Source organism: Palleronia rufa, assembly GCF_000743715.1.
GTDB lineage: Bacteria > Pseudomonadota > Alphaproteobacteria > Rhodobacterales > Rhodobacteraceae > Palleronia > Palleronia rufa.
On record NZ_JQEY01000008.1, the window covers coordinates 82,501 to 137,375 of the forward strand.

The 54,875-nt window shown below is 66.9% G+C and carries 57 protein-coding genes, 3 tRNA genes and 6 pseudogenes (1 of these 66 running past the window's edge); 29 read left to right on the forward strand and 37 right to left on the reverse strand.

All coding sequences use genetic code 11. The features are described from left to right. The 3 genes from KW83_RS11840 to msrP all read right to left on the reverse strand — a co-directional run. Window positions 1-788, reverse strand: the 5' portion of a protein-coding gene (locus KW83_RS11840; RefSeq protein WP_235191418.1) for a SixA phosphatase family protein. 31 nt of this gene lie to the left of the window's left edge; 788 of the gene's 819 nt are visible here — the first part of the coding sequence; it begins with the start codon at window positions 786-788; its stop codon lies off the left edge, out of view. 74 nt (window positions 789-862) lie between these two features. After that, complete coding sequence (gene msrQ, locus KW83_RS11845; protein ID WP_036178849.1) at window positions 863-1,471, reverse strand: protein-methionine-sulfoxide reductase heme-binding subunit MsrQ; 609 nt, start codon at window positions 1,469-1,471, stop codon at window positions 863-865. Continuing rightward, window positions 1,471-2,376: a protein-methionine-sulfoxide reductase catalytic subunit MsrP gene (gene msrP, locus KW83_RS11850; RefSeq protein WP_036178852.1), complete on the reverse strand. Its 906-nt coding sequence runs from the start codon at window positions 2,374-2,376 to the stop codon at window positions 1,471-1,473. Before msrP ends, msrQ begins: the two co-directional genes overlap by 1 nt. A 104-nt stretch (window positions 2,377-2,480) precedes the next feature. Here msrP and plsY point away from each other — a divergent pair, with 104 nt between their 5' ends. Then, window positions 2,481-3,080 carry a glycerol-3-phosphate 1-O-acyltransferase PlsY gene (gene plsY, locus KW83_RS11855; protein ID WP_036178855.1) on the forward strand — a complete coding sequence of 200 codons (600 nt, stop codon included), beginning with the start codon at window positions 2,481-2,483 and terminating at the stop codon, window positions 3,078-3,080. A gap of 57 nt (window positions 3,081-3,137) precedes the next feature. On the opposite strand, the gene KW83_RS11860 is transcribed toward plsY, so the two are convergent. The 4 genes from KW83_RS11860 to KW83_RS11875 all read right to left on the reverse strand — a co-directional run bounded on the left by KW83_RS11860 (window position 3,138) and on the right by KW83_RS11875 (window position 6,303). Next, window positions 3,138-3,395: a glycine zipper 2TM domain-containing protein gene (locus tag KW83_RS11860; protein WP_036178858.1), complete on the reverse strand. Its 258-nt coding sequence runs from the start codon at window positions 3,393-3,395 to the stop codon at window positions 3,138-3,140. 117 nt (window positions 3,396-3,512) lie between these two features. Next, on the reverse strand, window positions 3,513-4,883 hold the full coding sequence (locus KW83_RS11865; RefSeq protein ID WP_036179038.1) for a glutamate--cysteine ligase: 1,371 nt from the start codon (window positions 4,881-4,883) through the stop codon (window positions 3,513-3,515). A gap of 57 nt (window positions 4,884-4,940) precedes the next feature. Continuing rightward, window positions 4,941-5,447, reverse strand: coding sequence for a hypothetical protein (locus KW83_RS21715; RefSeq protein WP_036179041.1), 507 nt, complete (start codon window positions 5,445-5,447; stop codon window positions 4,941-4,943). Window positions 5,448-5,580: 133 nt separating this feature from the next. Further along, a complete protein-coding gene (locus tag KW83_RS11875) occupies window positions 5,581-6,303 on the reverse strand; it encodes a 16S rRNA (uracil(1498)-N(3))-methyltransferase (RefSeq protein WP_036178861.1) in 723 nt (240 codons plus the stop codon). Between the two features lie 17 nt (window positions 6,304-6,320). Here KW83_RS11875 and ubiA point away from each other — a divergent pair, with 17 nt between their 5' ends. From ubiA to KW83_RS11890, 3 genes are read left to right on the forward strand one after another with little or no spacing between them, the layout of a single operon-like run. Beyond that, complete coding sequence (gene ubiA, locus KW83_RS11880) at window positions 6,321-7,277, forward strand: 4-hydroxybenzoate octaprenyltransferase (RefSeq protein ID WP_036178863.1); 957 nt, start codon at window positions 6,321-6,323, stop codon at window positions 7,275-7,277. Between the two features lie 58 nt (window positions 7,278-7,335). Next, complete coding sequence (locus tag KW83_RS11885) at window positions 7,336-9,285, forward strand: OmpA family protein (RefSeq protein ID WP_036178866.1); 1,950 nt, start codon at window positions 7,336-7,338, stop codon at window positions 9,283-9,285. After that, complete coding sequence (locus KW83_RS11890) at window positions 9,282-9,611, forward strand: prefoldin domain-containing protein (protein ID WP_036178870.1); 330 nt, start codon at window positions 9,282-9,284, stop codon at window positions 9,609-9,611. Before KW83_RS11885 ends, KW83_RS11890 begins: the two co-directional genes overlap by 4 nt. A 21-nt stretch (window positions 9,612-9,632) precedes the next feature. Here the strand turns inward: KW83_RS11890 and KW83_RS11895 are convergent, their stop codons facing one another. The 10 genes from KW83_RS11895 to KW83_RS11940 form a co-directional block, all read right to left on the reverse strand. Next, window positions 9,633-10,076 (reverse strand): molybdenum cofactor biosynthesis protein MoaE, encoded by a 444-nt coding sequence (locus tag KW83_RS11895; protein WP_036178872.1) that lies wholly within the window; start codon window positions 10,074-10,076, stop codon window positions 9,633-9,635. Beyond that, a complete protein-coding gene (gene moaD / locus KW83_RS11900; RefSeq protein WP_036178876.1) occupies window positions 10,076-10,327 on the reverse strand; it encodes a molybdopterin converting factor subunit 1 in 252 nt (83 codons plus the stop codon). Before moaD ends, KW83_RS11895 begins: the two co-directional genes overlap by 1 nt. Beyond that, the gene (pgsA, locus tag KW83_RS11905; RefSeq protein ID WP_036178879.1) at window positions 10,324-10,989 is read right to left on the reverse strand and encodes a CDP-diacylglycerol--glycerol-3-phosphate 3-phosphatidyltransferase; all 666 of its coding nucleotides are present in this window, start codon (window positions 10,987-10,989) and stop codon (window positions 10,324-10,326) included. The genes moaD and pgsA overlap by 4 nt, the downstream gene beginning before the upstream one ends. Window positions 10,990-11,667: 678 nt before the next feature. Beyond that, on the reverse strand, window positions 11,668-13,536 hold the full coding sequence (gene uvrC, locus KW83_RS11910; RefSeq protein ID WP_036178882.1) for an excinuclease ABC subunit UvrC: 1,869 nt from the start codon (window positions 13,534-13,536) through the stop codon (window positions 11,668-11,670). 287 nt (window positions 13,537-13,823) lie between these two features. After that, entirely contained in the window at window positions 13,824-14,600 is a 777-nt protein-coding gene (locus KW83_RS11915; protein WP_036178887.1) for an SDR family oxidoreductase, read from the reverse strand. Beyond that, window positions 14,597-15,526, reverse strand: a complete 930-nt coding sequence (locus tag KW83_RS11920) for a calcium/sodium antiporter (protein ID WP_036178890.1) — start codon at window positions 15,524-15,526, stop codon at window positions 14,597-14,599. The genes KW83_RS11915 and KW83_RS11920 overlap by 4 nt, the downstream gene beginning before the upstream one ends. A gap of 1 nt (window position 15,527) precedes the next feature. Next, window positions 15,528-15,686, reverse strand: a complete 159-nt coding sequence (locus KW83_RS21170; RefSeq protein WP_200879680.1) for a hypothetical protein — start codon at window positions 15,684-15,686, stop codon at window positions 15,528-15,530. Window position 15,687: 1 nt separating this feature from the next. After that, window positions 15,688-16,485, reverse strand: a complete 798-nt coding sequence (locus tag KW83_RS11930; protein ID WP_036178895.1) for a S49 family peptidase — start codon at window positions 16,483-16,485, stop codon at window positions 15,688-15,690. A gap of 37 nt (window positions 16,486-16,522) precedes the next feature. Next, window positions 16,523-17,284, reverse strand: coding sequence for an ABC transporter permease (locus KW83_RS11935; protein ID WP_036178898.1), 762 nt, complete (start codon window positions 17,282-17,284; stop codon window positions 16,523-16,525). Further along, on the reverse strand, window positions 17,281-18,213 hold the full coding sequence (locus KW83_RS11940; protein ID WP_036178900.1) for an ABC transporter ATP-binding protein: 933 nt from the start codon (window positions 18,211-18,213) through the stop codon (window positions 17,281-17,283). The genes KW83_RS11935 and KW83_RS11940 overlap by 4 nt, the downstream gene beginning before the upstream one ends. Window positions 18,214-18,308: 95 nt before the next feature. Here KW83_RS11940 and KW83_RS11945 point away from each other — a divergent pair, with 95 nt between their 5' ends. After that, window positions 18,309-19,529 (forward strand): TIGR03862 family flavoprotein, encoded by a 1,221-nt coding sequence (locus KW83_RS11945; protein ID WP_081904589.1) that lies wholly within the window; start codon window positions 18,309-18,311, stop codon window positions 19,527-19,529. A gap of 16 nt (window positions 19,530-19,545) precedes the next feature. Here KW83_RS11945 and KW83_RS11950 read toward each other — a convergent pair whose 3' ends face one another. The 3 genes from KW83_RS11950 to KW83_RS11960 form a co-directional block, all read right to left on the reverse strand. After that, window positions 19,546-20,787: an MFS transporter gene (locus KW83_RS11950; RefSeq protein WP_036178901.1), complete on the reverse strand. Its 1,242-nt coding sequence runs from the start codon at window positions 20,785-20,787 to the stop codon at window positions 19,546-19,548. Window positions 20,788-20,861: 74 nt separating this feature from the next. Beyond that, window positions 20,862-22,187: a mechanosensitive ion channel family protein gene (locus KW83_RS11955; protein WP_036178903.1), complete on the reverse strand. Its 1,326-nt coding sequence runs from the start codon at window positions 22,185-22,187 to the stop codon at window positions 20,862-20,864. A 42-nt stretch (window positions 22,188-22,229) separates the two neighbouring features. Next, window positions 22,230-23,204 carry a sulfotransferase gene (locus KW83_RS11960; RefSeq protein WP_036178906.1) on the reverse strand — a complete coding sequence of 325 codons (975 nt, stop codon included), beginning with the start codon at window positions 23,202-23,204 and terminating at the stop codon, window positions 22,230-22,232. A 313-nt stretch (window positions 23,205-23,517) separates the two neighbouring features. Here KW83_RS11960 and leuC point away from each other — a divergent pair, with 313 nt between their 5' ends. The 4 genes from leuC (at window position 23,518) to leuB (ending at window position 27,991) form a co-directional block, all read left to right on the forward strand. Continuing rightward, window positions 23,518-24,936 (forward strand): 3-isopropylmalate dehydratase large subunit, encoded by a 1,419-nt coding sequence (leuC, locus tag KW83_RS11965; protein ID WP_036178909.1) that lies wholly within the window; start codon window positions 23,518-23,520, stop codon window positions 24,934-24,936. 122 nt (window positions 24,937-25,058) lie between these two features. After that, entirely contained in the window at window positions 25,059-25,664 is a 606-nt protein-coding gene (gene leuD / locus KW83_RS11970) for a 3-isopropylmalate dehydratase small subunit (protein WP_036178911.1), read from the forward strand. An 89-nt stretch (window positions 25,665-25,753) separates the two neighbouring features. Then, the gene (locus KW83_RS11975) at window positions 25,754-26,830 is read left to right on the forward strand and encodes an endonuclease/exonuclease/phosphatase family protein (RefSeq protein WP_036178913.1); all 1,077 of its coding nucleotides are present in this window, start codon (window positions 25,754-25,756) and stop codon (window positions 26,828-26,830) included. 54 nt (window positions 26,831-26,884) lie between these two features. Next, window positions 26,885-27,991 carry a 3-isopropylmalate dehydrogenase gene (gene leuB / locus KW83_RS11980; protein WP_036178915.1) on the forward strand — a complete coding sequence of 369 codons (1,107 nt, stop codon included), beginning with the start codon at window positions 26,885-26,887 and terminating at the stop codon, window positions 27,989-27,991. Between the two features lie 7 nt (window positions 27,992-27,998). On the opposite strand, the gene KW83_RS11985 is transcribed toward leuB, so the two are convergent. Then, window positions 27,999-28,490 (reverse strand): DUF421 domain-containing protein, encoded by a 492-nt coding sequence (locus KW83_RS11985; RefSeq protein ID WP_036178917.1) that lies wholly within the window; start codon window positions 28,488-28,490, stop codon window positions 27,999-28,001. Between the two features lie 87 nt (window positions 28,491-28,577). Here KW83_RS11985 and KW83_RS11990 point away from each other — a divergent pair, with 87 nt between their 5' ends. The 6 genes from KW83_RS11990 (at window position 28,578) to KW83_RS12010 (ending at window position 33,906) form a co-directional block, all read left to right on the forward strand. Then, entirely contained in the window at window positions 28,578-29,570 is a 993-nt protein-coding gene (locus KW83_RS11990; RefSeq protein ID WP_036178918.1) for a DMT family transporter, read from the forward strand. 15 nt (window positions 29,571-29,585) lie between these two features. Beyond that, a tRNA-Pro gene (locus KW83_RS11995) sits at window positions 29,586-29,662 on the forward strand. A gap of 500 nt (window positions 29,663-30,162) precedes the next feature. After that, window positions 30,163-31,095: an IS5 family transposase gene (locus tag KW83_RS12000; protein ID WP_036178920.1), complete on the forward strand. Its 933-nt coding sequence runs from the start codon at window positions 30,163-30,165 to the stop codon at window positions 31,093-31,095. 413 nt (window positions 31,096-31,508) lie between these two features. After that, window positions 31,509-31,868, forward strand: coding sequence for a recombinase family protein (locus KW83_RS19940; RefSeq protein ID WP_081904523.1), 360 nt, complete (start codon window positions 31,509-31,511; stop codon window positions 31,866-31,868). A gap of 352 nt (window positions 31,869-32,220) precedes the next feature. Further along, window positions 32,221-33,153, forward strand: a complete 933-nt coding sequence (locus KW83_RS12005) for an IS5 family transposase (RefSeq protein WP_036173704.1) — start codon at window positions 32,221-32,223, stop codon at window positions 33,151-33,153. Between the two features lie 60 nt (window positions 33,154-33,213). Further along, window positions 33,214-33,906: a LysR substrate-binding domain-containing protein gene (locus KW83_RS12010; RefSeq protein WP_235191416.1), complete on the forward strand. Its 693-nt coding sequence runs from the start codon at window positions 33,214-33,216 to the stop codon at window positions 33,904-33,906. On the opposite strand, the gene KW83_RS12015 is transcribed toward KW83_RS12010, so the two are convergent. The 12 genes and pseudogenes from KW83_RS12015 to KW83_RS21935 all read right to left on the reverse strand — a co-directional run. Continuing rightward, window positions 33,887-34,819, reverse strand: coding sequence for an IS5 family transposase (locus KW83_RS12015; protein WP_036178921.1), 933 nt, complete (start codon window positions 34,817-34,819; stop codon window positions 33,887-33,889). The genes KW83_RS12010 and KW83_RS12015 overlap by 20 nt on opposite strands. A 448-nt stretch (window positions 34,820-35,267) precedes the next feature. After that, window positions 35,268-35,342: transfer RNA gene (locus tag KW83_RS12020), tRNA-Phe, on the reverse strand. 80 nt (window positions 35,343-35,422) lie between these two features. Continuing rightward, window positions 35,423-35,593, reverse strand: coding sequence for a DNA gyrase inhibitor YacG (locus KW83_RS12025; protein ID WP_036178923.1), 171 nt, complete (start codon window positions 35,591-35,593; stop codon window positions 35,423-35,425). Window position 35,594: 1 nt separating this feature from the next. Then, window positions 35,595-36,632: a ribonuclease E/G gene (locus tag KW83_RS12030; RefSeq protein WP_036178925.1), complete on the reverse strand. Its 1,038-nt coding sequence runs from the start codon at window positions 36,630-36,632 to the stop codon at window positions 35,595-35,597. Beyond that, on the reverse strand, window positions 36,629-37,204 hold the full coding sequence (locus KW83_RS12035; RefSeq protein ID WP_036178927.1) for a Maf family protein: 576 nt from the start codon (window positions 37,202-37,204) through the stop codon (window positions 36,629-36,631). The genes KW83_RS12030 and KW83_RS12035 overlap by 4 nt, the downstream gene beginning before the upstream one ends. A gap of 4 nt (window positions 37,205-37,208) precedes the next feature. Then, window positions 37,209-37,427 carry a translation initiation factor IF-1 gene (gene infA / locus KW83_RS12040; protein WP_021097168.1) on the reverse strand — a complete coding sequence of 73 codons (219 nt, stop codon included), beginning with the start codon at window positions 37,425-37,427 and terminating at the stop codon, window positions 37,209-37,211. A gap of 77 nt (window positions 37,428-37,504) precedes the next feature. Continuing rightward, complete coding sequence (locus tag KW83_RS12045) at window positions 37,505-37,966, reverse strand: UPF0262 family protein (protein ID WP_036178930.1); 462 nt, start codon at window positions 37,964-37,966, stop codon at window positions 37,505-37,507. Between the two features lie 121 nt (window positions 37,967-38,087). After that, on the reverse strand, window positions 38,088-39,389 hold the full coding sequence (gene hisD / locus KW83_RS12050; protein ID WP_036178932.1) for a histidinol dehydrogenase: 1,302 nt from the start codon (window positions 39,387-39,389) through the stop codon (window positions 38,088-38,090). 26 nt (window positions 39,390-39,415) lie between these two features. Then, a complete protein-coding gene (locus KW83_RS12055; protein ID WP_036178933.1) occupies window positions 39,416-39,886 on the reverse strand; it encodes a DUF2948 family protein in 471 nt (156 codons plus the stop codon). Next, complete coding sequence (murA, locus tag KW83_RS12060; RefSeq protein ID WP_036178935.1) at window positions 39,883-41,151, reverse strand: UDP-N-acetylglucosamine 1-carboxyvinyltransferase; 1,269 nt, start codon at window positions 41,149-41,151, stop codon at window positions 39,883-39,885. Before murA ends, KW83_RS12055 begins: the two co-directional genes overlap by 4 nt. 8 nt (window positions 41,152-41,159) lie before the next feature. Beyond that, window positions 41,160-41,357 carry a hypothetical protein gene (locus tag KW83_RS21175; RefSeq protein WP_036178955.1) on the reverse strand — a complete coding sequence of 66 codons (198 nt, stop codon included), beginning with the start codon at window positions 41,355-41,357 and terminating at the stop codon, window positions 41,160-41,162. 504 nt (window positions 41,358-41,861) lie between these two features. Continuing rightward, a pseudogene (locus KW83_RS21935) lies at window positions 41,862-42,972 on the reverse strand (IS3 family transposase); the annotation flags it as partial. 337 nt (window positions 42,973-43,309) lie between these two features. On the opposite strand from KW83_RS21935, the gene KW83_RS12075 reads away from it, so the two are divergent. Together KW83_RS12075 and KW83_RS19950 are read left to right on the forward strand one after the other, a co-directional pair. Further along, window positions 43,310-43,384 (forward strand) — tRNA-Thr (locus tag KW83_RS12075). A gap of 401 nt (window positions 43,385-43,785) precedes the next feature. After that, window positions 43,786-44,714, forward strand: a pseudogene (locus tag KW83_RS19950) (IS630 family transposase); the annotation flags it as partial. A 24-nt stretch (window positions 44,715-44,738) separates the two neighbouring features. Here the strand turns inward: KW83_RS19950 and KW83_RS12085 are convergent. Beyond that, window positions 44,739-45,710: an IS481 family transposase gene (locus tag KW83_RS12085; protein ID WP_036178961.1), complete on the reverse strand. Its 972-nt coding sequence runs from the start codon at window positions 45,708-45,710 to the stop codon at window positions 44,739-44,741. A 319-nt stretch (window positions 45,711-46,029) separates the two neighbouring features. Continuing rightward, window positions 46,030-46,569 carry an SMI1/KNR4 family protein gene (locus KW83_RS21940; protein ID WP_407667860.1) on the reverse strand — a complete coding sequence of 180 codons (540 nt, stop codon included), beginning with the start codon at window positions 46,567-46,569 and terminating at the stop codon, window positions 46,030-46,032. Here KW83_RS21940 and KW83_RS12090 point away from each other — a divergent pair. Continuing rightward, window positions 46,554-46,973: pseudogene (locus tag KW83_RS12090) on the forward strand (IS5 family transposase); the annotation flags it as partial. The gene KW83_RS21940 and the pseudogene KW83_RS12090 sit on opposite strands and share 16 nt — an antisense overlap. Before the next feature lie 54 nt (window positions 46,974-47,027). On the opposite strand, the gene KW83_RS12095 reads toward KW83_RS12090, so the two are convergent. Beyond that, window positions 47,028-47,960, reverse strand: a complete 933-nt coding sequence (locus KW83_RS12095) for an IS5 family transposase (RefSeq protein WP_036178963.1) — start codon at window positions 47,958-47,960, stop codon at window positions 47,028-47,030. A gap of 85 nt (window positions 47,961-48,045) precedes the next feature. Then, a complete protein-coding gene (locus KW83_RS12100; RefSeq protein WP_036178967.1) occupies window positions 48,046-48,243 on the reverse strand; it encodes a hypothetical protein in 198 nt (65 codons plus the stop codon). 9 nt (window positions 48,244-48,252) lie between these two features. On the opposite strand from KW83_RS12100, the gene KW83_RS12105 reads away from it, so the two are divergent. The 11 genes and pseudogenes from KW83_RS12105 to KW83_RS21965 all read left to right on the forward strand — a co-directional run. After that, complete coding sequence (locus KW83_RS12105; protein WP_036178970.1) at window positions 48,253-49,917, forward strand: transposase domain-containing protein; 1,665 nt, start codon at window positions 48,253-48,255, stop codon at window positions 49,915-49,917. 77 nt (window positions 49,918-49,994) lie between these two features. Then, entirely contained in the window at window positions 49,995-50,753 is a 759-nt protein-coding gene (locus KW83_RS12110) for an ATP-binding protein (RefSeq protein ID WP_036178972.1), read from the forward strand. Between the two features lie 91 nt (window positions 50,754-50,844). Then, entirely contained in the window at window positions 50,845-51,012 is a 168-nt protein-coding gene (locus KW83_RS20965) for a hypothetical protein (protein WP_161785491.1), read from the forward strand. Continuing rightward, the gene (locus KW83_RS12115) at window positions 51,009-51,236 is read left to right on the forward strand and encodes a hypothetical protein (protein ID WP_036178975.1); all 228 of its coding nucleotides are present in this window, start codon (window positions 51,009-51,011) and stop codon (window positions 51,234-51,236) included. Before KW83_RS20965 ends, KW83_RS12115 begins: the two co-directional genes overlap by 4 nt. 141 nt (window positions 51,237-51,377) lie before the next feature. Beyond that, complete coding sequence (locus tag KW83_RS21505) at window positions 51,378-51,641, forward strand: phage protein GemA/Gp16 family protein (protein WP_235191417.1); 264 nt, start codon at window positions 51,378-51,380, stop codon at window positions 51,639-51,641. A 568-nt stretch (window positions 51,642-52,209) separates the two neighbouring features. Next, window positions 52,210-52,515, forward strand: a pseudogene (locus KW83_RS21945) (helix-turn-helix domain-containing protein); the annotation flags it as partial. Window positions 52,516-52,559: 44 nt separating this feature from the next. Next, window positions 52,560-52,676, forward strand: a pseudogene (locus KW83_RS21950) (Mu-like prophage major head subunit gpT family protein); the annotation flags it as partial. A gap of 16 nt (window positions 52,677-52,692) precedes the next feature. Then, window positions 52,693-53,169, forward strand: coding sequence for a Mu-like prophage major head subunit gpT family protein (locus KW83_RS12125; RefSeq protein ID WP_036178978.1), 477 nt, complete (start codon window positions 52,693-52,695; stop codon window positions 53,167-53,169). A gap of 36 nt (window positions 53,170-53,205) precedes the next feature. After that, on the forward strand, window positions 53,206-53,724 hold the full coding sequence (locus tag KW83_RS21955; protein ID WP_407667861.1) for a Mu-like prophage major head subunit gpT family protein: 519 nt from the start codon (window positions 53,206-53,208) through the stop codon (window positions 53,722-53,724). A 102-nt stretch (window positions 53,725-53,826) separates the two neighbouring features. Further along, a pseudogene (locus KW83_RS21960) lies at window positions 53,827-54,156 on the forward strand (phage protease); the annotation flags it as partial. 216 nt (window positions 54,157-54,372) lie between these two features. Beyond that, a partial coding sequence (locus KW83_RS21965) for a phage protease (RefSeq protein ID WP_407667862.1) occupies window positions 54,373-54,875 on the forward strand: 503 nt, incomplete at its 3' end.

Here is a 54,875-nt window from a genome sequence, read left to right on the forward strand (position 1 = left end):
CCCGCCGCAGCGGCGGCCGCCGGATCGACCGAACCGTCCGCTTCGTAGATCGCATCCCGGGTGGCGACGTTGAAGTGGCCGATGTCCGGCTGGGCGGTCCGCAACCTAACATATCCCAGCACGCGGTTCTCCCGCTTGGGGTCCAGGACCAGCATCTCACCCTCGTACACAGCGAACTCGGTCAGCTCCTGAATGTTGGTGAAATGACTGATGATAAGCAGCGGGCCCGTCTGGTCGCCGCCGTCCCAGCCGGACACCAAGGCCCGCAACTTTGTTACGTTCGGCGCCCCCTGAAGCGAAAGCAACAGGTTGAGATCCGCGCTCGCCTCGACCGGCGTCGCCTCCCAGGCTCCCGGTTCGACAGAGTCGTAGCCGCGCTCCAGCGCGTCGTAGGTCTGCTGATTCCGGCACCATTCGCTGACGACGATTCGGCCGAACCGGATATCGTTGAACGCCAGCAGCGCACCCAAATCCTCTGTATCCTTGCGGCCTTGGTCGGACAGGACACGCTGATTCGCGCAGTCGGTCGGAGCCACATCCTTGCGGTCCAGTTTGGACCAGTCGGTCGGACCGTGCCGCATCAGGAACACAACGTCGTCGCGGAGGAACATCTCGTCAAAGCTCTGCAGGGGCTCGAAGCGCAGGGAATTGTCGATCTGGCTACGATCGATCCCGCCACCGGGCATCGGCACCGCCATCTCTCCCACGAAGGTGGTGACCGGTGAGACCGACTTGGGATCGGGGTCGGCCGCCGCGCCGCTCGCGCTCAGAATTGCGCCCCCCGCCACCAACAACGCGATCCCCGCCGTTGCGGACAGAGTCCGGCCTGCTTTGGATATCCGACCCATGGATGTGCTTCCTTTCAGCTTGCGAATTCGCGTCTCAGCGCAGGCAAGCGTGTCGCAACCAGCCCGAGAATGACGGCAAGATAGATAAGTGGTTCCGCCTCCCACGTCTTCTGGACCATGATGTAGTGAGCCGCGCCCAACACGCCAATGGCGTAGGTGAGCATATGAACTCTGCGCCAGCGCACCGGTCCCAGCTTTCGAATGGACAGGTTGTTCGATGTCGCGGCGACAGGCAGCAGCAACACGAATGCGATCATTCCAATGGAAATGTACGGCCTCTTTACGATGTCGGCCCAGACCCGGCCGAAGTCCTGAACGTCGAGCAATGCCCAGACGAGCAAATGACATACCACATAGAAGAACGCGAGCAGCCCGAGAGCGCGCCTGTGCATCACCAGGCTGATTCCGGTCCATCTGCGGACCGGAGTCACCGCAAGGACGACGACCAGCGCCTTGATGGCCAGGTCTCCCAGTGCGCGTTCCAGCGCGTTGACGGGTTCTACCCCCAGACCGCCGGTCAGCCCAAGATAGAGATAATAGACCGGGATCAGCGCCCCCAGGCCATAGACCGCCCAGGACGGCACCTGGCGGAGCGCCGCATTGACCCTCTGGGTTCGGGTCATCAGTAGTTTTCGGCCAGGTCCATCCCCCGGTAAAGCGACGCGACCTCGTCCTCGTAGCCGTTGAACATCATCGTATCGATGCGCCTGGAAAACAGCCCGCCGCCGACGCGGCGCTCTGTTGCCTGGCTCCAGCGCGGATGGTCCACGTTCGGATTCACATTAGCGTAAAACCCGTACTCGTCCGGACCGGCCAGGTTCCAGGTCGTCTCCGGTTGCCGGTCGGTCAGGGTGATCCGCACGATCGACTTGATCGACTTGAACCCATATTTCCACGGAACGACCAGCCGCAGCGGCGCCCCATTCTGGTTCGGAAGCGGCTTGCCGTAGAGTCCCGTCGCCATGATGGTCAGCGGGTGCATCGCCTCATCCAGCCGCAACCCTTCGATATAGGGCCAATCAAGGATCGGACGCTTCTGGCCGGGCATCTCTTCCGGGCGCAACAGGGTTTGGAAGGCCACGAACTGCGCGCCGTCCTGCACGCCGGCCATCTCCAGCAGGTCCGCCAATTCGAACCCCTGCCACGGGATCACCATGGACCATGCCTCGACGCAGCGCAGACGGTAGATCCGCTCCTCGATCTCCATGCGTGACAGAATATCGTCCATGGACACCGGTCCGGGCCGATCCACAAGCCCGTCGATCTCCACGGTCCAGGGGCTGGTCGTCAGCTGCCCGGCATACTCTGCGGGATCCGACTTGCCCGTACCGAACTCGTAGAAATTGTTGTAGCTGGTGATGTCCTCGAACGTGTTCGGTTCCAGATCGGCGCCCTGCGCCGCCGCAGGACTGACCGACAGTCCCAGTCCCGCCGCGGTCAGTGACGTCAGCATCTGCCGTCGGTTCAGATAGATCCCCCGCGGCGTCACGTCATCCAACGTCAGATCGTTCTTCCATCGGCCGGCCATGGTGCTCTCCCGTTGCCTTCCTGCTCGAAACTAGCCTTTCGGGACGTATCCTCAAATGAAACAAGCGTGACACACCCGTGACGCAAGGCCACTGTTGACGCGGGATGCCCCTGGGGACGCCGACCATGCCGATTGCCACCGCACTCCTTGCCTACCTGCTCGGATCCATCCCGTTTGGCCTGCTGGTCACCCGGCTCTTCGGGCTGGGGGACCTGCGCGGCATCGGTTCGGGGAATATCGGCGCGACCAACGTGTTGAGGACCGGGAACAGGCTGGCAGCCCTGCTGACCCTCGTCGGAGACGTGGGCAAGGGCGCCGTCGCGGTTATCGTCGCGCGCCTTCTGATGGGGGAATTCGCGGGCCTTCTTGCCGGTGCCGCCGCGTTCGTCGGGCACTGCTTCCCGATCTATCTGCGATTCCGCGGCGGCAAGGGCGTGGCGACATTTCTGGGGACGGTCCTAGCGCTGGCCTGGCCGCTGGGTTTGGCGGCCTGCGCCACCTGGCTCGCGACGGCCATGCTGTCGCGGATCTCATCGCTGGCGGCACTGGTGGCCGCGGCGCTGGCGCCGTTCTACGCCCTCGTGGTCGGTGCCGATGCGCTGGCGGTCGTCCTCGCGCTCATGGGGGCTTTGATTTTCGTCAGGCACCGCGCGAATATCGGGCGCCTGATCGCGGGGACAGAGCCACGAATCGGCAAAAAGTGACCCGCGCCCTGTAAGGGCCGGTCGGCGCGGTCGCCCGCGCCGACCCGTGGTGATCGGTTACGGGCAGGCGGCCGTATAGCGCTCGCCGTACCGGTTTTCATAGACGCACTGACCCTGATTGTTGCGGGCGATGTAGTTGCCGGCGGCGGCGCCGACGGCACCCCCGATCAGCGCGCCGGCGGCACGGTCGTCGCTCCCGGACACGGCGGCGCCGGTCGCGGCGCCAAGGGCGGCACCCGTCAGGGCGCCCTGGTTGTTGGTCTGGCAGCCCGCAATGAGAACCACCACGGGCAGCGCGATCATAAATCTCTTCATCGTTCGATTACCTCCAAGACGTTTGAGCACACACTACCCTACACTGCGGGAAGGTCCAGACGGGCATGATTAAATTGGCTGGAGTCTGCCGGCCCCGCCCACCTCATTCGCGTTATTTCAGTAGGAAAACTCACCGAAAACGGGGGTCACGTTTTCGTTCCAGGGGCCTTCGAACCGCGCGATCAGCTCGTCGGCCAGGACGTGGCCGCTCTCGATACTCTCTTTCAGGGCGTTCAGGAAATGCGCCTCGTCCGGAATCATGCCGCCCGCGCCGGGCCGCGCCCGTGCCTTCAGGCCCTGCTCGGCGATTTCCACGCAGAGCCGCGCAACCGACAGCATGTCCACATCCCCGACTCTGGCCTGCAACCCGTCGACCGAGGCCGCGATGCGCAGCCCCTCGCGCGTCTCCGCGTCCCAGCCCCTGGCCACGTCCCATGCCGCATCCAGCGCGGTCTGGTCGTACATCAACCCGACCCAGAAGGCCGGCAGGGCGCACAGCCGGCGCCAGGGTCCGCCATCCGCGCCGCGCATCTCGATGAATTTCTTGATCCGGGCCTCGGGGAACACCGTCGTCAGGTGGTCCGCCCAGTCAGACATCGTGGCGATCTCGCCGGGCAGCGCCGGAAGCTCACCCTTCAGGAAGTCGCGGAACGACTGGCCCAGGGCGTCGATATAGGTACCGTCGCGATAGACGAAGTACATCGGCACATCCAGCACGTACTCGACCCATCGCTCGAACCCCATCCCGTCCTCGAAGACGAACGGAAGCATCCCGGTGCGCGCCGCGTCGAGATCGCGCCAGATCCGGCTGCGCCAGGACTTGTGCCCGTTGAGCCGGCCTTCCAGGAACGGCGAGCTGGCGAACAGCGCCGTCGCCACGGGTTGCAGCGCCAGCGCCACGCGCAGCTTCTGCACCATGTCCGCCTCAGACGAGAAGTCCAGGTTCACCTGAACCGTGCAGGTCCGCCGCATCATCTGCGTGCCGAGCGAACCGACCTTCTTCATGTAGCCGTCCATGAGCTTGTAGCGGCCCTTGGGCATCAGCGGCATCTCGTCATGGGTCCAGTGCGGCGCCGCCCCCAGCCCGATGAAGCCGACGCCGATCCGGTCGGCCACCGCCTTGACCTGCGCCAGATGGTCGTTCACCTCGTCGCAGGTCCCGTGGATGGTCTCCAGCGGCGCGCCGGACAGTTCCAGCTGCCCGCCGGGCTCCAGCGACACGTTGGCGCCGTCCTTTTCCAGCCCGATCAGGTGGCCGCCCTCTTCCACCGGCGCCCAGCCGAACTGGTCCCTGAGACCGGACAGCACCGCATGGATCGACCGGTCGCCCGCATAGGGAAGCGGCTTCAGCGTATCCTTGCAGTAGCCGAACTTCTCGTGCTCGGTGCCGATGCGCCACGCGTCCCTGGGTTTGCAGCCGTCGGCCAGGTACTCGGCAAGCTGCTCGTGCCGTTCGATGGGGCCGCCGCCCTGCTGGGGAATGGACATCGGATCCTCGCCTGCCGCCATCTGATCCGCCGGACTTGGCGGGCCGTCCCGCGGAAGTCAACCGAGCCTCTTCGCCCCCGCCTCCCAGACCACCGTCTCGCCGCTCCGCGCCTCCGTCAGTGCGGCGACGGCATCCGGTTCGGCCAGGCCGGGCAGGGCGATGAGCGCGTCGAAGATGGCCTCGGCGTTCTCTGCGTCGGCGGGGATGTCCAGACCGTGGCCGTCGCCGTCGAAGAGCCGCCAGCGCGGCGCGCCCCCGTCCCGCAGGACCGACACCCGCCGCAGACCGTCCAGCGACACCGCGCCGCCGCCGTGGCCCGACAGATAGGTGATCTGCCGCTCGGTCACGCTGACGATCCCGGCGCCGCCGCCGCCCCTGGGGCGCCGGAGGCGGCGCGCGGCCTCCAGAAGCACCGCGCCCCCGCCCAGGGCGACGGCCACCCCGACCCATCGCAGGACGCCGAAGGCGGTCAGCGCCCACCACAGACCCAGCCCCGTCGCCGCCGCCCCCACCAGGACGTCGCGCCAGCGCAAGATGCGCGCGATCGCCTCGGCCCGGATCACGGGGCGGCCGCTGACGGGACCGGGCACGCGGCCGGCGCAAAGAACCCGACGGCGAACCGGGTCCGCTCCGTCCCTGACCGCATCGCTCCGGATACGCCGCGCGACCCGCGCGGGTGCCGCGCAACGACCGGCCTCATCTCCAGTCCCCCAGGGCCTGTTGCCACAGCGTCAGCGCCGCGACCGCTGCCGTATCCGCGCGCAGGATCCGTGGTCCAAGGCTGACCGGATGCGCGGCCTCCGACGCCCGCAGCCGGTCCCGCTCGGCGGCCGAGAATCCGCCCTCCGGGCCGATCAGCACGGCCCAGGGACCGGCGGGCAGATCGGTCAGGTCGCTCGCCGAACCGGCCAGGGCCTCGTCGCAGAACAACAGCCGTCGCCGCGCGTCCCATCCGTCCAGCAGCGTGCCCAGCGGGGCGATGCCGGCCACCTCCGGCACGAAATTGCCGCCGCATTGCTCGGCCGCCTCGACCGCGTGGGCCTGGAGGCGGTCGCGTCGGATCCGCTCGGAGTTGGTGAACTCCGTCTGCACGGGGCAGATCCGGCGCACGCCCAGTTCCGCCGCCTTCTCGACGATGAAATCGGTGCGCGCCTTCTTGATCGGCGCGAACAGCAGCCAGACGTCGGGCGGATCGCGCTGCGCGGCCCGCCTTTCCCGGCAGATCAGCACGCCGGCCCGCTTCCCGGCCTCCGCCACCTCTGCCGTCCAGGTCCCGTCGCGCCCGTTGAATACCTCCAGGATCTCGCCCACCCCCTTTCGCATCACGCCGAAGAGATAATGCGCCTGTTCGCGCGACAGGGCGACGGTTTGCCCCGCCGCCAGCGGATGCTCTACATGGAGCCGGATCGTCGAGGCCATCAGACAGGAGGTTCCCGGTGTCGGACACACAGGCGACGAAAGGGCAGGTGGCCGATGCCGTCAAGGGCAACTGGGTGGACCGCCGCGCCCCCAAGGCCACGCGCCCCTACCTGCGGCTGTCCCGCGCGGATCGCCCGATCGGCACGTGGCTGCTGCTGCTGCCCTGCTGGTGGGGACTGTTCCTGGCCGCGGCCGCCGGCGGCGAAATCGGGTGGCCGGCGCTCTGGATCGGGGTGGGCTGCGCCATCGGCGCGTTTCTCATGCGCGGCGCGGGCTGCACCTGGAACGACATCACCGACAGGGACATCGATTCGGGCGTCGCGCGCACCCGATCACGGCCCATCCCCTCCGGGCAGGTGAGTCCGCGTCAGGCCCTGGTCTGGCTGGTCGCGCAGAGCCTCACCGCCCTTGCGATCCTGCTGACCTTCAACGCCAACGCGATTCTTCTGGGCATCCTGTCGCTGCTGCCCGTGGCCGTGTACCCGTTTGCCAAGCGGTTCACGTGGTGGCCACAGGTGTTCCTGGGGCTCGCCTTCAACTGGGGCGCGCTGCTGGCCTGGACCGCGCTGGCCGGATCGCTGCAGCTGCCGGCGGTTCTGCTGTACCTCTCGGGCATCGCCTGGACGCTCTTCTACGACACGATCTACGCCTATCAGGATGCAGAGGACGATGCGCTGATCGGCGTGAAATCGACGGCTCGCCTCTTTGGCGACCGGCCCGCGCCATGGCTGCGCGGGTTCCTGGCCGGCGCCTGTCTCTTCATGGCGCTCGCGGTGTTCGCCGCCCTGCGGGACAAGGGCGCCGTCCCGCTGATCCTGGGTCTGTCCGCCCCCGTCGCCGCGGCCGCGCATATGGCCTGGCAACTGTCGCGGTTCGATCCGCGGGACACCCGGCTCTGCCTGATTCTCTTCCGGTCGAACCGCGACACGGGACTTCTTGCCGCGCTGTTTCTCGCTCTTGCGGCCCTGGCCTGATGGACGCGGGACGCCGACGGGTCTAGACCTGCGCCACCCCGAAAACCGGATACGCCCCATGTCCATCAGATCCGTCCTTACCGTCACAGTCACCTTCGCCGTCGCGGCCGCCGTGTCGGTCGCCGCGGCCAACGTCGCCGCGACCCAGATAGAGACCCGCTCGGTCGATGCCGTGGCCGAACGCCTGCGCGCCGAAGGATTCGGCTGGGTCGATGTCATCGCCGACGGGCTGCAGCTGGGCCTGACCGGCACCGCCCCGGATGAGGCCGCCCGCTTCCGCGCCCTCAGCCTTGCGGGCATGGTGGTGGACGGCGCGCGCGTCGTCGATCTGATGGACGTCGCCCAGCGCGACGCCATCGCCGCGCCGGATTTCTCGATCGAGGTGCTGCGCGCGAACGACGGCGTCACCCTGATCGGCCTCGTACCGGAAGACATGGACCGGATGGACCTTCTGGAGGACATCGCGCGCATCGCCCCGGACACGCCGATCACCGATCTGCTGCAGACCGCGCGCTTTCCGTCGCCCGACACCTGGGACGCCGCCGTGGCACTGGGGGTCGAGGCGCTCAGGCGCAGCGACAAGGCCAAGGTCTCGATCGAGGCCGGGCGCGTCGCCGTCAAGACCATGGCCCGGGACGACAACAGCCGCGCGAAGCTGACGCGTGACCTGAACCGACTGGCCCCGGAGGGCGTGGAGATCGCCCTGGACATTACCGCCCCCCGCCCCGTCATTTCGCCCTTTCTGCTCCGCCTTACCCGGCAGGAGGGCACCACCCGGTTCGACGCCTGCGCCGCGGCTACCGACCAGGGCCGCCAGCGCATCTTGGCCGCGGCCGAATCCCTCGGGGCAGAAGACGTCCGCTGCGACCTGGGGCTCGGCGCGCCGTCCCCAGCCTGGGCCGATGCCGCCGCCCGGGCGCTGGAGGCCATGCGCGGGGTCGGGACCGGGACGCTCACCGTCAGCGATCTGGACGTCCGGCTGGAGGCCGCCGCCGAAGTCGATGGGTTCGGGCGGATCGCCGCGGACCTGCGCCGCGACCTGCCCGAGGAATTCACCCTGACCGCCGTGCAGGCCGATGTCCAAGCTGCGGAGCCGGAGGCCGGGCCGGCCGAGTTCGTCGCCACCCGCAGCCCGGAAGGCCTCGTCCAGCTCCAGGGACGGGTCGGCACGCAGCTCTCGCGCACGGCGGCCACCAGCCTGGCCCGCGCGCTCTTCGGTGCCGACCAGGTGGATGCCGCCATCGAGATCGCCGAACCCGTGCCCCTGGGCTGGTCGCCGACCATCCTCGCCGCGCTCGATGCCCTGTCGCAGCTCCACCACGGCGCGGTCAGCGTGGATGACGGCGGGATCCGCGTATCCGGCACCTCCGGCAGCGCCGACGCGCCGTCGGCCGTCGCGCGGCTCCTCTCCGGCCGCCTGGGCGACGACGCCGACTTTTCCATCGACATCGCCTACGACAAGCGCCTGGACGCCACGCTGGCGCTGCCCTCGCCCGATGAATGCGTGTCGCGGATCAACGAAATCCTCTCGGCCCGACAGATCGCCTTCGATCCGGGATCCGCCGTGATCGCCCCGGCCTCCCGCGACAGCGTCGACGCAATCGCCGAAGTGCTGGGCAAGTGCGAAGGCGTGGCCATGGAGGTCGGCGGCCATACCGACAGCCAGGGACGCGAGGAGATGAACAAATCGCTCAGCCAGGAGCGGGCAGAGGCCGTTCTGGCCGCGCTTCTCTCCCGCCGTGTGCCCGTGGGCGACCTGACCGCCGTGGGCTACGGTGAGGAGACTCCGATCGCCGACAACGGCACCGAAGAGGGGCGGGAAGCGAACCGGCGGATTGAATTCCGCCTTCTGACGGCCGATGAACCGCCCGGCGCGGCGGACGAGACCCCGACGGACCCGGAAAGCGGGTCCGCGGCGTCCGATGCGACGGCGGAGGCAGAGACCGGCGCGGCCACGGACGCGCAAGACGACGCGCCCCAGTCCCCGGAGACAGAGGCGACGGAATGAACCGGTTCGAATTCGTCATCGCGACGGCGATCATCCTCTTCGTGGCCTTCATGCTGGGATGGTTCGCCAACTGGCTCGTCCATCGCCTGACCCGCGTGAGCCAGGCCGACCTGGGCGAACTCGACCGGATGGCCCGCGCCATGTACGAGGCAGAGGAATCCCGCGACCAGGCCATCGCCTATCTCCAGGACCGCGAATCGGAGATGGCGAACCAGCTCAACGCGACCGAGGCGGAGCTGCGCGCCACCATGGAAGGCCTGCGCGAGGCCCGGGCGGAGGCCGCGGAACTGCGCGACTACATCGAACGGATGAATGCCCACGGCTGAGACGGATCGGCCAAGCTGGCGCTACCAGCGGGTCAGCGCATCCTCGTCCGCCTCGGCGGCCTCGACCCAGGCCGCGCCCCGGGCGGTCACTTCCTTCTTCCAGAAGGGCGCCCGCGACTTGAGGTAATCCATCAGGAATTCGGCCGCCGCGAAGGCATCCGCCCGGTGCGGCGCGACGGTCCCGACCATCATGATCGCCTCTCCCGGCGCCAACCGCCCGTGGCGGTGGATCACCAGGACGTCGCCCAGGGACCATCGCGCCGCCGCCTCCGCCGCGATGGCCTCGATGGCCCGCGCGGTCATGCCGGGATAGTGTTCGATCTCCATGTAGCGCAGGTCCGCGTCCGGGGTGTCGCGCACCAGTCCGCAGAACGTCACCACCGCCCCCATGTCGGCGCGCCCGGCGGCCAGACGCTCGGCCTCCTCGCCCGCGCCGAAGGGCGCCTCCTGAACCACGACCCGCATCAGCCCCCCGTCATCGGCGGAAAGAACGCAACCTCCCGCGCGTCGCTCAGGGAGGTGTCGAACTCGGTCAGCTGCTGATCGACCGCGACACGGATCGCCGACAGATCCCGAAACGCCATGTCGTAGCGGTCCTCACGCGCGCGTAACTCCTCCACCAGTTCGGCGACGGTCGCGGCACCGGTCTCGACGGTTTCGCGCGGCAGGCCGATGCGCTCACGAAGCCAGGCGAAATAGAGAACGTCCAGTGTCATGCGGGCTCCTTCAGGAACGGCAGCGCCTTGCGGAAATAGTCCCATCCCGTGATCAGCGTCATCGCCGCCGCGATCCACAGCAGCGTCACGCCTGCGATTCCCGCGACATCGCGCATCTGCGCCAGCCACAGGACGCCGGCCCCGTCCGCCGCCGCGCCGGTCGGAACCGATCCGGCCGTGGCGGCGTCCATGCCCTGCGTCCGGTCCAGAAGATGATACAGGAAAATATCGCGTGAGAAGAGCACGGCGATCGCCACCATCTGCGCGGTCGTCTTCCACTTCGCCAGTTTGGTGACGCTCAACAGCTTCGCCTGCGCGCCCAGGAATTCCCGCAGCCCGGACACGAAGACCTCTCGGAACACGATCACCGTCGCCGGCAGGACCAGCCAGGGCGACATGGACGAATAGCCGACGATGACCAGAAGCGCGATGATCACCATCGCCTTGTCCGCGATCGGGTCGAGCATGGCGCCGAACCGGCTCTCCAGCTTCCAGGTCCGGGCGATATGGCCGTCGAACCAGTCGGTGACGGCGGCCAGAACGAACAGGATCAATGCGAACCAGTCGGCATACGGCCGCTGAAAATACAAAAACGCGACCGCGACGCCCGGGGCCGCCAGAAGTCTCAGCACGGTAAGGATGTTGGGAACGGTCCAGCGCATGTGTGACAGATAGCGGCCCGCGCACCGGGGCGAAAGGGCCGCGTGGCGTCGCGCGCGCTCTGAACGCGCCCCGGGGCGATGATTCGCCGTCGCGGAGGGCGGTGAGGCGGTGCAAGACGGCGGGTCCGGCCGCCGCGGGCGCGTGGCACCTCCGCCCAGGGCGGCAAAACGCTGGTCAGCAGGCAAGAGCCGGGGCGCTACATGGTCATGCTGTCGGTCAAACGGAAACTCAGAGCTTTCGGCCCTTGGCGCCACGCGGCCTGGGGACGCCTATGCTGGTGAAGAACGCCCGATGGTCCGGACCGCCCTGCCCGACGGGCGCCGGCGCCGGCGCCGCGTGCCGGTCGCGCCGGTGTTCCAGACGGGAAGCGCGTTGGTGGCGAACGGCGCGACGATGACGTTCTCTCACACTGGCAACCGGCTCACGGTCGGCTCGCCGCGGGAACGGCAGACATTCACGGACACCGGCAGCCCGGGACCGGCGCCGCGCGTCTGGCGTTTTCGGACCAGTGCGGCATCTGATACCGGAAGCGGCCGGTCGTGGTGCGGCGCCGGACCGTCAATCCCCCCAGTCGACGGTCCGGCGCCGCGCCCCGCCGGTCTCCCCGCAACAGAAATAGCCGATCGCGCGGGGCATGAACACATGGCCGAAACGTCAGGTCCGTTCGCCTCTGGCGGTCATCCCCGCGCGTGGAAAAACCCATAGATCTTCTCGGCCAGACCCTCGCTGATGCCTTCGACAGCCTTGAGGTCGTCCAGCCCGGCGCGCGACACCGCCTTGGCAGAGCCGAAATGCGCCAGCAGCGCCCGCTTGCGCCCGGCGCCGACGCCGGCGATCTCATCCAGCGGGGTCGCCCCGACCGACTTCGCCCGCTTGGCGCGGTGGGTGCCGATGGCGAAGCGATGCGCCTCGTCCCGCAGCCGCTGTACGAAATACAGCACCGGATCGTTGTGCCGCAGGGCGAACGGCCGCCGGCCGGTCCGGTGGAACTCCTCCTTGCCGGCGTCGCGGTCTATGCCCTTGGCGACGCCGATCATGGCGATGTCGGACACGCCCATCTCCGCCATGATCGACGCCACGGCAGAGACCTGGCCCGCGCCGCCGTCGATCAGCAGCAGGTCCGGCCAGAGCCCCTTGTCGCGGTCGGGATCCTCCTTCTGCAGACGCTTGAACCGCCGGGTCAGAACCTCCCTCATCATGCCGAAGTCGTCTCCGGGTGTCAGATCGTCGCCGCGGATGTTGAACTTGCGGTACTGGCTCTTCAGGAACCCCTCGGGGCCGGCCACGATCATCGCGCCCACGGCATCCGTGCCCTGGATGTGGCTGTTGTCGTAGACCTCTATCCGCTCCGGTGCGCGATCCAGGTCGAACGCCTCGGCCAGTCCGGCCAGAAGCCGCCCTTGGGTCGCCGTCTCGCTCATCTTGCGGGCCAGACTCTCGCGCGCGTTGCGCAGCGCGCCGGCCACCAGATCCTTCTTCTCGCCGCGCTGCGGAACCAGGATCTGCACCTTTCGGCCGGCCTTCTGGGACAGCGCCTCGGCCATCAGGTCGGGATCCTCGATCTCGTCGGACAGCAGCAGCATACGTGGAGGCTCCTTGTTGTCGTAGAACTGGCCGATGAACCCCTCCAGGATCTCGGCGGGTTCCGCCCCCGATCCGGTGCGCGGGAAGTAGTCCCGGTTGCCCCAGTTCTGGTTGGCGCGGATAAAGAACACCTGCACGCAGGCCTGCCCGCCCTCGGTATGCAGCGCGATGACGTCGGCCTCGGCCACGCCGGCGGGATTGATGCCCTGCCCCGCCTGCACCTGGGTCAGCGCCCGGATCCGGTCGCGCAACGCCGCCGCGCGCTCGAACGCCATGTCGTCGGACGCGGCCTTCATCTCCTCCGCCAGTTGCTTCTGGACCCGCGTCGTCTTGCCCTGGAGGAACTCCTCCGCGTCGCGGACGCTGCCGCGGTAATCCTGTTCCGAGATATGTCCCACGCAGGGTCCGGAACAGCGCTTGATCTGGTATTGCAGACAGGGCCGGGTGCGGCTGTCGAACATGGAATCCGAACAGTTGCGCAGCAGAAATACGCGCTGAAGCTGGGTCAGCGTCCGGTTCACCGCCCCCGCGCTGGCGAACGGACCGTAATAGGACCCCTTCTCCTGCTTGGCGCCGCGGTGCTTCTTGATCATCGGAAACGGGTGGTCGCCGGTGACCAGGATGTTGGGGAACGACTTGTCGTCGCGCAGCAGCACGTTGTAGCGGGGCTTGAGCTGCTTGATCAGGTTCTGTTCGAGCAGCAGCGCCTCGGTCTCGGTCCGGGTCGTCAGGAACATCATCGACGCGGTGTCGCGGATCATCCGCGCGATGCGCGGCGCGTGTCCCGACGGCTTGGCGTAACTCGCCACCCGCTTCTTGAGGTTCCGCGCCTTGCCCACATAGAGAACCGCCTGCCGCTCATCCAGCATCCGGTAGACGCCGGGAGAGCCGTCGAGCGAACCCAGATAGGACTGGATGCAGGCGTGGCCGCGCAGGTCGGCGGCATCGGTCGGGTCGGTCATCGGATCACCGTGATTCCGGGGCGCCCCTGCAAATATGGATCCGTTCGGCAAGAGGAAAGCCCTCCCCCGTTTGTGTGGATAAACCTGTGCGCAACGTCGGGGGCGGGGGTATTTTCCGTGCGATTCAGGCGGGTTGATCACTTTGATTACATTTTAGTCGAATACGCATTCCGTTGAAATCGCTAAAGAAAATTATCGTCGAATCCATAGGTCCCTGTATTTCCCGGGTTTTCTGACGTTTGTGTGACGGCTCCGTGACCCGGTGCAGAACGCCCGGCACGATGCGCCTATTCCACGCCCTGCACGTCGGGCGTCCGCCAGGCCAGGTGCTGCCCGCCATCGACGCAGAGAAGCTGCCCGGTGACGGCGCGGGCATCCAGAAGATAGCCCAGCGCGGCGCAGATGTCGCCGGCGTCCGCGCCGCGCTCCAGCACCGTTGCCGCGCGCTGGGCCGCGAAATGCGACGCACTCTGCCGGGTGCCCTGCATCGTCGGGCCGGGGGCGATCGCGTTGACGCGGACGGCCGGGGCCAGCGCCTGCGCGGCGGTGCGGGTGAGCGCCCAGAGCCCCATCTTGGCCAGGGTATAGGTCATGAACTCCGGCGTCAGCTTCTTTACCCGCTGGTCGATCATGTTCACCGCCAGCGCCCGCGCGACAGGCTCTCCGTGGGCATCCGTCCCGGCCTCCGGTGCCTGGGCGGCAAAGCCCTGGATCAGCACGAAAGGCGCGCGCAGGTTCGATCCCATGTGCCGGTCCCAGCTCTCCCGCGTGGCGTTCCGGATCGTGTCGTGCTCGAAGATCGAGGCGTTGTTGACCAGCAGATCCAGCGCCCCGCCCAGCCCGTCCGATGCCGCGCCCACCAGCCCCGCGGTCTGCGCCTCATCCAGCAGGTCGGCCCGCACCGCCACCGCCCGCCGGCCCATGGCGCGGATCTCGCCCACGACATCCGCGGCACCGTCCGCGGAGCTGCGGTAATGCACGGCAACGTCGTACCCGCGCCCGGCCAGGTAGAGCGCCATGGCCCGGCCCAGGCGGACGCCGCCCCCGGTGACCAGCGCCCTCATCCGACCACCCACCACAGGTAGAAGCCATAGAGCAGGCAGAACGCCAGACCCACCGGCCGGGTCATCCGCGCAGAGGTGAATACGAAGGGCACCATCGCCAGGGACGCGGCCAGCATCACCCACAGGTCGAGCCTCAGGAACGTCTCGTCCACCGGGATGTCGCCGACCAGCGCGGCGATGCCGATGATGGCCAGCAGGTTGAACATGTTGGACCCGATGACATTGCCCAGCGCCACGTCGGCCTGTCTCTTGGCGGCGGCGACGAAGGTGGTGGCAAGCTCGGGCAGGCTGGTGCCGATCGCGACCATGGTCAGGCCGATCACCGAATCCGGGATGCCCAGCGATTGCGCGATCTCCTTGGCGCTGTCGATGAGGATGTTCGCCCCGAGCGGCAGGCCCACCAGCCCGATGGCCAGAAATACCCCGATCTTCCAGCCCGCCATGCCCGGATCCGCGCCCTCGACGTCTTCGGGGGTGACCCGCGTCGCCAGCCCCTCGCGCAGCTGCATCCCCAGGATCGCCGCAAGCGCGGCCAGCAGGATCAGCGCGTTCCACCAGGTGAACGGCCCGAAGAAGGCCAGCGCGGTGAACAGGACGGACGCGCCCATCATGATCGTGTAGGTCTGCCGGACCTCGCTCGCGCTGGTGTCCAGGCCGTAGATCAGTGCCGGCACCCCCAGCACCAGCAGCACGTTGGCGGTGTTCGATCCGACCACGTTGCCCAGCGCAAGGCCCGGCACGCCGTCCAGCACCGCGTCGATGGAGATCAGCAGCTCCGGCGCGGAGGTGCCGAAGGCCACCACCGTCAGGCTGACGATCAGCGCCGGCACGCCCAGCCGCAGGGACAGGTTCACGGCGCCCTTGACCAGGCAATCCCCCGCGCCCAGCAGGATGCCCAGTCCCAGCAGCGCCATGAAATAGGTCATCTCATCCCTTTCCGCACGGGCACGGCCCCTTGCCCATCCGATAGCGTCCGCAGCCGTCGCATTTCATGCTGCGAAGCCTGTCCCGGCCCGGAAAGCGCAGCCGCCCGAACATCGCCAGCACCAGCATCCCGATGAGGAACAGAGAGACGATCTTGATCACGTCAAAGGCCGAAGCGGGCGTAGGTGGCGCGATCCTCGACGCCGGCCAGCGCGTCGGCGGCCAGCCGCGCCCCGAACCGCGACAGGAACGGACGGCGCTGCTTGTAGGTCACGAACCGCGTCCTGGCGCCGAAGCGGTCCTTCATCACCGGAACCATATGGCCGATGCCGTCGATCAGCCCCTTTTCCTGCGCCCGCGCGCCCACCCAGATCTCGCCGGTGAACAGCGCCGGATCGTCGGCCAGCCTGGCCCCCCGGCGCGCGCGGACCTGCGCCTTGAACGTGCCGTGGATCTGGTCCTGCAACTGCCTGAGGCGGGCGATGTCCTCGTCCTTCTCGGGCTGGAACGGGTCCAGCATCGCCTTGGAGTCGCCGGCGGTATAGACCCGCCGCTCGACCCCGTAGCGAGAGATGAACTTGTTGAACCCGAACCCGGCTGAGATCACGCCGATGGATCCCACGATGGAATTCGCATCGGCATAGATCTCGTCCGCCGCGGTGGCCAGCCAGTAGCCGCCCGACGCCGCCACGTCCTCGACGAAGGCGATCACGGGGATGCCCTTTTCGTCGGCCAGCCGCCGGATCCGCGCGGCGATCAGCGACGACTGGACCGGAGAGCCGCCCGGTGAGTTCAGCAGCAGCGCCACCGCAGAGGGCCTGCCGCGCCGGAACGCCTTCTCTATCGTCGGGGCCAGGCCGATGTCGTTGAGCCGGGCGGGGCTGCCGCCGGCGATGATGCCCTGCAGCCGCAGAACGGCCACCATGGGATCCTTGGTGACGAAGGGGATGAATCTTCTCATCCGCCCGACATAGGGGGGACGGCTCCCAAGGCCAAGGTCAGTCGCGTATCCGCCAGCCGGTGCGGAAGATCAGCCCGATGATGGCCACGCACAGCCCGGTGAACCCGAAGATCGCCAGAAGCGACCAGCCCAGCGCCACATCGGCCATGCCGTAGAACGACCAGCGGAACCCCGACACCAGATAGACCACCGGGTTGAACAGGCTCACCTGCTCCCACACCCCCGGCAACATGGAGATGGAATAGAACGTGCCGCCCAGAAAGATCAGCGGCTGCACCAAAAGCAGCGGCACCAGCTGCAACTGCTCGAAATTGGTCGCCCAGATGCCGACGATGAACCCGAACAGGCTGAAGCTGAGGCAGGTCAGCACCAGGAACACCACCATCCAGACCGGGTGCTGAATCCGCAGGTCCACGAAGAAGAACGCGGTGATCAGGATGATGACCCCGATGGTCAGCGACTTGGTCGCCGCCGCCAGCACGTATCCGGCGGTGATTTCCAGAAACGACGCGGGCGCCGACAGAAGCTCGTAGATCGAGCCGATGAACTTCGGAAAATAGATCCCGAAGCTGGCGTTCGAGATCGACTGCGTGATCACCGACAGCATGATCAGCCCCGGCACGATGAACGCGCCGTAGCTGACCCCCTCCACCTCCTGGATGCGGCTGCCGATGGCCGCGCCGAACACCACGAAATAGAGCGACGTGGACAGCACCGGCGATACCACCGTCTGCGTGACCGTCCGAAGCGCGCGCGCCATCTCGAACCGGTAGATCGCCCAGATCGCCGTGAGGTTCATGACCGCCCCTCCCCGTCAACCAGATCGACGAAGATATCCTCCAGCGACGACTGCTCGGTGCGCACGTCCCGCGCGGTGATCCCGGCGGCGGACAGGTCGTTCAGCAACCGCCGGATACCGGTCCCGTCGCCCTGCGTGTCGTAGGTATAGACCAGCTCGCAGCCGCCCGCCGCGCGCTCAAGGCGGTAGTCCTTCAGCGCGGCGGGCAGCATGTCCACCGCCTCGCCCAGCTCGATCACGAAGCGCTTGCGGCCCAGTTCGCGCATCAGCCCGGCCTTGTCCCGCACCAGCTTGATCTCGCCGCCGGAGATGACGCCGATCCGGTCGGCCATGGCCTCCGCCTCCTCGATGTAATGGGTCGTCAGGATGATCGTCACCCCGTGTTTCTGCAGGTCCGACACGGTGTCCCACATCTCCTTGCGCAACCCCACGTCGACGCCCGCGGTGGGCTCGTCCAGAAACAGCACCTTGGGCTCATGGCTCAGCGCCTTGGCGATCAGCACCCGCCGTTTCATGCCGCCCGACAGGGCGCGCACCTGCGAATCCTTCTTGTCCCACAGCGACAACTGGCGCAGCACCCGCTCCAGATGCGCGTCGTCGGGCGCCTTGCCGAACAGCCCGCGCGAGAAGCGCACCGTGTTCATCACCGTCTCGAACGGCTCCAGGTTGATCTCCTGCGGCACCAGCCCGATCAGCCGCCGCGCCGCGCGGTAGTCGCGCACATTGTCGTGGCCGTCCACCGTGACCGTCCCGGACGTGGCCGAGGCGATGCCGCAGATGCAGGAGATCAGCGTCGTCTTGCCCGCGCCGTTGGGTCCCAGCAGCGCCAGGATCTCGCCGTCCTCGATGTCCAGCGACACGTCCTTCAGCGCGTGGGTGCCGCTGTCGTAGCGCTTGGTCAGGTTCTTCACGGACACGATGGCCGGCATGGGGGTCTCCTTCCGGTCCGAACCTAGCGGGCCGGCGCCGGGGGAAAGCGCCGCGGCCTTTGCCTTTGCGCACAGGACGTGCCTATGACGCGCACATGACAGACCCGGACGCCCTGATCGTCGGAGCCGGCCCCGCCGGACTCATGGCCGCCGACGCGCTCTCCGCCGCCGGACGCTCGGTCGTGATCGCAGAGCAGATGCCCTCCGCGGCGCGCAAGTTCCTGATGGCCGGCAAGTCGGGTCTCAACCTGACCAGGGCAGAGGATCCCGCCGCCTTCCTGGCCGCCTATGACGCCGTACCGCTGGCGCCGATCCTGCGGGCATTCGGCCCCGCGGAGGTGGTCGGCTGGGCCGAATCGCTGGGCCAGGAGGTCTTCATTGGCTCCACCGGACGGGTGTTTCCGACCGCCATGAAGGCCTCGCCGCTGCTGCGCGCATGGCTCGCGCGGCTGGCCGGCCGGGGCGTTGCGCTGAACACGCGCTGGCGCTGGACCGGCGGCGCCGGCTTCGACACGCCCCGGGGGCCGCGCACCCTCGCCCCCCGCGTCACGGTCCTCGCCATGGGCGGGGCCAGCTGGCGGCGGCTCGGCTCGGACGGTCTCTGGGCCGAACGCCTCGGCGCCGCCGGCCTGCCCGTCACGCCCTTCGCGCCGGCCAATGCCGGCCTCAGCGTTGCCTGGTCGCCGCATATGGCGCGGCACCACGGCCAGCCGGTCAAGAACACCGGTCTGATCGCGGGAACGGCCCGGTACCGGGGCGAATTCGTGGTCACCCAAGCCGGCCTGGAGGGCGGCGGCCTCTATCCGCTGACCCCGGCGCTCAGATCCGGCGCGCCCCTCGCCCTCGACCTCAAGCCCGACTGGCCGCGGGACCGCATCGCCTCGCGCCTCGCCACCGCGAAAGGGTCCGTCTCGAACCGGCTGCGCAAGGCGCTCCGCCTGGATCCCGTGCAGATCGCGCTGCTGATGGAATTCGGCCGCCCGCTCCCCAAGGACCTCGCCCCGCTGATCAAATGCCTGCCCGTCCGCCACGCGGGCCTCCGTCCCATGGATCAGGCGATCTCGACCGCCGGCGGCCTGTCCTGGGACGCGCTGGACGCGGAGCTGATGCTGACCGCCCGGCCCGGCACCTTCGCCTGCGGCGAGATGCTCGACTGGGAGGCGCCCACCGGCGGCTATCTCATCACCGCTTGCCTCGCCACCGGACGCCACGCCGGCCTTGCCGCCGCCCGCCGGCTCGACCGCGCGGACCTTCATCTTTCCGGAAATATCCCGGGGTCTGGGGCAGAGCCCCAGCGCGACCCCGCCGCCGACTGATCCCGCGGCCGGTCCCTCAGGCCGGCAACGGCACGCGGACCTCCCGGATCGGCAGATGCACGATGGCCGAAAACGCGCCGACCCCCACCCCGATCCACCAGACCAGCGTATAGGTGCCGTAGGCGTCGTAGAGTTCGCCGCCCAGCCACACCCCCAGGAACGACCCCAGCTGATGGGAGAAAAACACCACCCCGTAGAGGGTGCCCATATAGCGCAGCCCGTAGAGATGCCCGACCAGCCCGGCGGTGAGCGGGACCGTCGCCAGCCACAGCACCCCCATCAACACAGAGAAGGCCAGCACCGACCCCGGCGTGATCGGCAGCAGGATGAAGGCCGCCGCCACGACCGTCCGCGCGGCGTAGATCCCCGACAGCAGGTACTTGCGCGCGAACAGGTTGCCCAGCCAGCCGGCGGTGAGCGTGCCGGCGATATTGGCCAGGCCGATCACCCCGATGGCAAGCGCCCCCAGCGCCGCCGTGTCGCCGACGCCCAGGGCGGCCAGCGCGCCGGTGGGCGCGACGGCGGCGGACATCTCGGTGACCAGGGCGGGAAAATGCGCGGTGATGAACCCCAGCTGGTAGCCGCAGGCGAAGAAGCCGACGAAGATCAGAGCATAGGACGGATCGCGGACCGCGCGGCCCAGGATCTGGCGCATGGTCTCGGCGACCTCGACGCTCTCGGCCTCGGCCACGCGCAGGGCGGGCAGGACCGCCAGAACCGCCAGGATCGCCGCGGCGAACACCACGAACACGCCCTGCCAGCCGATCGGCCCCAGCAGCGCCTCCGCCACCGGCGGGCCGATGACCTGACCCGCGGACCCGGCCGCGGTGGCGACGGCCAGCGCCATGGAGCGGTTGCGCGCCGACGCAGCCCGCCCCACGACCGCCAGGATCACGCCGAACCCGGTACCCGCCACGCCGAAGCCGACGAACACCTCCAGCGCCTGCATGGTCAGCGGTGAGGTCGCATAGGCCGTCAGCACCAGCCCCGCCGCGTAGAGCACCGCACCCGCGACGATCGCCTTGCGGTCCCCGAACCGTTCGGCCAGCGCGGCAAAGACCGGCTGACCGATCCCCCAGGCCAGGTTCTGGATCGCGATGGCCAGGCTGAACTCGGCCCGGGGCCAGCCGAACTCCTGCCCGATGGGGATCTGGAACACGCCGAAGCTGGCGCGGATCGCGAAGCTGACCATGATGACGACGGATCCGGCCACCAGGACCGGGGTGATCAGTGCGGGACGGGCGGCGGGCGGCGGCATGGCGCACAAGGTTCCGCGTTTTCATCGCCGCCGCAAGGCACCATTCGACTGGCCCGCGGGACCGGCATGCCGGATCAGGACGGCGTCCCGGTGGCCACCGCGAGCGGCTCGTTGAGGACCGTCACCTCGCGCTGCGGGAACGGGATCGAGATCCCGTGCTCCTTGAACGCGTCCCACAGCGCCAGATAGACGTTGCCGCGAATGTTGGTCAGCCCGCCCGTGGGGTCGGTGATCCAGAACCGCAGGATGTAGTCGACGCTGGAATCGCCAAAGCCGACGATGTGGCAGACCGGCTTGCGCTCGCTCAGCACCCGCGCGACGCCCAGCGCGGCCTCGACCGCGATGCGGCGGACCTTGTGGGGGTCGTCGCCGTATGCCGTCCCGAAATAGACGTCGAGCCGGACGAAATGGTTGGAATGGGACCAGTTCACCACCTGTCCGGTGATCAGGTCCTCGTTCGGGATCAGGTATTCCTTGCCGTCCCGCGTGGTGATCGACGCGTAGCGCGCGCCCAGCGTGTTGATCCAGCCGAACGTCTCGCCCAGGGAGATCACGTCGCCGGGCTTGATCGACTTGTCGAGCAGGATGATGACGCCAGACACCAGGTTCGACACCACCTTCTGCAGGCCGAACCCCAGGCCCACGCCGATGGCGCCCGACAGCACCGCCAGCCCGGTCAGGTCCACCCCCACGCTCTTGAGCGCCGCGAACAGCGCAATGCCGTAGAGCGCGATCTGCAAGAGCTTGACCAGCAGCACGCGGAGCGACGGCGACAGATCCTCGGACCGGCGGATCCGGTCCGACCCCGCTGCCGCCAGGAACCGCGCGCCGACGATCAGCACCGACGCCAGAACCACCGCCTTGACGACCGTCAGCAGCGACAGCCGCACCTCGCCCACGGTAATGGCGATCTTGTCCACGGCCTGCGCGACCTCGGACGTCAGGCCCAGCACCCATAGCGTCACATAGGCCCAGAGCGCCCAGCGCACGAGCGTCCGGGCCGCCGGATTCCGCACCAGGCGGGACCCCAGGATCACCAGCAGCCAACCGGTCGCCAGCGTCGCCACCAGCTCCAGGATGAACGACCGCGACGGAAACGGCGTGGCCAGGCGCATCGCCCAGGTCGCCAGCCACATCAGCGCCGAGAAGAAGATGATCCGCAGCCGCCGGTTCACCACCAGCAGGATCCGCAACCGCCAGATGGGCCAGTCGCGGCCCTTCATCCAGTCGCGCATCCGCGGCCCGATCTGACGGCGCAGCAGGTGCGACAGGGCGAATGCCGCCACGACGATGGCGATCTGCCACAGCCGCGACGGCAGCAGCAGGTTGCGCAACTGCAGGCTGAAGAGCCCCCAGATGTCGGTCAGGTCGGACAAAAGCGCTGCGAACCCGGAATCCATGACCGGACGATGGCGTTTCGCCGGTCCGGCGGCAACCCGTCCCTAGGCCGCCACGGACAGCGGATCGGGGCTGCGGACCGGCTGCGATTCGCTCGTCTGGTAGCCCAGCGCCGCCAGATCCAGCCCGGTCATCCGGGCCAGCCGGCGGTTGGAGGCCGCGAACTCGCCCTCGAAGCTCTGCGACACCCGGTAGCGGATACCGGCCATGATCCGCGCGTCCAGCGCCCGCGTCAGACCGCGCGGCACGTAGCGGCTGAGATATCCGAACCGCTTGGCGAAGCCGGCATGGGGGATCAGCGCCGTGCGGTTGAACTCCGTCGGCGCGATATAGCGGTTCACCAGGCGCTGGATGGCCTGGAAGCTGGCGGGACGGGATTCGTTCTGCTGCGCGAACCGGAACGGACGCGGGGTCTGGCCGCAGAAGGTAGAGATCGCGTCGACCACCGATTGCGGATCGCCGATCAGCGTTTCGTGGGCCACGACCAGAACGCGGTCCTCGCCGAACAGGCGGCGGTAGTGGGTCACCAGCCTGTCGTAGCGGTAAAAGCACGGGCTGAACCCCGGCGACCGCTTGAGATAGCGGCCATGGGGCGACAGGTAGTCCTTCAGGCGCCTGTCGCCGCCGTCGGTGATGTATTGCAGGTACATGGACGCGATGCTCGACAGCTGCTCGCGCACCACGATCAGGATCCGCGCCTCCGGAAAGGTCTCGTGCAGCCGGCTGGCCAGAAGCGGCGCGTCGAACCCCCCGCTGGGCGGATAGCCTGAGAACCGCTCGTGGGACAGCACCGCCGTGCGGCCGGCCTTGGCCGTGCGCTCCAGGAACGGGGCGTAATGCGCCCGCACCGCCGCGGAGTCGAACTCGAACGGGCCGGGCAGCACGAACCTGTCGATCAGGTCGATCCGCGGCTCGTCCGGAAGCGCGTATCCGGTCTCTTCCTTGGCGAACAACTGTTCCTGCAGGGCTGTCGATCCGGTCTTGTGGTATCCCAGATGCAGCAGGACGTGCTCGCTCATCGATTCCAACACTCTTTAATTCAAATACCTTTGCAAAGTTCTATCCGCCGATATTTGCGAATGCCACCTACCAAAAGGATAGCTGGTTAACAGAAGGTCGTGAGCTGGCCCATTCGGACGTCCGCCGCGCCCCCTTCCGAAGGCGCCGGAACTGCGGTATGGGACATCCCCATGACATGTCTGTTCGATATGGGCGACCACCGCCGCCTGGCAGAGCGGTTCCAGGGCGACTGCCGGTCGATCCTCGCGCGCGGGTAGCCCGCCGGCCCCCCCGCCCCTCCCACAGACCCACTCTCCACCAAGGAGACCCGCCATGGCTGGCAAGACTCTCTACGACAAGATCTGGGACGCACATCTGGTGCACCAGGGCGACGACGGCACGTCGCTTCTCTACATCGACCGGCACCTTGTGCATGAGGTGACAAGCCCGCAGGCCTTCGAGGGGCTCCGCATGACCGGCCGCACGGTCCGCGCGCCCGGCCAGACCATCGCCGTTCCGGACCACAACGTGCCCACCACCGTGGACCGCGCCAAGGGGATCGAGAATGAGGAATCGCGCATCCAGGTCGAGGCGCTGGACACCAACGCGCGCGAATTCGGCATCCACTACTATCCCGTCTCCGACGTGCGCCAGGGGATCGTCCATATCATCGGGCCCGAACAAGGCTGGACCCTGCCCGGCATGACCGTCGTCTGCGGCGACAGCCATACCGCCACCCACGGCGCCTTCGGCGCGCTGGCCCATGGCATCGGCACCTCGGAGGTCGAGCATGTGCTGGCCACCCAGACGCTGATCCAGTCCAAGTCGAAGAACATGAAGGTCGAGATCACCGGCCGGCTCTTGCCCGGCGTCACCGCCAAGGACATCACCCTGTCGGTGATCGGCCATACCGGCACCGCCGGCGGCACCGGCTACGTGATCGAATACTGCGGCGAGGCCATCCGCGCCCTGTCCATGGAAGGCCGCATGACCGTCTGCAACATGGCCATCGAGGGCGGCGCGCGCGCCGGTCTCATCGCGCCGGACCAGACCACCTATCGCTACGTGCAGGGCCGCCCCCACGCGCCCAAGGGCGCCCAGTGGGAGGCCGCGCTGTCGTGGTGGAAAACGCTGCGTTCCGACGACGACGCCCATTGGGACAAGGTCGTGACCCTGAGGGGAGAGGACATCTCGCCGGTCGTGACCTGGGGCACCTCGCCAGAGGACGTGCTGCCGATCACCGCCGCGGTTCCCGACCCGGCCAGCTTTTCCGGCGGCAAGGTAGAGGCCGTCCGGCGCGCGCTCGACTACATGGGGCTGACCCCGGGACAGAAATTGCAGGAGATCGAGATCGACACGGTGTTCATCGGCTCCTGCACCAACGGCCGCATCGAGGACCTGCGCGCCGCCGCCGCGATCCTCAAGGGCAAGCGGATCAAGGACGGGCTCCGCGCCATGGTGGTGCCCGGCTCCGGCCTCGTCCGCGCCCAGGCAGAGGAAGAGGGGCTTGCCGACATCTTCAAGGACGCGGGTTTCGAATGGCGCATGGCGGGGTGCTCCATGTGCCTGGCGATGAACCCCGACCAGCTCGCCCCCGGCGAGCGTTGCGCGGCCACGTCGAACCGCAACTTCGAAGGGCGGCAGGGCCGCGGCGGACGCACGCATCTGATGTCGCCCGCCATGGCCGCGGCCGCCGCGATCACGGGGCGGCTCACCGACGTGCGCGAGATCGCGGCGCCGCAGATGGCCTGACACCCGCCTCTCCCCCGCCCCAACGGCCGGGCGCGGGGGAGAGGCGGGGCGAAAAGACCTCTCACGGAACTCTTACGGAACTCCTACAGAACTCCGACGCACCATTCGCAGGGACATGACCCATGGAAAAATTCACCACGCTGGACGGCATCGCCGCCCCCCTGCCGCTGATCAACGTCGACACGGACATGATCATCCCCAAGCAGTTCCTGAAGACGATCAAGCGCGAGGGGCTGGGCAAGAACCTCTTCGATGAGATGCGCTTTGACGACGAAGGCAACGAAATCAAGGGTTTCGTCCTGAACCGTCCCGCCTATCGCAACGCCGAAATCCTCATCGCCGGCGCCAATTTCGGCTGCGGCTCCAGCCGCGAGCACGCCCCCTGGGCGATCAAGGACTTCGGCATCCGCTGCGTGATCGCGCCCAGCTTCGCCGACATCTTCTTCAACAACTGCTTCAAGAACGGCATCCTCCCCATCGCCCTCCCCGCCGAGCAGGTAGAGGCCCTGATGGCCGAGGCCGACAAGGGAGCGAACGCCCGCTTGACCGTTGATCTGAAAGAACAAAAAATCACCACCGCCGACGGACAGGCAATCGCTTTCGAGGTCGATCCGTTCCGCAAACACTGCCTGATGGAAGGGCTCGACGACATCGGCCTGACGCTCGAAAAGGCCGCCGCGATCGAGGCATTCGAAACCGCCGCCGCACAGGCCCGCCCCTGGGTCTGACCCGCGACGGCACGGATCGGGGCGCATCGGCATGGACGCGGCGGCCGGGTTGCGCAACCATAGGGAGATCTGACCCGGGCCGGAGGTGCATGGCGTTGGCTTTCCAAAGATATGTCGCGGCGCTCCTTCTCGGAGCCTGTTTCGCTGCACCGGCGGCCATGGCGGAACAGCGCGTCCGCGTGGCGACCTTTCACACCGAACTGAGCGCGCGCGGCCCCGGCCTCCTGCTCGCCGAGGTCGAGAAGGGTTCACCGCGTGTGGATGCCGTGCTGGCCATGATCGCAGAGGCGGCGCCGGATATCCTGGTCTTGCAGGGCATCGACTACGATGCCACGGGCGCGGCTCTCGGCCTCCTGGCCAAGCGGATCGGTCTGCCGCACACCTTTGCACGCCGCCCCAACACGGGCTGGGCGACCGGTCTGGACCTGGATCAGGACGGACGGCTGGGAGATCCCCGAGACGCTCAGGGCTACGGACGGTTCGCAGGCGCGGGCGGCATGGCGGTCCTGTCGCGCTGGCCGATCCTGCGGGCGGCGGCGCAGGATCTGTCCGGCCTCCTCTGGGCGGATCTGCCCGGTGCGGACCTGCCCCCCATGGCCGAGAAGGCGCGCGAAATCCAGCGCCTGTCCTCTGTCGCGCATTGGGTCGTGCCCGTCGACATCGACGGCCGGACTCTCCGCATCCTGACATGGCACGCGACGCCGCCGGTCTTCGACGGACCGCAGGACCGCAACGGCCGCCGCAACCGGGACGAGGCCGCGGTCTGGTTACGGCTTCTCGACGGCGAACTGGGCATCGCGCCACCGGACCCGCCGTTCGTGATCGCGGGGATCGCCAACCTCGATCCCGCGGATGGCGAAGGCCGCCGCGATGCGCTCGACGCCCTTCTGGCCGACCCGCGCCTGGCGGATCCGCGGCCTGAAAGCGCCGGCGCCCGCGCCGCGGCGGATCCCGGCCAGTCCGGAGATCCGGCGCTGGACACCGCCGGTTTCGACCCGCCCACCGGCAACCTGCGGTTGAGTTACGTCCTGCCGTCCCGTGACCTTGCGATCCTTGGATCGGGCGTGCTCTGGCCGCCCCCCGACAGCGACACGGCCGCGCGCTTCGGCCCCCCGGAGGAATGGTCGCGCCATCGCCTTGTCTGGGTGGACCTGGCGCTGCCTTGACGGCCCGGAGGCACCAAGCTACGCCCGCGAAAGCGCCAGAACAGGAGCCTGCCCATGCCCAATCCGTCCCTTCTGATCCTCCCCGGAGACGGTATCGGTCCGGAGGTCATGGCCGAGGTTCGCAAGGTCATCGACTGGTTCGACAGCAACAAGAACGTAAGCTTCGAAGTGACCGAGGATCTGGTCGGAGGCTGCGCCTACGATGCCCATGGCGCACCCATAAGCGACGAGACGATGGAACTGGCGCAATCGGTCGATGCAGTGCTGCTGGGCGCCGTGGGCGGTCCGAAATACGACGTGCTCGATTTCTCGCTGAAGCCCGAGCGTGGGCTGCTGCGCCTGCGCAAGGAGATGGACCTTTTCGCCAACCTCCGACCGGCCCAGTGCTTCGACGCGCTTGCGGATTTCTCTTCGCTGAAGCGGGACGTGGTCGCGGGTCTGGACATCATGATCGTGCGCGAACTGACCTCCGGCATCTATTTCGGCGAACCGCGCGGCATCACCGACGACAACGAAGGCGGGCGCGTCGGAGTGAACACCCAGCGCTACACCACCGCCGAAATCCGTCGCGTCGCGCGCGCCGCCTTCGATCTGGCCCGCAAGCGCGGCAACAAGCTCTGCTCCATGGAGAAGGCCAACGTCATGGAATCGGGCGTCCTCTGGCGCGAGGAAGTCACCTGGGTCCACGAGAACGAGTACTCAGATGTGGAACTCACCCACATGTATGCCGATGCGGGTGCCATGCAGCTGGTCCGCTGGCCCAAGCAGTTCGACGTGATCGTGACCGACAACCTGTTCGGGGACCTGCTGTCCGACGCCGCCGCCATGCTGACGGGGTCACTGGGGATGCTGCCCTCGGCGTCGCTCGGGGCGCCGATGGACAATGGCCGGCCAAAGGCGCTCTATGAGCCGGTCCATGGCTCGGCGCCGGACATCGCCGGACAGGACCGGGCCAACCCGATCGCCTGCATCCTCAGCTTTGCGATGGCTCTTCGCTACTCCTTCGACATGGGCCAGCACGCGGACCTGGTCGAGGGCGCGGTCGAGGCGGTGCTGGCCCAGGGCATCCGCACCGCCGACCTTCTGGGCGACGAAGGCAGCGATCCCGTCAGCACGGCAGAAATGGGCGATGCCGTGATCGCGGCGATGGGCGAAGCCTGATCCCGACCTAGCGCCGGACGCCTTCCAGAAGGCGGGCATCCAGGTCGCCGGAGCCGTGAAGAACGCTGACATCGCCGGTGTCCTCCAGGACAACGGCACGGACGGCCTCGAAGCTGAGGGCATTCGCCTCGCGCAGCTTGCCCATGAGATCGCCGTGGCTGACCTGACCCTTGCGCAGGTTGTGCTCAAGGATCTCACCGTTTTCCATGAGCATCAGCGGCGAATTGTCCACAACGTCCTGCAGGGCCGGAATACGGTGGCGCAACCGGCTGATTATGCCTTGGACCACGAAGAGCGCGGCAACTGCCGCGACATTCGTCCAGAATGCCCGGCTCGTATCCGCCATCACCGCCGAGGCCAGAACCGACCCCTTCGCGACGGTAATCGCGAAGTCGAATCCCGACATCTTGGAAAAGCTCCTGAGCCCGTTCATGCGGGTAAAGGCGATAATCGCCGCGATGGCGATGGCCGCCCGCAGCAGAGAGTATACGATGTCCATGACAGTCCCCCGATCCTGCCGGTCAACTAAGGGCTGTCGTGCCGGTTCCCCTTGACCTTCCCGGCCGCCGGGCGTTGAGACGGCATCATGTCCCCAAGCCTGTCCGGACCCCTTTTCGCCCTTGCCGCCTTCGGCCTCTACGCCACCCATGACGTCGTGGTGAAGGTGCTGGGTGCCAGCTACGCACCCATCCAGATCGTGTTCTTCTCGGTCCTGTTCAGCTTTCCGCTGGCGACGATCGTGTTGATGCGGGATCCCAGCGCGGGCACGCTCCGCCCCGTGCATCCGTGGTGGATCGCCCTGCGAACCGGCGCGGTGGTCCTGACCGGGCTCAGCGGGTTTTACGCCTTTTCCGTCCTGCCATTGGCGCAGGTCTACGCGATCATCTTCGCGGCGCCGCTTTTAGTCACCGTCCTGTCGATTCCGGTGCTGGGGGAGCGCGTCGGCCCGCATCGCTGGGGCGCGGTGGCGGTGGGACTCCTGGGTGTTCTCGTGGTCCTGCGCCCTGGCGGCGAAAACCTGGGCACCGGCCATCTTGCGGCGCTTCTGGCAGCCTTCGGCAGTGCCACGGCCTCCGTCATCGCACGCCGCATAGGCCGCGAGGAACGGGGCGTGGTTCTGATGATCTACCCGATGATGGTAAATTTTGCGCTGATGGGGGCGCTTCTTCCCCAAGTCTACCAACCGATGCCGCTGATCCACATCGGAGGGATCGCAATGATCGCCGGTCTGGGTTTTACCGCGGGGTTGCTCACGATCACCGCCTACCGTCTGGCCGACGCGGCCCTGGTCGCTCCGATGCACTATTCCCAGATCGTCTGGGCCGCAGCCTATGGGTGGATCTTCTTCGGAGAGGGGGGCGATGCCGCGACCTGGACGGGGGCGGGGATCGTCATCCTGTCGGGTCTTTACGTCGTTCTGCGCGAGGCTACCGGCAAGTCCACCGTATCGCCGGTGATCGCCGGGCGCCAACGGGTCGAGACAGGCACCTCTCCGCGCGTCGCACAGGCCCTCAGGGCCCGCGCCGCGCGCGTTCCCCCGGGCCACGAGGCTCTTGCAAAGCGACAGAAACCTGAGTAGGCCGCGCGGCACGGTCGGAGTGTAGCTCAGCTTGGTAGAGCACTGCCTTCGGGAGGCAGGGGTCGGAGGTTCGAATCCTCTCACTCCGACCAATGAAATAAGTGTGGATTGTCACGATAGTCTTCCTCGTCGGTCACTATCCTTCCTCAAACGGAGGATCGGATAAGGGCCAGACGGGGTGAGCAGGGGCGCAGCTGCTGCCTCGCATTCAAGTCAGCGGCGCTGCAATTTCCCTAGTTCTTGTGGTGAAAGTGGGGCGCGATGGTCGCCTTTATCATCGGTCAGCAGGACTGCGATCGGCCCAAACCGGACATTAACTGAGAGGCAGATGCTGCGAGGCAGCGTCACGTAAGCGTCTATATGAGGCTCGCAACCTGTTCCGGACTGCAGGGTCGATGTCAATGATGCTGCGTAAAGCGTTGCGTCCGACTGAACGCTTCGCCGGTACGTTTGCGGAACTTTCGGTTCCTATCGGTGATCGCCGGCTACTTCATCTTCCACAGGGTTCAGTCCCAGAAGGCCCCAGGTCGGCTCTGTTGCACAAACCCGGTGAGGGATTCATGTCGTGAGTCCAGCGTGGTAGCTGGACGACATGAGCAGACCCACACCGCCAACCTACAAGACCAAGAACTGGCCGGCCTATAATGAAGCGCTCAAGCGCCGTGGCTCGCTGACGATCTGGTTTGACCCAGAGATGATCTGGGATGCTGCGCCGACCGGCAAACGCGGCCGACAGCCAACCTACAGCGATACCGCCATCCAGACATGCCTGACGATGAAGGTTCTGTTTGGCATGGCGTTGCGCCAGACGACCGGGTTCGTCGAGAGCCTGTTGCGTCTGATCGGTTTGAACTGGGCGGTGCCCGACTTCAGCACGCTATCGCGCCGCCAGAAAACGCTGGCCGTGAACATCCCGTATCGTGGCTCCAACGGCCCAGTGCATCTCCTGATCGATAGCACSGGCATCAAGGTCGAGGGTGAAGGCGAGTGGAACGCACGCAAGCATGGTGGGCCCAAGCGGCGGGTTTGGCGCAAGATCCATCTTGGGATCGACGACCAAACGCTGGAGGTTCGGGCGCTCGAGATTACCGGAAGCCACATCGGTGATGCGCCGGTGATGCCCGATCTGCTCAACCARATTCCGGCGGACGAGGCGATCGGCAGCGTCACTGCAGACGGTGCCTATGATACCCGCAAATGCCACGACGCCATCGCTGACCGCGGGGCGAATGCCGTCATCCCACCCCGCAAGAACGCCAAGCCGTGGAAGACCGTCACTGCGGGTGCCGTGGCCAGAAACGAGGCCCTGCGAGCTTCGAAATATCTCGGTCGCGCGATCTGGCGAAACTGGAGCRGATACCACCGCCGAAGCCGCGTCGAAACCAAGATGCACTGCGTTAAATTGCTGGGGCAGCGCCTCATGGCGCGGGACTTCGACCGACAAGTCGCGGAAGTCCAGGTCCGCATCGCCGTCATGAACGGCTACACCGCCCTTGGCATCCCTGTCACAGAGGCCGTGGGATGAATCCGTCCGGGGAAAGGGGAATCTCGGGTATTAAAAGCTTTGTGCAACAGAGCCGCGCAGACCGGCGAGAGTCTATGTGATCGTCCGGGACTGAACAGCTACCTCCGAAGATTTCGCCGCGCTCTGTTCGAACGACCGGATCCACAGTTGCAATGCGGCATAAAGATTTGCCGCGCCGCGACAGAAATTCCAGTGCGAGCGCATGCAGCGAGAACTTGTTGCTTCCGCAAGGGGCTCCGAGCCGCCGAGCGCCGCGGTCTGCGTGAATGGCGGATTCAGATCGTGCCGATACGTGCTGGAGTCTTGTGGGAGTCTGTGACGCGCAAGTACAATCAAGTCACTCGCTCAAAGGCTTGGGCCCACATCCTAAAGGTAGAATAGAGCGGTTGCGCTGGCCGCGAAAGGAGGCCCCGATGACTTTCGTTGGTTACGCTCGTATCGGCATGAGCGACGCGGGCACCGCTGCACAGTCCGAAGTGCTTGCCCGCTCTGGCTGTAAGCGCATCTTCGAGGAACCCAACGGCCCTGAGAAACATTTCGCCCGGCCGGCGCCGGCGAAAGCTCTGGCCTATCTCCGCGGTGGCGATGTTTTCGTGGTCTGCCGACGTGATCGGCCAGGATGGTCGCTCTCGGCTCTTGTCGAGACGATCACCGATCTCGCTGCTCAAGGCATCGGAGTCCGCTCACTTGACGGTTCGGTTGATACGACCGGACCCGATGGCGCCCTTGTGCTTCAGACGCTTCATGCCCTCGCGATCTCAAGCGCGAGATGAACCTGGAGCCAACCCAAGGCGGCCTAGCCGCCGCGTGCGCCGGGGGAAAACGTCCCGGGCGACCTCCAAGGATATCGCCAGAGAAGATCCGACAAGCGCACGCTCTCGTCGATCGTGGCTTGAGCAAGGTCGAAGTTTCCCGCCGTCTGGGCGTAGGTCGCGCTTGGTTGCAGCGCGCTCTTCACCCAGCGTCACAGAAGCCGGGAAATTGAACGCGTTGTCCGCGGATCAGTGGGAAGTCTTATCGAGGGCGTGAGCTCGGACGCTCGGGATACCGTCGTCAGCAGGCGTTGTTGCAGAACTCTAGCCGTAAAGGATTCACATCGGGAATTCATGCGCTTAGACGAGCAGCATGAGCAAGCCCAAGCCCGCCCGCTACCGCACGACGAACTGGTCCACCTACAACGATGCGCTCAGGAAGCGCGGGTCGCTGCTGATCTGGCTGGACAAGGAGATGACCTGGCACGCGCCGCATGAGGGACGCCCGGGGCGCCCCCCGGTCTTTTCGAATGCCGCGATACAGTTCTGCCTATCGATCAAGGTTCTGTTCAAGTTGCCGCTCAGACAGACTGCCGGGATGGTCGCCAGTCTGCTGCGACTCGCGGGGCTGGACTGGCCCGTTCCGGACTACTCGACCCTGTGCCGTAGGCAGAAGACCTTGAAGGTTCAGATCCCCTATCGCCGTGCTGGCGGGCCACTGAACCTGCTGGTTGATAGCACCGGCATCAAGTTCCTCGGCGATGGCGAGTGGCAGGCCCGGAAGCATGGCATTCAGGGTCGCCGCCAATGGCGCAAGGTGCATCTGGCGATGGACACCGCCACCTCGGATATCCTGGCCGTCGAGTTCACCCACAGCCGGGAAGGCGACAGCCCCGTCCTGCCGGACCTGTTGGGCCAGATCCCCGAAGACGAAGACATCGGCACCGTGACCGCGGACGGCGCCTACGACACCCGCCGCTGCCACGGCGCCGTCATCGCACGCGGTGGCACGGCAATCATACCCATCCGAAGGAACGGTCGGGCTTGGAAGGAGGACTGTCCGGCTGCCAAGGCACGCAACGAAACCCTGCGCGCCACGCGTCACTACGGTCGGGCGTTTTGGAAGCGGTGGACCGGATACCACGCCCGAAGCCGCGTGGAGGCCAAGATGCGATGCCTGAAGGCCTTCGGCGAGCGCATCGCCGCGAGAGACCCAGACCGCCAGACCGCCGAAATCCACATCCGTGTCGCCCTTATCAATCGCTTCAACGCGCTCGGCACCGCCGAGGTGGTCCGCGTGGCCTGAACCCGAACGGGAAAGGGACACTCACGCCTCAGGCGGCCTTTCTGCAACAAAATCTCCGGCGTGGCCCTTACAGTGGCGGGTGAGCGGTTCTTTCCGGGAGCCGAACGCGTCCTTGCTGCCCATGACGAAACTCTCGCATCGATCAGGCAGGACGGCCTCCGCGGCTCCATCGTCTTCGGCTGCCCCGAGGATTACCTGACCGCCTTCTTTCCCGATCTGCTTAGGCGCTATGGCGCCGTGCACCCAGGTGTCGAGATCGAGGTGATCAGCGCTCCTACCATCGAACTGAGGCCGCTTCTGCAACGCCGCCGCATCGACCTGGCGCTCGTGTCGCAGCCGGGCTCGGCAGGCCCGATCGAGGTCATCCGCCACGAACCGCTGGTCTGGATCGCGTCGACCGACGCACCGACCTTGCTGGAAGAGCCGACGTTGCCGATTGCACTCTCCGCACCTGGGTCCATCGACCATATCGAGGCACGCTGCGCGCTGGACGCAAGTTCCCGTCCCTATCGCGTGTCTCATGCCAGCAACGGGCTCGCCGGCCTGCTTGCCATCGCCCGCTCCGGCCTTGCGATCAGCGTGGCAACCCGCGCTGCAGTGCCCGGCGAACTTTCCATTGTCACCAGGGGATTGCCACCTCTGCCAGAAATCGGCATCTCCCTCGCTTACGCCTCCGTAGGGCTTTGTTGCGCAAAGACCGTAAATCCCGGACTTCCCCTTTCCCCGGACGCACTTATCCCGCAGGCTCTGTGATGGGTATGCCGAGCGCGGTGTAGCCGTTCAGCACGGCGGCGCGGACCTGAAGTTCGGCGACCTGGCGATCGAAGTCGCGCGCCAGGAGGCTCTGCCCCAGTAGCTTCACGCAATGCATCTTCGTCTCGGCGCGGCTCCGGCGGTGGTATCCGCTCCATTTTCGCCAGATGGCGCGGCCGAGGTATCTCGATGCGCGCAGAGCCTCGTTCCGGGCAATGGCGGCTGGGGTTGATGGCTTCCACGGCTTGGCATTCTTGCGCGGCGGTATGACGGCATGGGCGCCGCGGTCGGCGACGGCGTCATGGCACTTGCGCGTATCGTAGGCTCCGTCAGCGRTGATCGATCCGATCTCCACGCCGGCGGGGATCTGGTTGAGCAACTCGGGCAGCATGGGCGCGTCCCCGACGTTGCTTCCGGTGATCTCGATGGCTCGGATCTCCAGCGTSYGTTCRTCGACGCCGATGTGGATCTTGCGCCATAGACGGCGTTTCGCGCCGCCATGCTTGCGGGCGTTCCACTCGCCTTCACCCTCTGCCTTGATGCCGGTGCTGTCGATCAACAGGTTCAGCGGCCCATCTGAGCCGCGGTAGGGAATAGTCACGGACAAGGTCTTCTGGCGCCGGCTCAGTGTGCTGAAGTCGGGCACCGCCCAGTCGAGGCCGACCAGGCGCAGGAGGCTTTCAATGAACCCGGTCGTCTGTCGGAGCGCCATGCCRAAAAGGACTTTCATCGTCAGGCATGTCTGGATCGCGGCGTCGCTATATAACGGCTRCCGGCCTCGCTTGCCGGTCGGCGGCCGCACCCAGACCATGTCCGGATCGAACCAGATCGTCAGGGAACCACGCTGCTTCAGCGCTTCGTTGTAGGCCGGCCAGTTCTTTGTCTTGTAGCTCGGCGGGATCGGTCTGCTCATGCAGGACAGCTACCACGCTGGATTGACGAGATGAATCCCTCACCCAGTCTTTGCGCAACAAAGCCATTGGAAGGCACCAAGACCGCTGAGTGCGAAGTAGCCAGACATGATTCTCAGATGAGAGACCTCATGTGGTACTTGCTTATCAATCCAGTGCACTAGTGAGTCAGTAGGTGCGCGAGTTGCGCCGTCAAGAAAATGCATACCGATTGGCCTACAGTGTATCCCGGGCCGACAATCTCCTCTAGAGGGACCTAGCACAAGGGGAGTTGTAGGGAAAACAGTCGGAATGGTTGACTGGATACGCCTTCGCTCAGGTGTAATCATGTGGAAGCAAACAAGTGAGGGAACCAAGACGCCCCGATACCCGAATGATACCCAGCACAAAAAATCCTATCCCAAGGACGACGACTTGATCGCGCAACGATTTGGTTTCATTCGTAAAAAATGGTGCCCGGGGGCGGAATCGAACCACCGACACGAGGATTTTCAATCCACTGCTCTACCCCTGAGCTACCCGGGCACGGGTGACGGGCGGGCCGTCAGGGTGGCGATGTCTTAGACCCGTGCCGGTAGGGCGTCCAGAGGGGCGCGGGAAAAATCTCAACGCGGCGGGGTGTCGCCGGTCGTGTCCTCGTCCCATTCCTCGGGCTCATGGGCAGGCACGGCGTAGGCGCCGGACAGCCATTTGCCCAAGTCGATGTCGGCGCAGCGGCGAGAGCAGAAAGGGCGGTATCTCGGGTCGGTTTTGCGGGCGCAGATCGGACAGGACATTTCAGCCTCGCAGGATCAGATGCAGGGGATAGCGCTCGCGCTTGCGCTGGAGCTCGAAATGACCCAGCGGCGTCCAGCCGGCCAGGACGGTGTCCACCGCGTCGGCGCGGAACGCGGCGCGCAGGACCTGCTCGATCGTGCGGCGTTCCTTCTTCGGGGCGGGCGCCATGTCGATCGTGATCTGACCGCCCAGACCGCGGCAGCGCAACTGGGCGGGCAGGGCGCGCGCGCAGGCGATGTCAGCGGCCAGACCGGCGGCCAGGGACGTGTCGGCGCCGGTGTTCACGTCGATGGCCACGAGCGCGCGCGTCGGCTCCACGCTGATCCAGTGCCCCTTGGGCAGATCCACCCGCGGATGCCCGAGCGCGTCGATCATGTCGTCGATGCCGTGGAGGGCGAAGTTTCCGGTATCGGAGAAAAGCGCATCCGGCAGGCTCCAGTCCCGCCAAGCGAGCATGTGCGGATCCGGCCCGTCGAACAGGAGTTCGGGGTCATCCCCGTTGTCGGCGGCGACCCGGGCGGCCAGGTCGAGCATCGCGGCGATGTCCGTCGCGACCTCCTCCGGGTCGGCCTCTTCCGCGGATGAGCGCAGGATCAGCCCCGGACCGTCCGCAGGTGCGGCAATGTCGTGAGCGAGTTCCAGCAGCCGTTCGCGGGTGTCGTCGTCCTTGATCCGGCGAGAGACGTTGTAGCCCGGCTTGCCGGGCGTCGCGATGGCGTGGCGCGACTTGAACAGCAGGTCGGCGGTGACGGGCACGGCCTTGCCCGGCTCGGAGAAGCCGGTCACCTGGACCAGGAGGCTCTCACCGGCGGCAAGGCCTCGGGCCTGGCGCAGGAAGGCGCGGTCGTCTCCGGGCAGGCGCAGGGTGACGCCGCCCTGGCCCTTCAATGGCCGATCGACGCACGCGCGATAGACGGAACCCGGAACCGGCACGTCCTGGGGCGGGGACACGAACAGGTCGTCCAGCATCCCGTCACGCACCCGCGCCGCGGCGGGGCGGCCATCGATCTGGTCGAGATGGACGGTGACGCCCTTCACCGCCCCCCCCAGACCGGCACGCCCGCGGCCGCAAGAAGGCCCGCGGTCTCGGCCAGGGGAAGGCCGACGATGGCCGAGAACGATCCGCCGATCCAGGGCACGAAGGCGCCCGCCGGTCCCTGGATGCCGTAACCGCCGGCCTTGCCATCCCAGTCGCCGGTGGCGATGTAACCGTCGATTTCCCGAGGCGAAAGCTGTTTCATGCGCACCACGCTGTCGACCACCCGCCGCCAGGAGCGGGCGGCGGTGCGCACCGCAACGGCCGTATGGACCCGGTGGCGCCGGCCCGACAGCGCCGCCAGAAAGGCGCGCGCCTCATCCGGACCGGCAGGCTTGCCCAGGATACGCCGTCCGAGCGCGACGGTGGTGTCTGCGCAAAGCAGCACGTCGCCCCCCGCCACGGTCAAAGCCGCGGCCTTTTCGCCGGCCATGCGCGCGCAGTAATCGCGCGGACGCTCGCCCGCGGCCGGTGTCTCATCTATGTCGGGCGCGCGCACCGCGTCGGGAACAAGGCCCAGCTGGGCCAGAAGCTCCAGCCGCCGGGGCGATCCGGAACCCAGAATCAGCCGGATCGGTTCACTTGAAGCGGTAATTGATCCGACCCTTGGTGAGATCGTAGGGCGTCATCTCAACCTGAACGCGGTCGCCCGCCAGAACGCGGATGCGGTTCTTGCGCATCTTTCCCGCCGTATGTGCGATGATCTCATGGCCGTTCTCCAGCTCGACCCTGAACGTCGCATTCGGCAGGAGTTCCTTTACGACGCCGGGAAATTCGAGCAGTTCTTCCTTGGCCATGGTCACTCCGTTGTTGCCATCCGCCAATCGGCGGACAGCAGGTAGATGATCCCAAACAGGCCGGAAATCAAGGCGGATCAGGAGGTGTCGGTCATGGCGCAGATCAGGGTGAACAGCCGTCTCGCGGTCTTGTCGTCGATCTCTGCATGATCGGCGAGACGCTCCATCAACTGGCGCGCCGCTTCGCCGTGCATGGCGCGGCGGGCGGCGTCCACCTCTTCGATCCGGGCGGGGGGCAGGGTCTTGACGGCCTCGCTATAGGCCTCGCAGACGGCACGGTAGTCCCGCGCGGCCTCCGACAAGGCGCCGAGAGCGGCGTGGAAGCTGCCTGACCGTCCATCCACGTCCTGCCAGTCGAAGACCGCGCGGCCGTTCACCATGCCGAGTCGCAACCGATAGGGACCGGTGGCGTCGCCCAGCACCCGGAAACTGTTGCCTTCCTGCAAGTCGAATACCGCGACCCGTCGTTCCTGTTCGAGTTCCGGGGACGGGACCGGCAGTCCGGTATCATCCACCTCGATATGACTCAGATAACTCATCGGCGTTTCACCCTCATGTGACAGGTGCGCCTCCCTTGGCTCCTAGTTAGACACTGATCCGACAATGTCGAGAGAGTGAAACGCTCCTTTTGGGCAGGTCCGGAAGTCCGTTCGGTCAGGCTCACTCGTTCAGGCGATCCAGGCGGGCGCGAACGCTCAATCCGTGCGCCTCCAGGCCTTCCGAGCGGGCCAGCGTCTCCGCGGCGGGGCCGATGTCCTTCAGCGCCGCCGGGGTCATGCGCGCGATGGTGCTGCGCTTGAGGAAATCCATGACCGACAGCCCGGACGAAAACCGGGCCGAGCGGGCGGTCGGGAGCACGTGATTCGGTCCGCCGACGTAGTCTCCGATGGCTTCCGGCGTCCAGCGGCCGACGAAGATGGCACCCGCGTGACGCACCCGGTCGGCCAGACCTTCCGCGTCGTCCACGCAGAGCTCCAGATGTTCGGGAGCGAGCCGGTCCGACAGGGCCACGGCCTCATCCAGGTCGCGGACCGTGACGATCGCGCCATGGTCCGCCCAGCTTCGCCCCGCGATGGCGCGCCGGTCGAGCGTTTCCAGCCGCGCGTTCACGGCGCCCGAGACCGCGCGGCCGAAGCCCGCGTCGGTGGTCACCAGGATCGCTCGCGCGCTTTCGTCGTGCTCGGCCTGGCTGAGCAGGTCCAGCGCGATCCAGTCGGGGTCGTTGTCGCCATCGGCGATGACAAGGATCTCGGACGGGCCGGCGATCATGTCGATGCCCACGCGGCCGAACACGCGGCGTTTGGCGGCCGCGACATAGGCGTTGCCGGGGCCGGTGATCTTGTCCACAGGCGCCACCGTTTCGGTCCCGAAGGCCAGCGCGGCGATCGCCTGGGCGCCGCCGATGCGATAGATCCGGTCCACGCCCGACAGTCTGGCGGCAAGCAGGACCAGCGGATTGACCCGGCCATCCGGCGTGGGCGCCGTGACCACAAGCCGGTCCACACCCGCGACCCGCGCCGGGATCGCGTTCATCAGCACGGAGGACGGATAGGATGCCAGCCCGCCCGGCACGTAGAGTCCCGCCGCCTCCACCGCCGTCCAGCGCCAGCCGAGCGTCGCACCGGCGGCGTCGGTCCATTGCTCGTCCTGCGGCAGCTGCCGATCGTGATAGGCGCGGATCCGGGCGGCGGCGCGTTCCAGCGCGTCGCGTTCGGCCGGCGGCACCAGATCGATCTGCGCGTCGATCTCATCGTCGGTAAAGGCCAGCCTGTCCGCGGTCAGATGAAACCTGTCGAAGCGCCGGGTGAGATCGCACAGGGCGGCATCGCCCCGCGCGCGGACCTCGTCGATGATCGCTGCCACGGCGGCGTCCACCTCGGGGCTGTCCTCTCGCCTGCCGCCCAGAAGGGCGGCGAAGCGGCGCTCGAAATCGGCATCGGTCGTGGACAGGAACAGCGGCATGGATCGGGATCCGGAAGGTACTGGCGTCAGTCGCCGTGGGACGGGATCTTGCCCGTGGGCGCGCGGTACGGCTGCGTCACATCGCGCAGCGAAACCTCCAGCGCTTCGACATCCAGCGCGATGGCCCCGTCGCCGGCCAGTGTCAGCACGACCCGCCCCGTCCCATCCTCACCAGGTTCCAGGTGGATCGACAGCAGCGACAGCACGATGTCGCGGTCGGTCCGGTCGATGCCCTGCGTGCGCACCTCCATCACGTCCTCGATGGCGAGCACGCTCTGGACCCGTTCGATGTCCTCTTCCGCGGCGACGCGCCGGTCCTCTCTGCGCACCCGGTTGAGCAACAGGCCGAAGCGCCGCTCCCGCCGGTCCCAGGCCATCTCGGTAATCGGGAACACCGCATCCTGGGTCAGCGCAGAGATCACTTGCAGGTCGTCCGCATCCATCGCCCGCAGCCGGAGCGGCGCGCCGCGGGCATCCTCGAACCGCGCATCGCTCATGTGCCGCTGACCCTTTCGATACGGGCGCCGACCGCGCCCAGTTTCTGTTCCACATGCTCATAGCCGCGGTCCAGGTGATAGACCCGGTTCACCAGCGTCTCTCCTTCCGCGGCCAGACCGGCCAGGATCAGCGACACCGACGCGCGCAGATCCGTCGCCATCACCGGCGCGCCCTTCAGCCGCTCGACGCCGCGCACGGTGGCGGTTCCACCGTGAACCTCGATCCGCGCGCCCATGCGCGCCAGTTCCGGAGCATGCATGAAGCGGTTCTCGAAGATCGTCTCATGCAGGGTCGACGTGCCGTCCGCCGTGCACAAAAGCGCCATGATCTGGGCCTGCAGGTCGGTGGGAAAGCCGGGAAAGGGGCGGGTTTCCACGTCCATCGCCCGCACCCGTCCGTTCCGGCGCGCCACATGCACGCCGCGGTCGGTCTGTTCGACAAAAATACCCGCCGCGTCCAGCTTTTCGCAAAAGGCGCCGATCAGGCCGATGTCGCCGCCAAGGCAGGTCACCTCACCGCCGCAGATCGCGGGCGCCAGCATATAGGTGCCCAGCTCGATCCGGTCGGCGACGACGGGGTGGGTGGCGCCGTCCAGCCGGTCCACGCCCTCCACGGTGATGGTGCCGGTCGCCTCACCGTCGATGCGCGCGCCCATGCGGCGCAGGCAGCGGGCCAGATCCACGATCTCCGGCTCCCGGGCCGCGTTCTCTATGACGGTCGTGCCTTTCGCCAGGGTCGCGGCCATCAGCACGTTCTCGGTCGCGCCGACCGACACCAGCGGAAAGGTGACCTTGCCGCCCCTGAGCCCGCCGGGCGCCGTGGCATGGACGTAGCCATCGCGCAATTCCAGCTTCGCGCCCAGAGCCTCCAGCGCGGTCAGGTGCAGATCCACGGGACGTGCGCCGATGGCGCATCCGCCCGGCAGCGACACGGTGGCGTGACCGTCCCGCGCCAGCATCGGCCCCAGGACAAGGATCGAGGCGCGCATCTTCCGCACGATGTCGTAATCGGCCACGTGATTGTCGAGCGCGTGGCTCGACAGGGTCAGCACGCGGCCCTCCTGCATCGACGTGATCTCGGTGCCCAGGGACCGCAGCAACGTCGTCATGGTGGCAATGTCGGACAGGCGCGGCGCGTTGGTCAGCGTCAGCGGCGCATCCGTGAGCAGCGTTGCCGGCATCAGCGTCAGGCAGGCGTTCTTCGCGCCTGCGATGGGGATGTCTCCGCTCAGCGGCGTGCCACCCGTGACAACGATCGAATCCATGGGAGGTCCTACTGCTCCGTGCGGTCGGCCTTGGTCGCGGCCCTCTTGCGGGCCTGTGCCTTGCGTCGCGCGATATTCGCCTTGAGCGCGGCCTTCAACCGCTCGTTCCGGCTGTCGGCGCCTGAGTCCTTGTCGCGGTTCTTGCCCCTGTCGGCCATGGCGTGGACATAGAGCACCGCCGCCGCGCGGTCCAGCAGCGCCGGCAAATCCGTCGTCCCCCGACCTGGATGAGGCGTCCGATGTCTTCAGCGGGTCCAAACGATGGGCAATAGGGTCGATGGAACCGGCCGGCGGCTGTCCCGGTCCCGATCTGCTTTCCTGGTCATCGATGCGCTCGGGCAGGCCTTGCAAGAGCGCGGACTTGGCCGTGCAGCGCGATCCCGAGGTGCGACAGATGGCGCCACGGTCCGCCGAGCGGAGGCGGGCTTTGGACTGTCGTCCTCGATTGGTCGCTACCACGATCAGCGCGCGCGACCCGTCATTGGCCCGCCCAGAGCGAAGGTCACCAGCACCGTTGGCCATAGCAGGACTGGCGCCATCGTGGACCTCAAGGGAAAGAGACCCGTCAATGGGCTGGGTCTACGGTCGCCGGCTTCTTCACCCGATCTGTTATGTCCCCACCCCCAGAGTTGACAGGCCTCTCAGCGCCACGGGCGCAGGTCTGACCGAAGGTCCCCGAGTGGTCTTGCCCCCGTTTCACCGGACACTCGGGCGGTTGCGATTTGAGCTGCGATGAACGCGCGTGATGAGCGCATCCTCGGTAGCGGGTGCGGGTGGTTGTCGTTGTCGTCGTCGCACCACTCTGCGATCGGTCCGGGGACGGTCGCTTCGTCGGGCACCGGCGTGATGCGGGCGTGATCGCGCTTTGGCGTCGTCACGGATGCCTCGGCTATCCCGTTGCTCCGCGTGCAGCGGGGTTTTCGGGCCGATTTGGCGGCCGGGGATGCGGGTGTCCCTGGCGATGTCGGGCGCGCCGTTGCCGGTGAGCATCTCGACGGGATTTGGCGTCTTGCCGGCCGCGAACCGTCGCTCGACCGCCTCCGGCATCATGTCGCGGATGTCCGATGCCGGCATTCACCACGGCCCGCCGAAAGACGATCTTGCGGTCGAACGCATCCATGACGAAGGCGCCGCAGACGACATCGCGGTGCCAGCGGGCGATCTCGAACCCGTCCGACCGCCGGCGGATGCTCGAGCGCATCGTGACCGCTTCGCCCGCCTGGGTGGGTTCCGGCCGCTCTGTGGATCCGCGGGCCGGCTCGATGCGATGAACGCGTGTGGTGCACGGGCGCAGCGCCTTCGGTCCGGAGCCGCCAGTGGTCGCTCGGTCCGGTGGCGCAACCACCGGCACCGCCGCCGGTATCCGCAGGTCGGCTGCGCGGCGATCGGCGGCACCGCCTCGCGCGTCGCGATGGCGCCGACGCGGCTCTGCGCTTCCCTTCGGATCATGCGGATCGGCGCGGGAAACACCGAAGCGCCCGGCGACGCTCATCGGGAACGGTCCTTCGGCCGGTGCGCCGCACGCGCGCGCCACGTCGGTTTTCCTGAGCGCGACGTGCCGAGCGCCTTCTCGGGGCTCTCGACGTCGCGGGTCTTTCGCCCCGGTCGGCGCGCCGACCCGCGAATGCGATCCGCACCTGCCGGACGGCGCGGTTGCCTGTGGCGTCACCGTCTCCGGACAGGGCCAGGGCCCCTCCCTCCAGACGCCGCCGACGATACGGCAGGTCGGGCGCCAAACCGCTGCGACGCGACGACCGGGATGCTGGCGGCCTCGTCCCGCGCCTCCTCGACGACCCGCCGCGTCCCGGACGACGTCCCGCGATGATGATGTCACGGTCAGACACACGCACGTGCCTGGGGCTCTCCCCAACCCTCCATGGTCCTGCCTGTGGGTCCGGTCGAAAAGGGGACCGGTTCAGGGAGGCCCATCAACAGCCTCCCACGGAACACCCGGTGCTCCAAAAAACAGCGCAGGCCACTTGCGTGGTAGGCGGCGAAAGTCTAGAGACCCGCACCGAAGATGCTGTGGTAGCTCAGTGGGAGAGCACACCCTTGGTAAGGGGAAGCTCCGGGCGCAGAGGCGGCTGAAACTAAAGGGCTTTTCCAGAGCCCGCTTGCATCGGGGTAACGCCCGGGATAGCTATCTGGAAAACAGCGGGCTGCTGTAGCTCAGAGGTAGAGCACTCCCTTGGTAAGGGAGAGGTCGAGAGTTCAATTCTCTCCAGCAGCACCATCTCACACTTTTTTGAAGATAACCCGCCTAACACCTTGAAAGGCGGTTTTTGGAGTTCCATACACGCCCTCTGGCGTGAATGACAGGGGCTGAGAAAAAGCCAGTCTCAGCACTGTTTGGCGAACCGCATAGCTCCCGTTTCTGTATATATCCCAAGGCCTTGAGAGGAATCGTAGGGAGAGTTCAATACACTCTTCAAATTTGCCCGCATTTGGCAGCGGCTGATCGGCCTTCTCGGCAATAGCGAACTTCTCGCGCTCCAGCTTCTCGATCTTCGATTCTATCGCCTTGATGACCGTTGGGTTCCTAGAGCGGGATGAAATCAGCCTGAATCGATAGAGGATTCACAGGCCTGCATTTTGGTGATTCACTGTTGCCGACCACAAGATGGAGGGCGAGTAGTGGGTAGAGCACTTTCAATGGACCTTCGAGAGAGGGCAATGGCGCGGCTGTTGGGGGGCGAGAGCGTGCGTCAGGTCGCAGCGGTCCTGGATGTGGCTCCGTCCAGTGTTGTGAAGTGGTCGCAGCGTTTGCGTGCGACCGGGAGTTGCGCTCCGGCAGGGACAGGCGGCCACCCGCCACGCAAGATTGCAGGCGGGCATGAGGCGTGGCTTCTGGAGCGGATAACGGAGCCGTTCACACTGCGCGGACTGGTGGTGGAACTGGCCGAGCGCGGGCTCAAGGTCGACTACCGCACCGTCTGGGCCTTCGTGCGCCGCACGGGCTACTCGTTCAAAAAAAGACCCAACTCGCCGAGGAGCAGAACCGCCCCGACGTGAGCCGCCGCCGTGTGCGCTGGAAGCGGCACCAGGGCCGGATCGACCCCCGTCGTCTCGTGTTCATTGATGAAACCTGGGCCAAGACCAACATGGCCCCGCTGCGCGGCTGGGCTCCCAGAGGTGAACGCCTGATCGGGCGGGCCCCGCATGGTCACTGGCGCACCATGACCTTTATCGCAGCGCTGCGTCATGATCGGATCGACGCGCCCTTTGTTTTGGACGGTCCCGTCAACGGCGAAGCGTTCCGGGCTTATGTCGCGCACGTGCTCGTCCCAACCCTGCGCCCGGGCGATGTGGTGGTTATGGACAATCTGGGCAGCCACAAAGGGCAAGCCGTGCGGCAGGCGATCCGTAACGCGAAAGCGCATCTACTTTTTCTGCCGCCCTACAGCCCCGACCTGAACCCGATTGAACAGGTCTTCTCGAAGCTCAAACACATGCTCCGCAACGCAGCCGAGCGCACAATGGAGGCAACGTGGCGCAGGATCGGGACACTGCTCGACCGCTTCAGCCCACAGGAGTGCGCGAACTACCTCGCCAATACTGGATACGCTTCAAGCTTATCTCATCATGCTCTAGTTGTCAGATCCCGCTTGATTGTATGGCCGCTTTTTGAAGAGCCTTGGCTTTTGGCGATGCCAGTCCTTGAGGGCGTCGATAGGCGTTCTGCCCTTCAGGACGGATTGCGGGAGCTGGCCGTTGTAGAGGCGGACATAGCGCAGGATCGTCTGCTCAAGGTCCTCGCCTGATCGGAAGCGATGACTCTGCAGGACGTCCTCGATCCGCCCGTTGAAGCGCTCCACCATGCCGTTGGTTTGCGGCCGCATCGGTGGTGCGAGGCGATGCTCGATCCCGAGGTCGGCACAGAGGCGGTCGAACTCGTGGTTGCCCGTGGCCGCGCGCTTGCGCAGGCCGAACAGCCGGTCGGTGAACTCCTTGCCGTTGTCGGTGAGAACACGTGTGATCTTCATCGGCGCGGCGCGCTCCAGGTCACGCAGGAAGCGGCGCGCGTTGGCGGCCGTCTTCGCTGGGTAGATGCGGACGAAGACCCATCGGGTCGCACGGTCAATCGCCACGAAGAGGTAGCGTCGCCGCTGCTCGTCCGGCATCTGCGGCAGGTATTTCACGTCGACATGCAGATAGCCGGGCTCATAGGCCCTGAAAGGCTTGTGCGCAGGCTTCGGCGCCTTTGGTGTGAGGTCGCGGAGCTTGCTCACCCCATGTCGCCGCAAACAGCGATCCAGCCCGGAGCGCGAGACGTTCGGGTTCAGGAACTCGCGAACGACGGACAGCAGGTCGTCGAGCGGCAACAGCAGAGCCTTCCGCAACGCTACGGCAACCGCCTCCTGGGCAGGGGTCAGCGTCGTCTGCAGCCTGTGCGCGGTGTGGCTGTGGTCGTGAACGCCATCCCGCTTGCGCCACTTCCAGACCGTCTGTTCGGAGATGCTGTAGCGCTCCGCAACCATCCACGCCGGCTCATCGCTCGCCTGCATCGCAGCTCTGATCCTGGGTGTCGTCGTCGCCTGCTTGTGAAGAGAGATCAGCATGATCGTCCCCCATCCCGAACCTCACGCAGAAACGACCTTGCCATGAAGAGCGCAGACCGGCGAGAGTCTATGTGATCGTCCGGGACTGAACACGTAGTTCAAACCGATTGCGTCGTAGATCTCAGTCATTTTTGGTTCCACTTGAATGGCAAGCTTTGATTTCTGCGTATTTGAATGGCTCTATTGAAAGTTTTTTTGCATTCTTCAGTTGGGGTAAATGGCTGTTGTTTGTACTTAAGGGTAGGGAATCAATGTGTTCGCGACATCCAGCAATTTCGCTCGCAGAAGAATGGGAAAGCACCACGGATACACCAGCGGATTAATAAAGAGGAGCGGCTGTTCCTGAAGGTTTGAATGAAATACTCATCGATGGTAGGAAATCAGATATATCGTGAGGCTCATTAATAGTGTTAGCTTGAAATGCCTCATAATACTTTAACATTCCCTGAAGAAGAGTCTTGAGGTCAGGGGCTACAATCGATCGATGTTCCCAATCATGGTAAAACGCGATTACTTGACCTTTGGTGCCTGTATGAACCCCGTGAAGATCAACAACCAAACTGTCACCACCTCCGTTCTGAAAGATTGGAACCCATGCTTGATGCCAAAAGTTTTCCTGCTCGAATTCGTACCCAATCATTCTATCCAACTCAGCTTTGTCTCTGAGCACGTTTGAAAGTGGGACAAACTGCATGTTGTTGACGAAAGATGTGAAAGTGGATGGATCTTGTCCATCGCGCCAAAGGTAAATTTTTCGAACGGCATACGGCAGAGTTATTTGGCTCTGTTGCACAAACCCGGTGAGGGATTCATGTCGTGAGTCCAGCGTGGTAGCTGGACGACATGAGCAGACCCACACCGCCAACCTACACGACCAGGAACTGGCCGGCCTATAATGAAGCGCTCAAGCGCCGTGGCTCGCTGACGATCTGGTTTGACCCAGAGATGATCTGGGATGCTGCGCCGACCGGCAAACGCGGCCGACAGCCAACCTACAGCGATACCGCCATCCAGACATGCCTGACGATGAAGGTTCTGTTTGGCATGGCGTTGCGCCAGACGACCGGGTTCGTCGAGAGCCTGTTGCGTCTGATCGGTTTGAACTGGGCGGTGCCCGACTTCAGCACGCTATCGCGCCGCCAGAAAACGCTGGCCGTGAACATCCCGTATCGTGGCTCCAACGGCCCAGTGCATCTCCTGATCGATAGCACGGGCATCAAGGTCGAGGGTGAAGGCGAGTGGAACGCACGCAAGCATGGTGGGGGCCTTGTTGCGCAAAGACCGTAAATCCCGGACTTCCCCTTTTCCCGGACGCACTTATCCCGCAGGCTCTGTGATGGGTATGCCGAGCGCGGTGTAGCCGTTCAGCACGGCGGCGCGGATCTGAAGTTCGGCGACCTGGCGATCGAAGTCGCGCGCCAGGAGGCTCTGCCCCAGTAGCTTCACGCAATGCATCTTCGTCTCGGCGCGGCTCCGGCGGTGGTATCCGCTCCATTTTCGCCAGATGGCGCGGCCGAGGTATCTCGATGCGCGCAGAGCCTCGTTCCGGGCAATGGCGGCTGGGGTTGATGGCTTCCACGGCTTGGCATTCTTGCGCGGCGGTATGACGGCATGGGCGCCGCGGTCGGCGACGGCGTCATGGCACTTGCGCGTATCGTAGGCTCCGTCAGCGGTGATCGATCCGATCTCCACGCCGGCGGGGATCTGGTTGAGCAACTCGGGCAGCATGGGCGCGTCCCCGACGTTGCTTCCGGTGATCTCGATGGCTCGGATCTCCAGCGTCTGTTCGTCGACGCCGATGTGGATCTTGCGCCATAGACGGCGTTTCGCGCCGCCATGCTTGCGGGCGTTCCACTCGCCTTCACCCTCTGCCTTGATGCCGGTGCTGTCGATCAACAGGTTCAGCGGCCCATCTGAGCCGCGGTAGGGAATAGTCACGGACAAGGYCTTCTGGCGCCGGCTCAGTGTGCTGAAGTCGGGCACCGCCCAGTCGAGGCCGACCAGGCGCAGGAGGCTTTCAATGAACCCGGTCGTCTGTCGGAGCGCCATGCCRAAAAGGACTTTCATCGTCAGGCATGTCTGGATCGCGGCGTCGCTATATAACGGCTGCCGGCCTCGCTTGCCGGTCGGCGGCGGCACCCAGACCATGTCCGGATCGAACCAGATCGTCAGGGAACCACGCTGCTTCAGCGCTTCGTTGTAGGCCGGCCAGTTCTTTGTCTTGTAGCTCGGCGGGATCGGTCTGCTCATGCAGGACAGCTACCACGCTGGATTCACGAGATGAATCCCTCACCCAGTCTTTGCGCAACAAAGCCCATCAGAATGGCTAAGGCGCTCAGCTATCCATACCGGAACCGGCATCGGCAACGGCGGTCATGCCGAAACCGTTCGCCTTGCCGACCTTCCCCAGCCGGAGCGTCGGGCGTATCTCGACCGCTAGGCCGAAGATGCCGGAGTCGAGCCGGGCGCGCATGACGACACTGCCCATATCGAGCTGTTGAAGGCGCCCTTGAAGGCGCAGGAGAGAGCGCATGACAGCGCCGTGAAGCTCCTGTTCATCGTGAAGCGGGAGAGCGTCGACCTGACCTGGCCGGAGATCGAGGAAGCCGGCCGGAAGACCTTCGGAGCCTTCCCATCGCGCAACACGGTGAAGGACTGGAAGCGCCGGACAGACGGCATCGCGCCCGCGAACTGGGCGCCCGCGCTGGCGCCGAGCTGGTCGGGCGGCGGCGTCGGCGATCCGGTCTCGGCCGAGGCTATGGCTCGGATGCTGGACCTGATGAAGCTGTCGGGCAAGAACCGGAGCGGCTGGTCGCTCAAGCACGCGCATCGGATGGTCGCCGAGGAGGCCGCGCGCAAAGGCTGGGACTGGCCGAAGCTGCACACGGTACGGCGGCACTGGAACGCCCTCGACCCGAACGAACGGCTCTTCGCCACGCTCGGAGAAGAGCGGTTCACTGACCGCATTCACATGCACCAACCCCAGCACAGCGGGAGCATGGCTGCGATGGATGCCGTCCACGGCGACGGCCGCGAGTTCAAGGTGCGGGTCCGCTGGCCGGATGGATCGGTCGGGTGCCCCTGGGTGGTCGCCCTGGTGGATTACGCCAGCCGCAGGACCGTCGGATGGGCCATCGGCCGATCCGAGAACGCCGAGGTCACGGAAGCGGCCATCGTCAAGATGTGCGACGAAGCCGTCCGGCCCGTCACCCTCACCTTTGACAACGGGAGCGCCTTCAACAGCAAACGGATCGCCGGCGGGCAGCGTCCATTCTTCCGCACGTCGCAGACGCGCGACGGCTATTGGGACGTGCCGGGCGTGCTGCAAATCCTCGGGATCGAGCTGCGCAATACCGGCGTTGCCGCCAAGCGCTCGAACTTGCAGGAAAATGTCTGGTCCCATCTCAGCCGCAGCGTGGACAACCACCCGGCTTTCCACGGGGCGCAGCGGCCCGGCCCGAACGATCCGGAAGTGCCGGGCGCACACGCCATTGACCTGGAAGACTTCGAGGCATGTATCGCGCACGGCATCGCCGATCTGAACGCCGAGACGTGCAACCGCGTCCAAAGCCTTCGCAAGGGCGAAAGCCGCGATGCGGCGTTCGAGCGCCTGTTGTCCGACGCGGCGAGGCAGCGAACGATGACGCCGCTGATGCGCCGCCAGCTCTCGATGATCTGGAAGCGCAAGACGGTGCGCGAGAACGGTCGCATCCACTTCGATGACGGGATCTTCGGCGACCAGAGCACACAAGCGGCGATGCTGCGCCACGCCCGGAGACAGGTCCTCATCGGGATCGACCCGCGAAACTACGACGCTGGCGCGATGGTCTGCCATTGGGAGGACGAGCGCAAGCGTGGCCGACTGATCCTCGACCACCTGCCGCAGGTTCAGCCGACCGCGCACGGTAGCGAGGAAGGACGCCGCACCGCCCTCGCGGAGAAAAACCGGGTGCGCAAGCTGACGCGGAAGCTCCAGCTGTCCGATCCGGACGGCCTGGCACAAGGCGTGCGTGCGGATCTCCGCAATCGCACCGTCCTCAGCCCGCCGCCCGTCAGGCCGAGCGGTGTCGTGGACCTCGCAGCCGGGACGGCCGGCGCGCTCACGATGCCCGAGGCACCGGATCCCGACCGGATCGACCGGAAGGTCATGGAAGCGAAGCTCAAGAATTACGACCGCGCGACGGCCCGCCAGGCGGCGTCGAAGTGAGATCGCCGGAGCGGCGGTGACGCACCGCCCGGGCGCGATGAAGCGGGCCGCAAGGCCCACCAACACAGGAGAAACCAGTGTCAGGTAACGTCCATCGGTTCAAGTCCGAGCCGCCTCCGGCGCCGGGCGGTTTCGTGGAAACCGACACGGCACGGGCCATCTTGCGCGCGCTGCATCGTGCGCGCGCGAAGGAGAAGATGACGCTGATTGCCGGCGCGCCCGGCATCGGCAAGTCGCGTGCACTCCACCGTTTCCACGACGAAGCCCCCGACATGCTCATCCATTCGGCGATCAGCGGGGAGGGCGGCGTCTACAACGTCGCACGCGCGCTCTGCGGGATGCTCGACCTCCGTCCGCCCAAGCCCTCGGACCTGAGTGAGACCCGGCGTCGGCTGGCCGAGGCCATCGGAGCCGGCGGCTTCGTCGCGATAGACGAGGCGCAATACCTGGTGCAGCGCAACCCGAAGGGCCGCGACGACACGGCCGCGCTCGAATGGGTGCGCGCCCTGTCGGAGGAAGGATGCTTCGGCGTGGCGTTGGTCGGGGACATGTCTCTCGTTCACGCGATTGCCGAGCTTCCGCAGCTCGACCGCAGGACGCATCCCCGCGTCGTCGTCCCGGTTAGCGAAGCCTCCGACGTTGCCGCGTTCTGCGCGGCGCGTGGGCTGACGGAGAAGCGGGTGATCGACCGGATCGCAACCAAGGCCCGGCGCTTCGGGGGTCTCGGCTATGTCGCTGAAATCCTGTCCGATGCGCGCGACTTCAGCGATACCGGCGTTCCGTCCGCAGAGGACTTCTACGCCGCGATGCAGATGTTCGAGGAGGGATGCCGCTGATGGCCGAGACAATGCAGTCACGATCCGCCTTACTTTCACAGAGGCGAATGAACTTCGGGAGCGACTTGTCCGCGCCACGGACGTCGCGACGATGCTCAGCCGGTCATTCGTATCGTGGGAAGATCAACTGGACGACGATGCGGCCGCGGGCCTCGCTCTTCTGCGCCGCCTCGCGAACGCCATCGGATCGAACCTCACCTCGGTCTGGGAGATCCTTGACCAGGCTGCGGGCGAGGATGAACCGGGAGGCATCCAATGACCCGGCGTGCTGACCGGGACCAGGCGGATCGGCTGAACGACCTTCACCTGGCGCTGTACGACGCGGCCTGTGTCTTCGACGCACTCGGCCGGGGCGATCTGGACGAAGGCGAGGCTCTGGCGATTGCGCGCCTGGCCAGCCAGGCGATCCGGCGGATCGCGGAGACGGATGGGGAAGCCGCGGTGCTCTACGGCGGCGGCCAGGCCGGAAAGGACGCGCCATGAGCATCGCCAAGCGGCAGATCGCGCTGCTGCATGTCGCGAAAGGCAAGCTCGACCTGTCGGAAGAGCACGACCGCGCGACCTTGGTCCACATGGCGGGTGTGACCAGATCCACGGCCCGACCAGGACGGGTTCGACGCGATCATGGGGGTCCTCGCGTGGATGGGGCTCCGGCCCCTGGTGAAGACCGGCCCGAACGGCGGCGACCGGCCCGGCATGGCGCGCTTCGCGCAGCTCGAACCGATCCGCGTCCTGTGGGCCGAATGGACCAAGGGCGCGGGCACGGCGGACGGACTGAACACGTGGATCGAACGAACCTTCCACGCGTCGAGCCTGCGGTTCCTCACGAAGGGCCAGGGTCAGAAGGCGATCACGGCCTTGAAGGCGATGAAGGCCCGCGCGGCCTGACCGGGTGCGTCCGGAACGGGGAGAAGGGCGGCGGTCGGCCAGATCGTCGCCCTTCGACGTTTTCGTTAGAGGCGCTGAGCGGCCCTCTGCGCGCCATCTTCTCCATTCGGCCCCCCGGGTCCTGAAACCCGAGTTGGCCACACAGACCCCTTCAACCTGTTTCAACAATCGAAGTCCGGGGCGGTGGCCCGGTGCGTTCGCGGTCTGCCGTTGAAATCGGGGGGCGAAAGGGGTATTTTCACCCCGACGCGCCCGAACCGGACGGAGTACCGGCCCTGTGCCGGAAGGGATACGTTCCGCCCCTCCAGGCGCGTCATGCGCCGTCTCTTGATTTCGGTCGTCACCCGTCGCAGAGTTTCGGCGCGGCCGAACCGGACGGAGCGCCGGCTCTGTGCCGGGAGGGACCTTTCCGCCCCTCCGGACGCGCCCCCGACACCTGTCGGCGGAGACATGTGTCGGCCGATGCCACATACCTCCGGGCATATATCCGGACCCCTCCGCCCTTCCCATCCCGAGCTGCGCCGAAGCGCGGTCCATGGGCTTCGACATCCCTGGGCTGATCCCCGCCATGGAGGCGGAGCTGGGCGTCGAGACGTGCCGCACACGCCGGGTCCGGCACGCCGGCCAGCGCGTCGATCTTCCCCGGACCGACCGAGCCCGGCCGGACGACCCGCATGCGACCGCCATCCTCTGGCTGAGCGACCGGCCGGGCTTCGGCCAGCTCTTCGTCCCGCTCGGCCCCGCCCGGCGCAACATCCGCGCCGCCCGGGCGGTGCTGCGCACCAGCCGGAACGGCCACAGCACCGACCGGATCGCCTCTGCCCTGGGCATCGACACCCGGACCGTCACCCGCTACCGCGCGCGGCTTCGCGCCCACGGCCATGACCTCACCCCCACCACCGACAGGACCCCACGACGATCGTCAACAGCCAGAACCTCGACCTCGCCTTCAAGGGCTTCAAGACCGTCTATACCGACGCCTACACCAAGGCCCCCGTCACCTGGGACAAGATCGCCATGACCGTGCCCTCGGCCGTGCGAGAGGAGACCTATGGCTGGCTCGGCCAGTTCCCGCAGATGCGCGAATGGCCGGGCGGCGGGCGCCCGGGACATCGAGGCCCGTTCCCACACCATCGTGAACCGCAAGTTCGAGAGCACGGTCAACATCCGGCGCGAGGACGTCTCCGGCCGCCTGGGCATCTTCGAGCCGATGATCGCCGGGACGGCCCACACCGCGCGGCTGCCGCCCGAAGAGCCCCTCTACGGCCTGCTGGAACCCGGAGCCTCGGCGCTCTGCCATGACGGTCAGGCGGTCTTCGACGCCGATCGCCCGACCGTGGATGCGGACCGTCGGCAATTGCGATGGCGGCACGTCCGGCACGCCGGGTCCGGCCTGGTATCTCTTCGACACGCCCGCGCCATGGAGCATCGCCAGGCGGCAGATCGCGCTGCTGCATGTCGCCAGAGGCAAGCTCGACCTGTCGGAAGAGCACGCCCCGCGCGACGCGCGTTCACATGGCGGGTGTGACCGGATCCACGGCTCGACCGGGAGGGCTTCGACGCGATCAACCGCCCCGGCGATGCGCATGTCTTCATGACCGGCGAATTCCTCTGCGGCGTCCGCGCGCGGGTCAACGCGGGCTTCGGGCCGCGGCATCTCGGCTTCGCCTCGAAGGCCCCGCGCACGGGTCCGGAACGACGTCTCCGCCCGCACCGCGATGAGGCGCCCGCGCGGCAAGGGCCGCATCCCGGGCGTCCCGCCGAACACCGTGGTCGTCCCGCCGGAGCTGGAAGACGGCGCGCTGCACATCCTCGATACCGAGATGACCGAGACCGGCGGGAGATGGAGGACCGCGCCCGCGATGCCGGGGCCGGGGTCGGGGTCGGGTGGATCCGGTTCCACCCCCGCAAGGCGACGGCCGAGCCGGTCGTGACGCCGTTCCCGGCGGGCCGACCATGGCCGGCCGGACCGCCATCCGCCAAGCGCAGCGCCTGCCGGACGGCACGGCGCGGACCCGGCCCGTCCACCTCATCCCGGTCGGCGCGTCTCCCGTGCCGCCCTACCAATAGAGCCAAGACGTGACCGATACGCCCGATCCGATGACTAAGGCCCTCGCCGCTCTGGATGAGGCCGCAGCCGCGCTGGCCACCGCTCGCGCCGCTCTTGCATCCGCCCTTGAAGGGGATGTTCAACGCCCCCGAAACACTCCGTTCAAGCCGCCCGCCACAACGCCCGAGGAGCACCGGCGCGAACATCGCTCCGGCAAGCCGTGCCGGGCGGCGCGACCGGACGGACGATCCGGCCGCGGTCATCCGGCGCACCCGCGACCGGGGTGTGGACCCGTCCGTGGACCATGCGCACCCCTCGGCCCACCTCGCGCTTCGCAAGAACGGGCCGGTCCCGGCCGCGGGCCGGATCGGGGAACCGGTCGCCGGGCCGGACGGGCTATGGGGCCGTGTCGAGTGGACGGCACGGGCGCGCGCGACGATCCCCGCGCGGGAGGACCGCTGCCCGAGCCCCGTCTCCACCCCCGCCCCGCAGCAAGATCCCGCGCGTCGAGGGCGCGGGTCCGGTCCGCGAACCGAACCTCGAACTCACCGCCCTGTCCCGCCAGGAGGCCACGATGAACGAACCCGACCCCGCCACCGACCCGACCGACCTCGCCCGGATCGCCGCCGCCCCCGGCCCGGGGATGCAGACATCGACGCGATCCGCGCCGCCCCGGACGGGATGACAGCCGAGAACCGCGCCGCTCCGGACCCGGCCCGCTCCGCGCCCGTCGCAGCCGTCGCCGAGCTGATGCGCGCCCATCGCGACCGGTCCGCCAGCATGTCCGACCGGGAAGCCGAGGCCCGCGTGGACGCGGCAACCGTCGCGGGCCACATCACGCCCGCGATGCGCGATTGGAGGCGCTCCGCCGTCGGTCGCCCGACAGTTTCGACGAGTTCCTCTCATCCTCGGCCGCGCCGTTCGCGAAGCTGTCCGAACCGCAGCACCGGCCGCGCCCGCGCGCATCCGGCCCGGCGCATACCGACGCCGGCCCCGCCGCGCCCGTCCCGAACCTGTCCGAGCCGCAGCGCCGGCCGCGCCCGCGCGCCGCGGCTGACCGCCGCGGCCCCCGACGGATCCGGCGCACGGCCTGCGGCCCTCCCCGCCGTGGCCGACGCCGCCGCCGCGCCCGCGCGCACCCCGCGCGGCTCAGGTCGCTGCCCGCCCCGCCGCGACCTGCCGCC

Coding starts and splice junctions, on each gene's coding strand:
- msrQ (WP_036178849.1), bottom strand. CDS start 1,471: ATGACCCGAACCCAGAGGGTCAATGCGGCGCTCCGCCAGGTGCCGTCC.
- msrP (WP_036178852.1), bottom strand. CDS start 2,376: ATGGCCGGCCGATGGAAGAACGATCTGACGTTGGATGACGTGACGCCG.
- plsY (WP_036178855.1), top strand. CDS start 2,481: ATGCCCCTGGGGACGCCGACCATGCCGATTGCCACCGCACTCCTTGCC.
- KW83_RS11860 (WP_036178858.1), bottom strand. CDS start 3,395: ATGAAGAGATTTATGATCGCGCTGCCCGTGGTGGTTCTCATTGCGGGC.
- KW83_RS11865 (WP_036179038.1), bottom strand. CDS start 4,883: ATGTCCATTCCCCAGCAGGGCGGCGGCCCCATCGAACGGCACGAGCAG.
- KW83_RS11875 (WP_036178861.1), bottom strand. CDS start 6,303: ATGGCCTCGACGATCCGGCTCCATGTAGAGCATCCGCTGGCGGCGGGG.
- KW83_RS11885 (WP_036178866.1), top strand. CDS start 7,336: ATGTCCATCAGATCCGTCCTTACCGTCACAGTCACCTTCGCCGTCGCG.
- KW83_RS11890 (WP_036178870.1), top strand. CDS start 9,282: ATGAACCGGTTCGAATTCGTCATCGCGACGGCGATCATCCTCTTCGTG.
- KW83_RS11895 (WP_036178872.1), bottom strand. CDS start 10,076: ATGCGGGTCGTGGTTCAGGAGGCGCCCTTCGGCGCGGGCGAGGAGGCC.
- moaD (WP_036178876.1), bottom strand. CDS start 10,327: ATGACACTGGACGTTCTCTATTTCGCCTGGCTTCGTGAGCGCATCGGC.
- pgsA (WP_036178879.1), bottom strand. CDS start 10,989: ATGCGCTGGACCGTTCCCAACATCCTTACCGTGCTGAGACTTCTGGCG.
- uvrC (WP_036178882.1), bottom strand. CDS start 13,536: ATGACCGACCCGACCGATGCCGCCGACCTGCGCGGCCACGCCTGCATC.
- KW83_RS11915 (WP_036178887.1), bottom strand. CDS start 14,600: ATGAGGGCGCTGGTCACCGGGGGCGGCGTCCGCCTGGGCCGGGCCATG.
- KW83_RS11920 (WP_036178890.1), bottom strand. CDS start 15,526: ATGACCTATTTCATGGCGCTGCTGGGACTGGGCATCCTGCTGGGCGCG.
- KW83_RS11930 (WP_036178895.1), bottom strand. CDS start 16,485: ATGAGAAGATTCATCCCCTTCGTCACCAAGGATCCCATGGTGGCCGTT.
- KW83_RS11935 (WP_036178898.1), bottom strand. CDS start 17,284: ATGAACCTCACGGCGATCTGGGCGATCTACCGGTTCGAGATGGCGCGC.
- KW83_RS11940 (WP_036178900.1), bottom strand. CDS start 18,213: ATGCCGGCCATCGTGTCCGTGAAGAACCTGACCAAGCGCTACGACAGC.
- KW83_RS11945 (WP_081904589.1), top strand. CDS start 18,309: ATGACAGACCCGGACGCCCTGATCGTCGGAGCCGGCCCCGCCGGACTC.
- KW83_RS11950 (WP_036178901.1), bottom strand. CDS start 20,787: ATGCCGCCGCCCGCCGCCCGTCCCGCACTGATCACCCCGGTCCTGGTG.
- KW83_RS11955 (WP_036178903.1), bottom strand. CDS start 22,187: ATGGATTCCGGGTTCGCAGCGCTTTTGTCCGACCTGACCGACATCTGG.
- KW83_RS11960 (WP_036178906.1), bottom strand. CDS start 23,204: ATGAGCGAGCACGTCCTGCTGCATCTGGGATACCACAAGACCGGATCG.
- leuC (WP_036178909.1), top strand. CDS start 23,518: ATGGCTGGCAAGACTCTCTACGACAAGATCTGGGACGCACATCTGGTG.
- leuD (WP_036178911.1), top strand. CDS start 25,059: ATGGAAAAATTCACCACGCTGGACGGCATCGCCGCCCCCCTGCCGCTG.
- KW83_RS11975 (WP_036178913.1), top strand. CDS start 25,754: ATGGCGTTGGCTTTCCAAAGATATGTCGCGGCGCTCCTTCTCGGAGCC.
- leuB (WP_036178915.1), top strand. CDS start 26,885: ATGCCCAATCCGTCCCTTCTGATCCTCCCCGGAGACGGTATCGGTCCG.
- KW83_RS11985 (WP_036178917.1), bottom strand. CDS start 28,490: ATGGACATCGTATACTCTCTGCTGCGGGCGGCCATCGCCATCGCGGCG.
- KW83_RS11990 (WP_036178918.1), top strand. CDS start 28,578: ATGTCCCCAAGCCTGTCCGGACCCCTTTTCGCCCTTGCCGCCTTCGGC.
- KW83_RS19940 (WP_081904523.1), top strand. CDS start 31,509: ATGACTTTCGTTGGTTACGCTCGTATCGGCATGAGCGACGCGGGCACC.
- KW83_RS12005 (WP_036173704.1), top strand. CDS start 32,221: ATGAGCAAGCCCAAGCCCGCCCGCTACCGCACGACGAACTGGTCCACC.
- KW83_RS12025 (WP_036178923.1), bottom strand. CDS start 35,593: ATGTCCTGTCCGATCTGCGCCCGCAAAACCGACCCGAGATACCGCCCT.
- infA (WP_021097168.1), bottom strand. CDS start 37,427: ATGGCCAAGGAAGAACTGCTCGAATTTCCCGGCGTCGTAAAGGAACTC.
- KW83_RS12045 (WP_036178930.1), bottom strand. CDS start 37,966: ATGAGTTATCTGAGTCATATCGAGGTGGATGATACCGGACTGCCGGTC.
- hisD (WP_036178932.1), bottom strand. CDS start 39,389: ATGCCGCTGTTCCTGTCCACGACCGATGCCGATTTCGAGCGCCGCTTC.
- KW83_RS12055 (WP_036178933.1), bottom strand. CDS start 39,886: ATGAGCGATGCGCGGTTCGAGGATGCCCGCGGCGCGCCGCTCCGGCTG.
- murA (WP_036178935.1), bottom strand. CDS start 41,151: ATGGATTCGATCGTTGTCACGGGTGGCACGCCGCTGAGCGGAGACATC.
- KW83_RS12085 (WP_036178961.1), bottom strand. CDS start 45,710: ATGCTGATCTCTCTTCACAAGCAGGCGACGACGACACCCAGGATCAGA.
- KW83_RS12100 (WP_036178967.1), bottom strand. CDS start 48,243: ATGCGCTCTCTCCTGCGCCTTCAAGGGCGCCTTCAACAGCTCGATATG.
- KW83_RS20965 (WP_161785491.1), top strand. CDS start 50,845: ATGCTCAGCCGGTCATTCGTATCGTGGGAAGATCAACTGGACGACGAT.
- KW83_RS12115 (WP_036178975.1), top strand. CDS start 51,009: ATGACCCGGCGTGCTGACCGGGACCAGGCGGATCGGCTGAACGACCTT.
- KW83_RS21505 (WP_235191417.1), top strand. CDS start 51,378: ATGGGGGTCCTCGCGTGGATGGGGCTCCGGCCCCTGGTGAAGACCGGC.
- KW83_RS12125 (WP_036178978.1), top strand. CDS start 52,693: ATGGCTGGCTCGGCCAGTTCCCGCAGATGCGCGAATGGCCGGGCGGCG.